At 65.3% G+C, this 57,671-nt stretch carries 48 protein-coding genes and 1 pseudogene (1 of these 49 running past the window's edge); 19 read left to right on the top strand and 30 right to left on the bottom strand.

Features of this window, described 5'->3' with window-relative positions:
- The 7 genes from CKO23_RS06725 to CKO23_RS06755 form a co-directional block, all read right to left on the bottom strand.
- The coding region (locus CKO23_RS06725; RefSeq protein ID WP_200329334.1) for a hypothetical protein at positions 1–183 on the bottom strand (183 nt) is incomplete at its 3' end.
- A gap of 13 nt (positions 184–196) precedes the next feature.
- Positions 197–1,018: a DUF2092 domain-containing protein gene (locus CKO23_RS06730; protein WP_242482260.1), complete on the bottom strand. Its 822-nt coding sequence runs from the start codon at positions 1,016–1,018 to the stop codon at positions 197–199.
- The gene (locus CKO23_RS06735; RefSeq protein WP_242482261.1) at positions 1,015–2,712 is read right to left on the bottom strand and encodes a SulP family inorganic anion transporter; all 1,698 of its coding nucleotides are present in this window, start codon (positions 2,710–2,712) and stop codon (positions 1,015–1,017) included. Before CKO23_RS06735 ends, CKO23_RS06730 begins: the two co-directional genes overlap by 4 nt.
- 7 nt (positions 2,713–2,719) lie before the next feature.
- Positions 2,720–3,112 carry a hypothetical protein gene (locus CKO23_RS06740; protein WP_200329336.1) on the bottom strand — a complete coding sequence of 131 codons (393 nt, stop codon included), beginning with the start codon at positions 3,110–3,112 and terminating at the stop codon, positions 2,720–2,722.
- Positions 3,109–3,483 (bottom strand): P-II family nitrogen regulator, encoded by a 375-nt coding sequence (locus CKO23_RS06745; protein WP_200329338.1) that lies wholly within the window; start codon positions 3,481–3,483, stop codon positions 3,109–3,111. The genes CKO23_RS06740 and CKO23_RS06745 overlap by 4 nt, the downstream gene beginning before the upstream one ends.
- Complete coding sequence (locus CKO23_RS06750; RefSeq protein WP_200329340.1) at positions 3,480–5,279, bottom strand: DUF1538 domain-containing protein; 1,800 nt, start codon at positions 5,277–5,279, stop codon at positions 3,480–3,482. Before CKO23_RS06750 ends, CKO23_RS06745 begins: the two co-directional genes overlap by 4 nt.
- Complete coding sequence (locus tag CKO23_RS06755) at positions 5,276–5,632, bottom strand: putative quinol monooxygenase (protein WP_200329342.1); 357 nt, start codon at positions 5,630–5,632, stop codon at positions 5,276–5,278. The genes CKO23_RS06750 and CKO23_RS06755 overlap by 4 nt, the downstream gene beginning before the upstream one ends.
- Before the next feature lie 325 nt (positions 5,633–5,957).
- Between CKO23_RS06755 and CKO23_RS06760 the strand changes: the two genes are divergently transcribed.
- Positions 5,958–6,470 carry a L,D-transpeptidase family protein gene (locus tag CKO23_RS06760; protein ID WP_242482262.1) on the top strand — a complete coding sequence of 171 codons (513 nt, stop codon included), beginning with the start codon at positions 5,958–5,960 and terminating at the stop codon, positions 6,468–6,470.
- Here the strand turns inward: CKO23_RS06760 and CKO23_RS06765 are convergent.
- Positions 6,467–7,741 carry a CNNM domain-containing protein gene (locus tag CKO23_RS06765; protein WP_200329346.1) on the bottom strand — a complete coding sequence of 425 codons (1,275 nt, stop codon included), beginning with the start codon at positions 7,739–7,741 and terminating at the stop codon, positions 6,467–6,469. The two genes, CKO23_RS06760 and CKO23_RS06765, sit on opposite strands and share 4 nt — an antisense overlap.
- Positions 7,742–7,893: 152 nt before the next feature.
- Between CKO23_RS06765 and CKO23_RS06770 the strand changes: the two genes are divergently transcribed.
- The gene (locus CKO23_RS06770) at positions 7,894–8,799 is read left to right on the top strand and encodes a recombination-associated protein RdgC (protein WP_200329348.1); all 906 of its coding nucleotides are present in this window, start codon (positions 7,894–7,896) and stop codon (positions 8,797–8,799) included.
- 111 nt (positions 8,800–8,910) lie between these two features.
- On the opposite strand, the gene CKO23_RS06775 is transcribed toward CKO23_RS06770, so the two are convergent.
- The 4 genes from CKO23_RS06775 to CKO23_RS06790 are packed head-to-tail and all read right to left on the bottom strand — an operon-like array spanning position 8,911 to position 13,552.
- Positions 8,911–9,918 carry an NAD-dependent epimerase gene (locus CKO23_RS06775; RefSeq protein WP_200329350.1) on the bottom strand — a complete coding sequence of 336 codons (1,008 nt, stop codon included), beginning with the start codon at positions 9,916–9,918 and terminating at the stop codon, positions 8,911–8,913.
- A gap of 52 nt (positions 9,919–9,970) precedes the next feature.
- Positions 9,971–11,263 (bottom strand): Vi polysaccharide biosynthesis UDP-N-acetylglucosamine C-6 dehydrogenase TviB, encoded by a 1,293-nt coding sequence (tviB, locus tag CKO23_RS06780; RefSeq protein ID WP_346014573.1) that lies wholly within the window; start codon positions 11,261–11,263, stop codon positions 9,971–9,973.
- Between the two features lie 37 nt (positions 11,264–11,300).
- Positions 11,301–12,617, bottom strand: coding sequence for an FGGY-family carbohydrate kinase (locus CKO23_RS06785; protein ID WP_200329354.1), 1,317 nt, complete (start codon positions 12,615–12,617; stop codon positions 11,301–11,303).
- An 11-nt stretch (positions 12,618–12,628) separates the two neighbouring features.
- The gene (locus CKO23_RS06790) at positions 12,629–13,552 is read right to left on the bottom strand and encodes a LysR family transcriptional regulator (protein WP_200329356.1); all 924 of its coding nucleotides are present in this window, start codon (positions 13,550–13,552) and stop codon (positions 12,629–12,631) included.
- Between the two features lie 126 nt (positions 13,553–13,678).
- On the opposite strand from CKO23_RS06790, the gene CKO23_RS06795 reads away from it, so the two are divergent.
- Together CKO23_RS06795 and CKO23_RS06800 are read left to right on the top strand one after the other, a co-directional pair.
- Positions 13,679–14,284: an FMN-dependent NADH-azoreductase gene (locus CKO23_RS06795; RefSeq protein ID WP_200329358.1), complete on the top strand. Its 606-nt coding sequence runs from the start codon at positions 13,679–13,681 to the stop codon at positions 14,282–14,284.
- A 24-nt stretch (positions 14,285–14,308) separates the two neighbouring features.
- Positions 14,309–15,187: a pirin family protein gene (locus CKO23_RS06800; protein WP_242482263.1), complete on the top strand. Its 879-nt coding sequence runs from the start codon at positions 14,309–14,311 to the stop codon at positions 15,185–15,187.
- Positions 15,188–15,247: 60 nt separating this feature from the next.
- Here the strand turns inward: CKO23_RS06800 and CKO23_RS06805 are convergent, their stop codons facing one another.
- The 12 genes from CKO23_RS06805 to CKO23_RS06860 all read right to left on the bottom strand — a co-directional run bounded on the left by CKO23_RS06805 (position 15,248) and on the right by CKO23_RS06860 (position 31,050).
- Positions 15,248–15,511: a SemiSWEET transporter gene (locus CKO23_RS06805; protein ID WP_200329360.1), complete on the bottom strand. Its 264-nt coding sequence runs from the start codon at positions 15,509–15,511 to the stop codon at positions 15,248–15,250.
- Between the two features lie 201 nt (positions 15,512–15,712).
- Positions 15,713–19,345, bottom strand: coding sequence for an EAL domain-containing protein (locus tag CKO23_RS06810; RefSeq protein ID WP_200329362.1), 3,633 nt, complete (start codon positions 19,343–19,345; stop codon positions 15,713–15,715).
- 300 nt (positions 19,346–19,645) lie between these two features.
- The gene (locus CKO23_RS06815) at positions 19,646–20,326 is read right to left on the bottom strand and encodes a YceH family protein (RefSeq protein WP_200329364.1); all 681 of its coding nucleotides are present in this window, start codon (positions 20,324–20,326) and stop codon (positions 19,646–19,648) included.
- 72 nt (positions 20,327–20,398) lie between these two features.
- Positions 20,399–22,654: a tRNA(Met) cytidine acetyltransferase TmcA gene (locus CKO23_RS06820; RefSeq protein WP_200329366.1), complete on the bottom strand. Its 2,256-nt coding sequence runs from the start codon at positions 22,652–22,654 to the stop codon at positions 20,399–20,401.
- Complete coding sequence (locus CKO23_RS06825) at positions 22,651–23,313, bottom strand: protein-L-isoaspartate(D-aspartate) O-methyltransferase (protein WP_200329535.1); 663 nt, start codon at positions 23,311–23,313, stop codon at positions 22,651–22,653. Before CKO23_RS06825 ends, CKO23_RS06820 begins: the two co-directional genes overlap by 4 nt.
- Before the next feature lie 128 nt (positions 23,314–23,441).
- Positions 23,442–23,741, bottom strand: coding sequence for a hypothetical protein (locus CKO23_RS06830; protein WP_200329368.1), 300 nt, complete (start codon positions 23,739–23,741; stop codon positions 23,442–23,444).
- Between the two features lie 403 nt (positions 23,742–24,144).
- A complete protein-coding gene (gene fccB / locus CKO23_RS06835; protein ID WP_200329370.1) occupies positions 24,145–25,437 on the bottom strand; it encodes a sulfide-cytochrome-c reductase in 1,293 nt (430 codons plus the stop codon).
- 24 nt (positions 25,438–25,461) lie between these two features.
- Positions 25,462–26,061: a c-type cytochrome gene (locus CKO23_RS06840; protein WP_200329372.1), complete on the bottom strand. Its 600-nt coding sequence runs from the start codon at positions 26,059–26,061 to the stop codon at positions 25,462–25,464.
- Positions 26,062–26,218: 157 nt separating this feature from the next.
- Positions 26,219–27,184: an ankyrin repeat domain-containing protein gene (locus CKO23_RS06845; RefSeq protein WP_200329374.1), complete on the bottom strand. Its 966-nt coding sequence runs from the start codon at positions 27,182–27,184 to the stop codon at positions 26,219–26,221.
- A gap of 32 nt (positions 27,185–27,216) precedes the next feature.
- Positions 27,217–27,789 (bottom strand): NapC/NirT family cytochrome c, encoded by a 573-nt coding sequence (locus tag CKO23_RS06850; RefSeq protein ID WP_200329376.1) that lies wholly within the window; start codon positions 27,787–27,789, stop codon positions 27,217–27,219.
- A 481-nt stretch (positions 27,790–28,270) separates the two neighbouring features.
- On the bottom strand, positions 28,271–29,350 hold the full coding sequence (nadA, locus tag CKO23_RS06855) for a quinolinate synthase NadA (protein WP_200329378.1): 1,080 nt from the start codon (positions 29,348–29,350) through the stop codon (positions 28,271–28,273).
- A gap of 176 nt (positions 29,351–29,526) precedes the next feature.
- The gene (locus CKO23_RS06860) at positions 29,527–31,050 is read right to left on the bottom strand and encodes a dynamin family protein (protein WP_200329380.1); all 1,524 of its coding nucleotides are present in this window, start codon (positions 31,048–31,050) and stop codon (positions 29,527–29,529) included.
- 580 nt (positions 31,051–31,630) lie between these two features.
- On the opposite strand from CKO23_RS06860, the gene CKO23_RS06865 reads away from it, so the two are divergent.
- The 9 genes from CKO23_RS06865 to CKO23_RS06905 all read left to right on the top strand — a co-directional run bounded on the left by CKO23_RS06865 (position 31,631) and on the right by CKO23_RS06905 (position 43,637).
- Positions 31,631–32,773, top strand: a complete 1,143-nt coding sequence (locus CKO23_RS06865; RefSeq protein WP_200329382.1) for an efflux RND transporter periplasmic adaptor subunit — start codon at positions 31,631–31,633, stop codon at positions 32,771–32,773.
- A gap of 75 nt (positions 32,774–32,848) precedes the next feature.
- A complete protein-coding gene (locus CKO23_RS06870; protein ID WP_200329384.1) occupies positions 32,849–36,817 on the top strand; it encodes an efflux RND transporter permease subunit in 3,969 nt (1,322 codons plus the stop codon).
- Between the two features lie 284 nt (positions 36,818–37,101).
- Positions 37,102–37,875: a hypothetical protein gene (locus tag CKO23_RS06875; RefSeq protein WP_200329386.1), complete on the top strand. Its 774-nt coding sequence runs from the start codon at positions 37,102–37,104 to the stop codon at positions 37,873–37,875.
- Between the two features lie 174 nt (positions 37,876–38,049).
- The gene (locus CKO23_RS06880) at positions 38,050–38,811 is read left to right on the top strand and encodes a hypothetical protein (RefSeq protein ID WP_200329388.1); all 762 of its coding nucleotides are present in this window, start codon (positions 38,050–38,052) and stop codon (positions 38,809–38,811) included.
- Positions 38,812–39,066: 255 nt separating this feature from the next.
- Positions 39,067–39,699: a YaeQ family protein gene (locus CKO23_RS06885; protein WP_200329390.1), complete on the top strand. Its 633-nt coding sequence runs from the start codon at positions 39,067–39,069 to the stop codon at positions 39,697–39,699.
- A gap of 208 nt (positions 39,700–39,907) precedes the next feature.
- Positions 39,908–40,402, top strand: coding sequence for a DUF948 domain-containing protein (locus CKO23_RS06890; protein ID WP_242482264.1), 495 nt, complete (start codon positions 39,908–39,910; stop codon positions 40,400–40,402).
- Between the two features lie 288 nt (positions 40,403–40,690).
- Positions 40,691–41,611, top strand: coding sequence for a 5'-nucleotidase (locus tag CKO23_RS06895; RefSeq protein WP_200329394.1), 921 nt, complete (start codon positions 40,691–40,693; stop codon positions 41,609–41,611).
- Positions 41,612–41,826: 215 nt separating this feature from the next.
- Entirely contained in the window at positions 41,827–42,372 is a 546-nt protein-coding gene (locus CKO23_RS06900; protein WP_242482265.1) for a polysaccharide biosynthesis/export family protein, read from the top strand.
- A gap of 173 nt (positions 42,373–42,545) precedes the next feature.
- Positions 42,546–43,637: a surface lipoprotein assembly modifier gene (locus tag CKO23_RS06905; protein WP_200329398.1), complete on the top strand. Its 1,092-nt coding sequence runs from the start codon at positions 42,546–42,548 to the stop codon at positions 43,635–43,637.
- A gap of 291 nt (positions 43,638–43,928) precedes the next feature.
- Here the strand turns inward: CKO23_RS06905 and CKO23_RS26530 are convergent, their stop codons facing one another.
- Together CKO23_RS26530 and CKO23_RS26685 are read right to left on the bottom strand one after the other, a co-directional pair.
- Positions 43,929–45,383 carry an OmpA family protein gene (locus CKO23_RS26530; RefSeq protein WP_346014575.1) on the bottom strand — a complete coding sequence of 485 codons (1,455 nt, stop codon included), beginning with the start codon at positions 45,381–45,383 and terminating at the stop codon, positions 43,929–43,931.
- 234 nt (positions 45,384–45,617) lie between these two features.
- Positions 45,618–46,067, bottom strand: a pseudogene (locus CKO23_RS26685) (ExeA family protein); the annotation flags it as partial.
- Positions 46,068–46,469: 402 nt separating this feature from the next.
- Here CKO23_RS26685 and CKO23_RS06915 point away from each other — a divergent pair.
- A complete protein-coding gene (locus CKO23_RS06915) occupies positions 46,470–47,468 on the top strand; it encodes a lytic transglycosylase domain-containing protein (RefSeq protein ID WP_200329401.1) in 999 nt (332 codons plus the stop codon).
- Positions 47,469–47,517: 49 nt separating this feature from the next.
- Here the strand turns inward: CKO23_RS06915 and CKO23_RS06920 are convergent, their stop codons facing one another.
- Together CKO23_RS06920 and epmB are read right to left on the bottom strand one after the other, a co-directional pair.
- Entirely contained in the window at positions 47,518–49,605 is a 2,088-nt protein-coding gene (locus tag CKO23_RS06920; RefSeq protein WP_200329403.1) for an EAL domain-containing protein, read from the bottom strand.
- Between the two features lie 116 nt (positions 49,606–49,721).
- Positions 49,722–50,729, bottom strand: a complete 1,008-nt coding sequence (gene epmB / locus CKO23_RS06925; protein WP_200329405.1) for an EF-P beta-lysylation protein EpmB — start codon at positions 50,727–50,729, stop codon at positions 49,722–49,724.
- Positions 50,730–50,763: 34 nt separating this feature from the next.
- On the opposite strand from epmB, the gene efp reads away from it, so the two are divergent.
- The gene (efp, locus tag CKO23_RS06930) at positions 50,764–51,336 is read left to right on the top strand and encodes an elongation factor P (RefSeq protein ID WP_200329407.1); all 573 of its coding nucleotides are present in this window, start codon (positions 50,764–50,766) and stop codon (positions 51,334–51,336) included.
- A 36-nt stretch (positions 51,337–51,372) separates the two neighbouring features.
- On the top strand, positions 51,373–52,353 hold the full coding sequence (epmA, locus tag CKO23_RS06935) for an EF-P lysine aminoacylase EpmA (protein WP_200329409.1): 981 nt from the start codon (positions 51,373–51,375) through the stop codon (positions 52,351–52,353).
- Positions 52,354–52,374: 21 nt separating this feature from the next.
- Here epmA and CKO23_RS06940 read toward each other — a convergent pair whose 3' ends face one another.
- Positions 52,375–53,739 carry a DUF4139 domain-containing protein gene (locus tag CKO23_RS06940; RefSeq protein WP_242482267.1) on the bottom strand — a complete coding sequence of 455 codons (1,365 nt, stop codon included), beginning with the start codon at positions 53,737–53,739 and terminating at the stop codon, positions 52,375–52,377.
- 439 nt (positions 53,740–54,178) lie between these two features.
- Positions 54,179–54,958: a DUF2189 domain-containing protein gene (locus tag CKO23_RS06945; RefSeq protein WP_200329412.1), complete on the bottom strand. Its 780-nt coding sequence runs from the start codon at positions 54,956–54,958 to the stop codon at positions 54,179–54,181.
- 316 nt (positions 54,959–55,274) lie between these two features.
- Between CKO23_RS06945 and CKO23_RS06950 the strand changes: the two genes are divergently transcribed.
- From CKO23_RS06950 to CKO23_RS06960, 3 genes are all read left to right on the top strand, one after another.
- The gene (locus tag CKO23_RS06950) at positions 55,275–55,925 is read left to right on the top strand and encodes a CDGSH iron-sulfur domain-containing protein (RefSeq protein ID WP_200329414.1); all 651 of its coding nucleotides are present in this window, start codon (positions 55,275–55,277) and stop codon (positions 55,923–55,925) included.
- 201 nt (positions 55,926–56,126) lie between these two features.
- Positions 56,127–57,110, top strand: a complete 984-nt coding sequence (locus tag CKO23_RS06955; RefSeq protein WP_200329416.1) for an SPFH domain-containing protein — start codon at positions 56,127–56,129, stop codon at positions 57,108–57,110.
- A 19-nt stretch (positions 57,111–57,129) separates the two neighbouring features.
- Positions 57,130–57,671, top strand: partial view of an SPFH domain-containing protein gene (locus CKO23_RS06960; protein WP_200329418.1) — the 5' portion only. Its footprint extends 355 nt past the window's final position; only the first 542 of its 897 coding nucleotides appear in the window; it begins with the start codon at positions 57,130–57,132; its stop codon lies off the right edge, out of view.

A 57,671-nucleotide genomic window follows, 5' to 3' on the forward strand; every position in this document is an offset into this window, starting at 1 on the left:
TCCCGCGGGCGGGCGGCCGGCCGCCGGTCGCGCCGGGGGACGTCCGCCGCCGCCATGCACGGAGACCCGCGCGGACGCATGCACGCCTCCGCGCGCGTCGGCCTCCTGGGTCATCAGGGCCAGACTGGTGAATGCGAGGGCCAGGGAGCCCATCAGGATGGATCGCTTGAGAACAGGCTTCATCGTGGGGGCTCCGTTAGGGTGTGGCGGGGGCGGCGTCGGCGGCGACGATGGTAATAGGGTGATCGTCCTTCGTGGGGGTGAAGGTGAAGACGGCATCCGCCGGACGGGCGTTGGTGTCCCAGGTCAGATTGGCCACGAACTGCGGCTCACCCGGAACCTCCTTGGTCGTGATCACATAGCGCAGCGGCAAGGGGGCGTCCCCTTGCGCGATCCAGATCTGCCAATCCACGTCCGCTTGGCGGAAGGCGTAGTGATCGGCCAACTGGCCCGAGATCCGGCTCGTGCCGACGGTCATGGCTTCTTGAATGCCCTCGGAGGCGTCTTCCGCGGCGCCCCAGTAGAAAAGGTCGACGAGCGGAAACTCGATGCCGAACTTGGCCTGGACCTTGTCGAGCACTTCGCGGATGGTGGGCGGGGCCGGGACCGAGGCGTAGTAGCGGGTCTCGGGCGCCACCAGGGTGAAGGTCTTGCCGTCGTAGTAGATCTCACGCGCCTTGCGGTCGGTCTCGACGTCGGCGCGCAGCCGGTCCGGGCGGCGCACCTGGAGTTCGACCGTCTTGGTGAGCTGGATCTTCTGACCGGAGTCCAGTACCTCGTCGGTCGCGTCATCGACCCGCACGCTGAAGGATTCGAGGGTGCGCAGATAGGCGCCCATGCGTCCCAGCGCCTGCATGGCCGCGGGGTCGATCACGGGCATTCCGGGGAGGTCGACGGGCTCCTGCGCCGGCGCTTCGGCCAGCACGGGGCTCGCGCCGGCGAGGCTCGCTAGGAGCAGCGCCGCCAGGGACGTGGCGAAGGGTTTCATGCGGTGGTCCTCTTCAGGGTTGCGGATCATGTGCGCGATTCCTTCGCCGTCGAATCCATGCCTTCAGACGTGGCGGCGCGAAAACGCTCCACCGCCAGGGGGAGATTGAAGATCAGCCGCTCGCGGCCCAGCGTCTCGCCGAGCGGGGAGCGCTGCACCATCGCGAGCACCTCGGGGTTGAGCGCCACCAGCCACAGCTGGGCGCCGCGCTCGCGCAGCCGCTCCTCGCCCTCGGTGAGCATCTTGAGCGCCGAGTACTCGATGTCGATCACGGCACTGAAGTCCATCACCAGCACTCGCGGCTCGGCGGCGTCGATCAGCGGCCAGACCTGCTCGCCGATGCGCTGGGCATTGGCGAAGAAGAGGCGCCCCTCGGGCCGCACCATCAGCAGTCCGGGGAAGGTCTCGTCGTCCGGGTGAGCGTCCGATCTTGGCCGGAAAACCTCGGTGCCCGGCTTGCGCCCGAGCACATAGAGGCGCGGATGCGCGGCCTGATAGGCCAGGGAGACCAAGGAGACGATGATGGCCACCAGGATCCCCTTGAGTGTCCCGAGTACGACCACGCCGGCGAAGGCGGCCAGCGCCCAGAGGAACTCCATGCGCCGGATTCGCAGGATGGCGAACAGCTCGGCCGGCTGGATCAGCCCGATCGAATAGACGATGACGACGGCCGCCAGCGTCGCCTGCGGCATCAGGCCCATGAGGGGCGCGAGCAAGAGCAGGGTGGCGACGGCGGCCGCGGCCGTCACCAGGCCGGCGATCTGGGTGCGCGCGCCGGCGCGCCGGTTCACCGCCGTCTGCGAGGTGCCGCCACCGCCCGGCATGGCGCCGAAGAGACCGCCGGCGACGTTGCCGAGCCCGGTCGCCACCAGCTCCTGGTTGGGCACCGGGCGCGGCTCGCCCCGCCCGGCGAAGGCCCGCGCGGCGGCGATGGTTTCGGTGAAGCTCATGAGCGCGATGCCGAGCGCGCCGGGCCACAGCTGCTCGACCAGCGCCAGGTTGGGCAGGCTCAGGGCGGGCAGACCCTGGGGGATGTGGCCGACGATCGCCACGCCCTGGTCCTGCAGCGCGAGCAGCCCCGAGACGGCGATGCCGAGCGCGACCGCGACCAGCGGCGCCGGGGCGCGCGGGGCCAGGCGCTCGATCCCGAGCAGGATGGCCAGCATGGCGACGCCGACCGCCAGGGTCGCGAGCGAGGTCTCGGGCAGGTGCGCGACGAGCGCGAGGAAGTCGCGCAGGAAGCCGGTCTTCTCGATATGGATGCCGAGCAGCTTGGGCACCTGATCCAGGATGATGACCAGCCCGATGCCCGCCTTGAACCCGGTCAGCACCGGCTCCGAGATGAAGCTGGCGACGACCCCGAGCCGCAGCACCGCGGCCAGGATCAGCATGACCCCGACCAGGACCGCGAGCGTCGCCGAGGCCGTCAGCAGCGCCGTCGGATCCCCGTTCGGCACCACCAGCGCGAGCTGGGTGCCGGTGAGGATCGCGAGCGTCGTGGTGGTGGTGACGCTGAGCGGCCGCGAGGTGCCGAGGATGGCGTAGATCACCAGGGGGACGAAGGCGGTGTAGAGCCCCACCTCCACCGGCAGCCCGGCGATGGTGGCATAGGCCATGGCCTTGGGGATGACCACGGCGGCGGTGGTCAGGCCGGCAACCAGGTCCAGACGCAACCACTCCGGTTGGTAGCCGCCGAGCCAGTCGCGCATTGGGATGGCACTCATCGCGGATTCACTCCGAAAGCTCGCCGGGCTCGTTGGGGACGCCCTCCGGAAGCAGGAAGGGCGTGGCGAAACTGAGCGGCGTCATCATGAGCGCCCCGCCGCCCGGCCGGCCGATCTCCGCCTGGACGTAGAGGCGATCGAAGAGCGCGTCCGCCTCGGCCGCCGCCACGACGATGCTGACCAGTCGCACCAGCGTCGGCTCCGGGAGCGTGCCGCGACGCGCGCTGGTCTCCCGCAGCACGGAATGACCACGGCAATAGACGGAATTCGCCCGTATCACGCCCTGCCGGTCGCGCAGCCATCCCAGCAGGCGCCGCTCGCTGCCGTCGTCGGGGAGGATGCAGGAGATCAGCTTGGCCGCGCCGCCGGGAACGGGGTTCAAGGGCTCGGGGGCGCTCATGAGGTCGTCTCCTGCCCCGGCACCCGCGCCAAGACCTCGCGCGGGATGTAGGTCGCGAGCCGCTCGACGGGTGTGATGTAGGCCAGACCGGCGCCGGGGCGGCCGAGGTCGGCGGCGTGGTACACCGCCTCGAAGACCACCTCCTGGTAGTCGCTCGCGACCAGGATGCTGACGACATCCTTCTCCGCCTCGATCGCGATGCCGAGCAGCCCCAGGCGCTCGCGCGGTCCGATGCCGCGGGCGTGGTAGACGAGCGCCCCGGCCGCGCCCATCGCCTGGGCGGCCTGGATGACGGCGTCGCCGCGCCCGGCCTCGACGATGCAGGTGATGAGCGCCACGTCGGTCAGATAGGTGATCTTGTCGTCGTTCATAGCGGTGACTGAGCCTCCAGCGCTGAATGAGTGGCCGGCTCGCGACGGGCCGCGCGCGCTTGCCGCCAGAGGTGCAGGCGCGCCCAGAGCCCGGTCAGCAGCACGCTGATGATGGGGCCGATGGAGGCCAGACAAAGGATGCCGAAGCCTTCGACGGCGTGCGTCGCGTTCCCCAACCCGAGCCCCATCGCGAGCACCAGGGGCACGGTGATCGGCCCCGTGGTGACACCGGCGCTGTCCCAGGCAACGTTCACGAACTCCTCCGAGGACACCAGGGTCAGGGCGGCGGCGAGCAGATAGGGCGGGACGATCAGCCATACCAGCGGCAGGTCGAAGACCAGCTTGGTCAGGCCCAGGGCGATCCCGCAGGCGACCCCGACCGACACCGCCAGGATGAGCGTGCGCTTCTTGAAGAAGCCGTTGGTCAGCTGCTCGGCGGTCACGCCCAGGGCGTTGAGCGCCGGCTCGGCGATGGTGGCGCCGAAGCCGAGCACCCAGGCGAAGACCACCGCGAGCGTGAGTCCGACCCCATAGCGATAGAGCGGCGAGCCGTCCGCGCCGGGGATCTCCATGAAGGCCGCCGGCACCAGGGAGCCCGCGCTCCCGCCGAGCGCCGAGAGCCCGTAGGTCAGCCCCAGGTTGAACAGGCACATGCCGATCACCGTCAGCGCGATGCCGAGCCCGATCTCGCGCGGGCGCGGCAACGCCTCTTTCAGCACCAGCTTCAGGATGACGAGCAGGAAGAGCACCAGCGGCAGGATGGCGCGGATGCCCATCAGCACCTCGGCGCCGGGGCTGCGGGCGTACCAGGCGAGATGCTCCGTGGACGCGCTTGCAACCGTGGTCGCGGCGGCGAGGATCTCCGCCGGCGTGACGGTTCCGGCGACATAGAAGGTCAGCAGCAGGACGCCGATGATGGGGAAGAGCGAGGCCAGGGTCACGATGCCGAAGCCGGACAGACCCGAGTCGCCCCGCCCGGCGGCGGCCGCGATGCCGATGCCGAGCGAGAGCACCAGCGGCACCGTGACCGGCCCGGTGGTCACGGCCCCGGCATCCCAGGCGAGCCCCAGCACCTTGGCCAGCTCCGGCTGGCTCGCGCCATAGAGCGTCAGCCCAAGCACCGGGACCAGCGAGGCGTAGATCAGGGGCTTGAGGCTCCAGCCGTACAGAAAACGCAGGGTGCCCAGTACCGCGGCGAGCCCGACGCTGGCCCCGATGACCAGCACCAGCACACCGGACCAGGGGTTGAGCAGCGCCCAGAGATAGGGCGCGCGCTCGGGCGAGACGTTCTGCCCCGCCGCCTGGAGCGCCCCGATCGCGGGCTCCGCGAAGGTCACGCCGATGCCGAGCAGTAGCGTGATGAGTAGCACCAGGGGCAGCGGCGACTTGCGCGGCAGGCGATGCCCGATCAGCTCGCCGAAGGGCATCAGACCCAGCTTCAGCCCCTCCATGAAAAACATCAGACCCAGGATCACCGCGAAGAGCCCGCCGGTGACCAGCCAGGAGTCCGCGATCAACTGGCGCAGGATGAGGATTTGAAAGAGCGCGAGATAGACCGCCAGTGGCACCACGGCCTTGAGCTGATCCAGGAAGCGCACCGAGACATAGGGCCGCAGCAGACGCGCGACCTCGTCCGGATGCAGCCGGATGGGGCCGGTCGCGGGCGCGGGCAGCGGGCGGCCGCGCGCATCGCGACCCGCGGACGGGATGATGGCGTTGAAGCTCAGCTCACGCCGCCCGGCACCGATGGCGCGGAGATAGTCGGCGTAGCGCGCCTGGTTTTTCGTCACGCTCATGACCTGTCCTCGCGGGCATCGGAAGGGAAGTCCTGGAGCAGTCCATAGGCGCGCCGCGCGGCCTCGATCACCTCGATCCCCGCGCGGGACGCGATCTCGTCGAATCGGATCAGCGGCGGCTGCAGCGACAGCTCCATCGCCGCGATCAGGGTCTTGCAGGCATCGGAGGCCAGATAGCGGTTCAGCTCCGATTGCGATGTCCATTCCTCAACCAACATGATGGCATCTGGCTCCTCGGCATCATGATAGAGCAGGCAGCCGAGGCAGCCAGGTGTCACACGTGTCGGTTCAAGGAGTGCTCGGACGGCCTTCAGGACGTCGTCGCGGCAGGATGGCGCGATCAGGACGCTCAATGAAAATCGGATCATTGGACCGGAGGACACTCGGATGGACCATGCGAGTGCTAGAGCAAGAACGCAGCCAACGCTGATGTGGTCCGTCGAGCGGTCGGCACCGTCCAGCAAATCAGCGACTTGAAGAGACCGTCTGCCCATTCCACCAACCGCAGGGTTGCCCGAGACTCCGATATGTCGGAGTTACCACGAAACGTTGGGCGACTCTCGTGCGCCGTGCATCCCCCAAGGGGGTAGTCTTCAACCTGACACGGATAGGAGGCATCGCGGTCTTGACGCGGTGCTCCGAGAATCATCTGGAAGCCGAATGCCGAGGGTGAATGTGATGTTGAACCTGACACTGGCACTGGTCGTCGCGGCCCTGCTGGTTTGGGCGTATGCGCATTGGCCGCCTGTTGCGCTGCCTCTGGATGCGAGCGCGGATCACCTGCTCGTGCTCAAGTCCGAGCGCAAGCTCAGGCTCTATCGTGGTCGGGAGCTGCTGCGCGAATATCGGGTTTCGCTGGGCTTCGCGCCCCGCGGCGCCAAGGAGCGCGAGGGTGACGGCAAGACGCCCGAGGGGCGCTATGTGATCGACTACCGCAACCCCAACAGCCGTTTCTATCGGTCACTCCACATCGCCTATCCGACGGCAACCGAGGTCGCACGCGCGCAGGCGAAGGGGGTCTCGCCGGGCGGCATGATCATGATTCACGGGCTGCGCAATGACCGCGGCTTCTGGGGGCGATTGCACCGTCTGCGCGACTGGACGGCGGGATGCATCGCCGTCACCAATGCTGAGATGGCGGAGATCTGGCGCCTGGTCCCGGACGGGACGCCGATCGAGATTCGGCCCTAGCGCTTTGTCTTGCGGGGCGGGCGAGGGACGATCTTGACCGTTTTCACGCCATTGTCGGAGGTCTGGATGATCTCGATGGGGTGATCATGCAGCTTGAGGCTGGTTCCTGGCTCCGGGATGGTCTCCAGATACTCCAGGATGAGGCCGTTCAGGGTCTTTGGACCTGTCGTTGGCAGCTCCCAGCGCAGCGCGCGATTGAGGTCGCGGACGCTGATGGCACCGTCGATCAGGAGGCTGCCATCTTCGGTGCGATGGACGTCGCCGATGCTGTCGGATGGATCGGTCGTGAACTCGCCGACGATCTCTTCGAGCAGATCCGTCAGCGTAATGAGGCCCATGAAGTCGCCGTACTCATCGACGACGATTCCGATCTGTTGCTTGCGGCGTTGGAAATTGAGGAGCTGTTGATAGAGCGCCGTGCCCTCGGGCACGAAATAGGGCTCCTGAGCGATCTCGCGCAGACGTGTCCGATCCAGGCCCTGTTCGAGCAAGGCGTGCAGGGCGTTCCTGGCATGCAGGATGCCGATGACGTTGTCGATGCTGCCGTCATAGAGGGGCAGGCGGGTGTAGCTGGTGTTGCGGATCGTGTGGAGGATCTCATCCTGGTCGTCCTGGATGTCGATACCTTCCACGTCGTTGCGCGGGATCATGATGTCTTCAACGGTGGCATGCTCCAGGTCCAGGATGGCCAGGAGCATGGAGCGGCTGCGTTCGGGGATCATGGCGCCAGCCTCGCTGACGACGGTACGCAACTCCTCTCGGCTGAGATCGGTACCCTGGCCGCCCTCGGGCACGATGCCAATCAGCTTCAGCAGCCCGTTGGTGAAGAAGTTCACGAGCCAGACGAAGGGGTAGAGCACCTTCAGCAGCGGGGCGTAGATATAGGCCGCGGGGAAGGCGAGCCGCTCCGGGTGCAGGGTCGCGTAGGTCTTGGGTGCGACCTCGGCGAAGATCAGGATCACCAGGGTCAGGATCCCCGCCCCCAGACTGATGGCCCCCTCGCCGCCGATGCGCAGCGCGATCACGGTGGCGATGGACGCGGCCATGATGTTGACGAAGTTGTTGCCGAGCAGGATGAGCCCGATCAGGCGGTCTGGCCGATCCAGCAGTCTGCGTGCGATCCGGGCGCCACGGTTGCCTTGATCGGCCATGTGCCGCAGCTTGTAGCGGTTGATGGTCAAGAGCGCGGTCTCCGAGCCCGAGAAGAAGGCCGAGAGATTGATCAGGACGAAGAGCGCGAGAAAGAGGCCGGGTAATGGCAGTTCGTTCACGGAAAGCCGATGGGTGGCTGAAGATTGGCCCATTCTAGCGAAACGGGGCGCCCGCCGCGAATGGGTGGCCGCTTCTGGAGCGCGGGGATCTGGTCACTTGCAGTTCCCTGTGAGTCGGGCATACTCCGGCCCTTTTTCGACAGGGGCTCACGATGTTCAAGAATGCTCGATTCTACCGTTTGGATACGCCGTTCGGTCTGGATGCCACTGAGCTGGAGGAGCGCCTGGGTGGACGGCGGTTCCGCCCCTGCGGGCCGGTGGAGACGGCGACCTTGGGCTGGGCCGCGCCCTTGGGCGAGGAGACCGCCGCGCTCGTCCATGCGGTGAGCGGCTGCTTCCTCATGTGCGCGCGCAAGCAGGAGCGTCTGCTGCCGTCCGCCGCCGTGGCGGAGGCGCTCGATGAGCGCGTCAGCGAACTGGAGGCGGGAGAGGCGCGCGACGTGGGCCGCTCCGAGCGCCGCCGGCTGCGTGAGCAGATCGTCACCGAGATGCTGCCGCGTGCCTTCACCCGCTCGCGCCGAACCCAGCTCTATGTGGATACCGAAGCCGGTTGGCTGGTCGTGGATGCCGGGAGCGAGAAGCAGGCCGAGGAGATCGTCTCGCTGCTGCGCGAGACCCTGGAGAGCCTCCCGGCGAAGCTGCCGGCCCCGGAGAAGACCCCGGCGACGATCATGACCTCCTGGCTCCTGGATGGCACCGCCCCGGACGATTTCGTCTCCGGAGATGCCTGTGAGCTGCGCGACGCCGAGGACAACGCCAGCGTCGTCCGCTGCAGCGGGCAGGATCTCTCCAGCGATGAGATCCTCAATCACATGCGCGCCGGAAAGCGCGCGACCAAGCTTGCCCTCGAGTGGGACGAGCGACTGAGTTTCACCCTGGCGGACGATCTCTCCCTCAAGCGTCTGCGGGTCGGCGAGGCCCTGCTCGAAGAGCTCGACGGTGACGACCTCGACCCCGCGATGCGGCTGGATGCGGAGTTCGCCATCCTGGCGCTGCAGATGCGGCAATTGATCGCCAGGCTCGACGAGGTGTTTGGCTTGGCGCCACGGGAGATCTGACGAGCTTCGGGCTTGAGTCCAGCGTAGCCCGAGGGCGCGCCGCGAGGCGCGTCCGTCTGACACCTGACACCTGACAACTCGCCCCGCGCAGCGATGCGCTTGCCCCGCGTCTCAGACGCCGTAGAAGGCGCGATACCACTGGACGAACCGCGCGATGCCCTCCGAAACAGGGGTGTCGGGGTGATAGTCGGTGTCGCGCGCGAGATCCTCCACGTCCGCGTAGGTATCCGGAACGTCCCCCGGCTGCAGCGGCAGTAGCTCCATCTCGGCCTTCTTGCCCAGACAGTCTTCAAGTACCTGGATGTATTCCATCAACTCAACAGGCTTGTTATTGCCGATGTTGTAGAGCCGGTAGGGGGCTAGGCTGGTAGCCGCGTCCGGCGCAGCGCCGGACCACTGCGGATTGCCTTCCGCGACCCGATCGAGCACGCGGATGACGCCCTCGACGATGTCGTCGATGTAGGTGAAGTCGCGCCTGTGCTTGCCGTAGTTGAACACCGGGATCTTCTCCCCGGCGAGGATGGCGCGCGTGAACTTGAAGAGCGCCATGTCGGGCCGGCCCCAGGGGCCGTAGACGGTGAAGAAGCGCAGGCCGGTGGTCGGGAGCTGGTAGAGGTGGCTGTAGGTATGCGCCATCAGCTCGTTGGCCTTCTTGCTCGCGGCATAGAGGCTCAAGGGATGGTCCACGTTGTCGTGCACCGAGAAGGGCATCTCGGTGTTGGCGCCATAGACCGAGCTGCTGGAGGCATAGACCAGATGCTCGACGCCGTGGTGACGGCAGGCCTCGAGCACATTGGCGAAGCCGACCAGGTTGGTCCGCACGTAGGCCATGGGGTTTTCGATCGAGTAGCGGACCCCCGCCTGCGCGGCGAGATTGACGACGCGATCCGGGCGCTGCTCGGCGAAGACGCGGTTGAGCGCCCCGGTGTCCTCGATGTCCACCCGCTGGTCCTTGAAGGCCGGGTGGGCTTGGGTGCGGGCAAGCCGCGCCTCTTTCAGCCGAACGTCGTAGTAATCGTTGAGATTGTCGACTCCGATCACCGTATCGCCGCGTTCGAGCAGGCGCAGTGACAAGGCGGAGCCGATGAAGCCGGCGCTGCCGGTGACTAAGACCTTCATGAATGACTTCTCTGGATGAGTGCGTGTCTGGATGCGTGCGTGCGGTGATGTGTCAGAGCCGGCCGTCGACCTCGGCGCGTGGAAGCAGCGCCTTGACGTCGTAGAGGATGGCGCCGGGTTTGCCGAGGGCGCGGATGCCGGACGCGCCCATCGCAAGGAGCTGGCGGTGCGCGACGGCGAGGATGACGGCGTCGTAAGCACCCTGTTGCGGCTGAGCGACGAGCTGGATGCCATACTCGTGTTCGGCCTCCGCGGGGTTCGCCCAAGGGTCATGGACATCGCACCGCAGGCCATAGTCTTGCAACTCCGCGATGATATCCACGACGCGCGTGTTGCGCAGGTCGGGGCAATTCTCCTTGAAGGTCAATCCCAGGATGAGAATCCGCGACTCCGGGGTGATGGAGCGCCGGCGCGTCATGAGCTTGATGACCTGCCCGGCGACGTAGGCGCCCATGCTGTCGTTGAGCCGCCGCCCGGCGAGGATGACCTCCGGGTGATAGCCGATCTCCTGCGCCTTGTGGGTCAGATAGTAGGGGTCCACGCCGATGCAGTGGCCACCGACCAGACCCGGTCGGAAGGGCAGGAAGTTCCACTTGGTGCCGGCGGCCTCCAGCACCTCCAGGGTGTCGATGTCCAGCCGGTTGAAGATGAGCGCCAGCTCATTGATGAGGGCGATGTTCAGGTCGCGTTGGGTGTTCTCGATCACCTTGGCCGCCTCGGCAACGCGGATGCTGCTCGCAAGATGGGTGCCCGCGGTCACCACCGAGGCGTAGAGCGCATCGACGAACCGCGCGACCTCCGGGGTCGAGCCCGAGGTGACTTTCTTGATGGTCGTCAGGCGGTGCTCCTTGTCGCCGGGGTTGATGCGCTCGGGGCTGTAGCCGGCGAAGAAATCCTGGTTATAGGTGAGGCCCGAGTGCTCCTCGATGATGGGGATGCAGACCTCCTCGGTCGCCCCTGGGTAGACCGTGGACTCGAAGACCACGACGCAGCCAGGTCGGATGACCTCGCCCAAGAGACGGCTGGCCGCTTGCAGCGGACTCAAGTCGGGCTGACGGTGCGCGTTGATGGGCGTTGGGACGGTGACGATGTAGAGGTCGCAGGCCGCCAGATCCTCCGGGGCGTCGGCATAGGCCAGGTGGCGCGCCTGACGCAGCTCCTCGGGCTCGACCTCGAGGGATGAGTCGCGCCCCTCGCGCAGCTCGGCGATCCGGGCCGGGTTGACGTCGTATCCCAGGGTCGGATAGCGCTTGCCGAGCTCGACGGCGAGCGGGAGCCCGACATAGCCAAGCCCGATGATGGCGATCTTGACCCGACTCAGGTCCAGTTGAAACGAAGCGGCCACGCGGTGTTCTCCTTGATCGACGGCTGTTGCCGGGATTCTATCGGCCATCACCGTTGCGAACCAGCGCCGCGGCGCGCGCGCCACTGAGTGCCAAGGTAGCCGCGCCGAAGGCGGCCTCCGGCCGCGCGGCTGGCTCGACGGGGCAGCCGAGCCGGCGCGCGCGAATCCGTGTCCAGACCGCGTTGGCGGCTCCGCCCCCGACCGTCCTGACCCTGGTCGGGATGGCGGCGCCGAGTTCGGCCAGACGCGCGTAGCCTTCGGCTTCGATGTCCGCGATGCCTTCCAGGAGCCCCTGCAGGAAGCGGACGGGATCGGCCGGGCGCGGCTGAAGGCGCGGCTCCAGGTCCGGCGCCTGCCGCGGAAAGCGCTCGCCTCTCCCCGCAAGCGGGTAGTAGTCGAGACCCGTGTCGGTCTCGGGATCGATGGCGCGGCTCAACGCCTCCAGCTCGCCGTCGCTGAAGAACTGCCGCAGCACCGCGCCCCCGCTGTTCGAGGCGCCGCCCACGAGCCAATGGTCGCCGAAACGGTGACTGTAGACGCCATAGCGGCTGGCGTTGACCGGGTGCTCGGAGACGACCTTGACGACCAGCGTGCTTCCGAGCGAGGTGACGGCGTCGCCTGGGCGACTGACGCCAGCGGCGATGGCGGCCGCGGTGCTGTCGGTCGTCCCGGCGAGGACGGCGGTTTCGGGCGGGAAGCCGATGGCCGCCGCGACGGTGCCATCCAGTCTGCCGATGAGAGATCCGGGCGCGACGATTCGTGGCAAGGCGATCGTCTGCGGGACCAGGGTCAGCACCCAGCCGGGCCAACCCAGCCCTTCGACGTCGAAGCCCAGCTTCAGGGCATTGTTCCAGTCGCTGACGTCGAAGCATCCCGAGAGACGGCCGCCGATCCAGTCGGCCTGATGCAAGGCACGCGTGCCTGGCGCCGCCCCGAGCCTGTCGCCCAGGGCGATGAGCTTGGCGAGACTCGCGCTTGCGCCCAGCGCCGGAGACTGCGCCGGCGCGACAGGCGCGATCCGCGCGGCGGCCTCTGCCGCGCTCTGATCGTTGTACATGAGGGCTGGCCCCAGTGGCCGGCCGCGCGCGTCCGCCAGCAGCAGGGTCGCCGAGGTCGCGTCGACGCATAGGGCCGCCGGGGAATGGGAGCCGAGTCTGGCGGCCAAGGCGCCGAGGACCTGGCAGCTCGCTCGCCACCAGTGCTCGGGGTCTTGCTCGATGCGACCGGAGGCGGCTCTGGCGGGCGCGCGGATGGCGACTTCGGCGTGGGAGACCTCCCCACCCAGGGAATCGATCGCGATCGCCCGGCAGCCGGAGGTGCCGATGTCGAGTCCGACGAAGCAAGGCTGTCCCATGGCAGGCGTCCTCATCCTTTGTCAGTCCTCTGCGGGGTGGCGGCGCTGGCCGATTGCTCGATCAGCCAGCGCCCGAGTGCGCGGGTCGCGGGACCGGCGCCGGCCGGGTCGGCATAGACCAGATAGAGCGTCTCGGGGCGTGTGGCGCCTTGCTCCAGCGGTAGCGGCCGCAGCTCCGCGCGCGCCAGCTCGGTGGCGATGTGCGCCCGCGGAATCCAGGCGAACCCCAGGCCGCGCTTGAGGATGGCGATGGCGGTCAGCAGGTGCGAGACCGTCCAGCGCTCCTCGGCCTCCAGCCAACCGCTGTCGACCTGACGGAAGCGTCCGGTATCGCGGATCACGATCTGTCGGTGGGCGCGCAGATCCTCCAGGGTCAGGGGACGTTCGAGGCGATGCAGCGCATGGTCCGCGCGGGCGACGGCGAGGAAGTCCACCCGCACCAGCGGCTCGCCGAGAAAGCCCGGCGGGACCTGCCCGGTGATCGCCAGATCCACCTGGTGTTGGAGCAATGCCTCGCTGGTCCCGGAGAGCACCGTCTCGATCAGCTGCACCCGCGTCTGGGGTACCTCGGCGCCGAAGCGGGCGAGGGCGCCGAGCAGCGGATCCGGCGGCATCACGATCTCGACCGCCAGTCGGACCTGCGTCTCCCAGCCCTGGGCGAGCGTCGCCGCCAACTGCTCCAGACGCCGGGCCTCCTCGAGCAGGAGGCGTGCCCGCTGCAACAGCACCTGTCCCTGATCGGTGAGCAGGCTGCGCCGGCCCTGCGGGGCCAGCACCGTCACCGGTAGCTGCTCCTGCAGGCGCTTCAGGCTGTAGCTCACCGAGGACTGACTGCGCCGCAGTGCCTCGGCGGCGGCCTCGAAGCCGCCGTGATCGACCACCGCCCGCAGGGTGGCCCATTGCTCCAGGGTCGTGCGGGGAGGCTCGCTGGACATGGTTGATCAAGATATTCGATGGAATAGGCCAAGAATGAGCATAAATCGATTGCCTCATTGGATCTATCTTCATGCGCAAGCTCAGCACTCTCAAGCCCACCATCATCCCAATGCGAGGAATCGATCATGTCCCAGCTCCTGCACATCGACGCCAGTCTCTTCTCCAGCGACGGGGTCTCCTCGACCCTGGCCCGTGAGTTCGTGGAGCGCCTGCGCGCGCGGGATCCCAAGATGCGCGTCACCCATCGCGATCTCGGCCGCGCGCCGATCCCGCACCTGGACGCCGAGCGGCTCTCCGCCATCAATACCGCCGCCGCGCAGCGCACCCCCGCGCAGCAGCGCATCGCCGAGGAGGCGGACCGGTTGATCGCCGAGTTGCAGACGGCCGATCGTCTGGTGCTTGGCGTGCCCATGTACAACTTCGGGGTCCCGAGCGTGCTCAAGGCCTGGTTCGACCACGTGGCGCGCGCCGGGGTGACCTTCCGCTATACGGCGACCGGGCCGCAAGGGCTCCTCACTGGCAAGCGGGCGGTCGTCGTCACCAGTCGCGGCGGCCGCCATCGCGATCAGCCCACGGATACCCAGAGTGGTTACCTCACCACCATGCTGGGGTTCCTCGGGATCACCGACCTTGAATTCGTCTACGCCGAAGGACTGAATCTCGGTGAGACCGAGCGCCAGCACAGCCTGGCCGCGGCGACCCAGACCATTCAACAACTCGCCGCCACCTGAGCCTTCAACGGAGGAGTCGAGACCATGTCGACCATGACCACGCAGACCATGACCACGCAGACCATGACCATCGAACGCATTCTCACCGCCATGCCCGCCTCCGACGGTGACGGGGTCAAGCTCCACCGCATCGTCGGACCCGAGGGGATGCGCGGACTCGACCCCTTTCTGTTGCTCGACGACTTCAGCGCGGAGACGGCGGACGAGGCCATCGCCGGATTCCCAGCCCATCCGCACCGCGGCTTCGAGACGGTGACCTATATGCTGGAGGGCGGGATGCTCCATGAGGATCATCTCGGTCACCGGGGACTGATCCTCGCCGGCGGGGTGCAATGGATGACGGCCGGACGCGGGGTCATTCACTCCGAGATGCCGCGGCAGGACGGCGGGCGCATGCATGGGCTCCAGCTCTGGATCAATCTGCCCGCCAAGGACAAGTTGATCGCCCCGGCCTATCGGCATCTCCCGGCGGAAGTCATCCCTGCCGCGAATCTGGCGAACGGCGTCCAGGTGAAGGTGATCGCCGGGGTCTTCGCGGACGGTGAGACCCCGATCACCGGCGCGGCGCGGGGCATCGCCACGGATCCGCTCTATCTGGATGTCCGGCTGCCGGTCGGCGCGGCGCTTGAAGTCCCTATCCCGGAGGGATACCGCGCCCTGGTGTATCTGATCGGGGGGCAGCTCGAGGTGTCTGGCCAGCGGCTCGCTGCCCGCCAGATGGCGGTGCTGGGGACGGGAGAGGGCATCGGACTGGAGGCGGCTGAGGCGGGTGCCCGGGCGTTGGTCCTGGCCGCCCGACCGCTGGGCGAGCCGGTCGCCCACTACGGCCCCTTCGTGATGAACACCCAGGAAGAGATCGGGCGGGCGATTCAGGACTACGAGCGGGGCTGCCTGGCGGCCTGAGCCGCGCGGCCCGACCGATGCGCAAGGCCGTGCCCGGCGCCACGCCGCGCCGGGGCGCCATCACAACCGCTGGGATTCCGTCAGTTTGTATCCCAGCACGACCAGGGCGAGCAGCAGGGTGATCCCATTGGCGAGGATGATCGGCCAGGCCGCCAGCAGGATCCCGTAGATCCACCACAAGGCCACTCCGGCACTGAAGAGCAGATACATCCCGAGCGAGATGGCTCGGGTGTCGCGGGTGCGCGGCGTCTGCACCACCTGCGGCACGAAGGCCGAGGTGGTGAGCAGGGCGGCGGCATAGCCGAGCAGATCAGACAACGACATCAGGATGGATCTGGAGGTAGGTGGTCATGCTCGCCGATCAGCTGTGCATCGACCTCGCGGACCTGTGGCCAGGTCGCGAGCCCGAGTGCTGCCGGGCGATGCGGCGAGGCCGCTTGGGCAAGGGTCCATGGGGCCGGATGGTCAGGGCAAGGCACGCCTCGTCGTTGGGGGCAGGGTGCGTGGAACGCCATGCGAGCCCGGCTAACGGGCGAATGCGGTGATCACGCTGTAACAGACCTGTGGGTCTTCGCACATGTCGACGAAGCTCAGCGTGCGGGCCTGCCAGGCCTGGAAGTCGCTGCCCTGGTCGATATGGTTCATGTTGCGGAAGCCCATGCTCCAGTCGACGAAGGTCCGCTTGCGGATCGACCCCTCGAAGATGGTGCGCACCGAGTGGTGACGGGGATCCTGGCCGATGTGCTGCGCGAGCTGTTCGACACGCGAACGGCTGCCCTCCAGCACCTGCATGAAGGAGCCGTTGAGGTAGAGCAGGAAACCCGTGATCCCCCTGGCGCGATTGGCGGAGCGCGAGTGTTCGAGCAGCGCGCGCAGCTCGTCATCGCTCATCGGCTCGGTGGCCACGCTCACGTAGAGGATCGTGTAGAGCGCTTCCGTGACCTCAGGATCGCCGCTCGGGATTCTGTCGTGGAGCAGCGCCAGGAGGTCATCCGGTTTCATGGGGCGATAGAAGTGGAACCCTTGCACATAGTCGCACCCGATGTCGCGCAGGTAATCGAGCTGGTTTTCGTTTTCGACACCCTCCGCGATGACCTTCAAGTGCATGGCACGCGCCATGCTGCTCACGGCGGAGACGATGGCCTTGCTGTCGTGGCGCTTCTCGATGCCGTCGATGAACTCGCGGTCGATCTTGAGGGTGCTCACCGGCATGCGCAGCAGCTGAGAGAGCGAGGAATAGCCGGTGCCGAAATCGTCGACGGCAACGTGCAGCCCCAATTCGGCGAGCTGGCGCAGCACGCGCAGGTTGGTCGTGACGTCGCTCATGAGGGACGTCTCGGTCAGCTCGAGCAGCACGCGGTTCGGATCGGCCCCGGTTGCCTCCAGGCTGGACTGGAAGGCGTTCACCAGGGTCTCGTCATTGAGCTGGCGGGCGGAGATGTTGACGCTCACATAGGGCGCTTGCTCGCCATGGAGCGCGCGCCACTGCGCCTCGGCGAGGCATGCCTGGTGAAAGACCCACTTGCCGATGGGGACGATCGAGCCTGTCATCTCGGCGATCGGGATGAATTGGCCTGGCGAGACCTCGCCCTCCGGCGGCATCCAGCGCAGCAACAGCTCGGCGCCTCGGATCAGCTGCCGCTCCACGCAGAGGATGGGTTGGAAGCGCACCTGCAGCTCGTTGCGCTCGATCGCGAGCCGCAGCCCGTTGGTGATGTCCAGGCGCTTGCGCACCTGATCGTGGATCTCCTCGCTGAAGAAGCGCCAGCTGTCGCGGCCCTGCTCCTTGGCGTTGTACATGGCCGCGTCCGCGTTGCGCAGCAGGTCGTCCGCGCTGTGGGTGGTGCCGTGGCCCATGGCCAGCCCGATGCTCGCGGTGGCGAAGAGCCGGTGTCCCTGAATCTCAAGCGGCTTGCGCAGCATGTCGTTGATGCGTTCGGCCAGACCGCTGACGGCCACCGGCGAGCCGATCTGGTCGCAGAGGATGACGAACTCGTCGCCGCCGAGCCGGCCCACGGTGTCGCCCGGGCGCACCTGATCGAGCAGGCGCCATCCGATGGTCTTGAGCAGCTCGTCGCCGGTGGCATGGCCGTGGCTGTCGTTGATTAGCTTGAAGCCGTCCAGATCGATGAAGAGCAGGGCGACGCCCTGTCCCTGATGCTTGGAGCGCTCGAGCGCGCGGGTCAGGCGCTCGTGGATGAGGGTGCGGTTCGGCAGCCCGGTGAGCGAATCATGGGAGGCGCGCCAGACGAGCTCGTTCTCCGCGAGCTTGCGGTCGGTGATGTCGCGCAGCGAGGCGACCAGGATCCACTGATCGTCGGCCCTGATCTTGGAGATGGAGACCTCGGCCGGAAAGATGGTGCCATCCTGGCGCAGCGCGCTCACGTCGCGGCGCTGCCCCATGCGCCGCTCCGCCTGCGTGCTGCGCAGAAAGCCTTCCACCTGGTGCGGGTGCTGCTGCCTGAATTGTGGTGGGACCAGGGCGTGGATGGAGAGACCGATGAGCGCTTCCGGGCGGTAGCCGAAGAGTTCGCCGGCCCGCCGATTGGCTTCGATGATGGTGCCGTCGGACGTGCTGGCCACCACGGCGACGTCCGCCATGGCGAGGATGCGGTAGGAGGCGTGCTGCTGCTGTGCGGTGAGTGCGCGGGTGTCGACGCAGGCCAGGGTATAGCCTTTGATGACGCCCTCCTCATAGAGCATGGGCTCGGCAACGACCGCGAGACGCCTGAGCGTTCCGTCGGCACGGCGCGCGGTGAGGGTGCCGCTCCATTCGGGCATCCGCTCCAGCGAGGGAAGGATGGTCGAAATGGCCTCCGCATCGTCCCAGAGATCGGTGATCGGCAGCCCAGTGAGCTGGGTGTCCTCCGCGAAGCCCCAGAGTCGCAGGAGGGTCCGGTTGAAGAGTTCGATCTTGCCCTCGCGGTCGATCCCGGCCACGGCGATGGCCATGCCGCCTTCACTGAGCGCGGGTTCCTGGCTCGACGCGGCGTCCCCGTCCGGCGTTGCTGGCAGGCAATAGCGATAGCGCTCGGGGATGATCGGGGGGCGGGCGCCGAAATGCTTGAGCACGCGGAAGCTGCCGTCGAAGCTGCAGCGCGCGAGGTAGTGGTTCAGCTCGGCATGATGGGTGAGGGCATCCATGCGCACATGCCCTTGTGGACCTTCGATCTGGACCTGCTCCAGGGCCTTCACCAAGGCCGCCGGCGCGAGGGATCCGGCCGCGTTGGCGGCCTTGGCGAAGGCATGCAGCGCCACATAGGCCCCTTCGCCGAAGTTGGTGAGGATCCCTTTGCCGGTCGGCCAGAGTCCCTCGACGTCCTCGAGCGCGGCGAGCGCGGCGAGGACGCGCCGGTTGGCCGGCGTCTCGACCGTCATGAAGTAGGTGTTGCTCGAATAGAGCCCCTCGCGCACCTCCGGTGGCAGCAGGGCGGCCAGCGCCTCGTCGAAGTTGCACATGACGACGGCCATGTGACGCTTGAGACCGCGTTGGTTGAGTCGGGTCAGGAAATCGAGCTGCTCCTCGCCCTCGAAGAAGGGGATCAGCACGTCCGCGCCTGAGCATTGGGCGTGGTCGAGCATCTGCTCGAACCCGTTGCTGCCGGTCGCTGGAAAGTCCGCGCCCAGGATCTCGCCGCCTTGCTCGCTCAGTGCGCGTCTCGCCGTCTCGACCGCGGCGCGTTGCCACTCCTGATTGCTCCCGGCGAAGAACATCTTGGGGCCGGCCACCTTCACCATGTGGGCGATCATGCGGTCGATCTGCTGATTGGGCAGGGCGCCAAAGGAGAAGAAGAAGGGGTTGTAGAGGCTGCCTTCGTAGAAGGCGCAGTTGAGGTAGGGCGTCTCGCGCTGCTCGGCGACCTGGGTGGCGACCGCCGTGCGGGTGCTGGCGGGCAGATTGCCGATCAGGGCCACGCAACCGAGATCCAGGAGCCGCTCGGCGGTGTGGATGGCGGTCTCGGGCAGACCGCCGTCGTCGGCGATGATGAGTTCCAGGGCGCGCCCCAGGACACCCCCCGCCGCGTTGACCTCGGAACGGGCGATCTGGCCGGCCCAGGACATCTCGGGTCCATAGAGCGCGCCCAATCCGGAGAGCGGCGGCATGACTCCGATGCGCAGAGGTTCGGTCGAGGTCGCGTCAGTCGAAAGCTGTGACATGGCAGGTCCACCCAAGGCAGCGGAAGAGGGAGGCGCTGACCGATTCAGGGCCTCCCGGCGGCACGCGCTGGCGCCGCCAGGCTCGACGACCGCCAGTCGCCGAGGTTCTGGAGTGGGGGAATGGACTCCTCCGACTCCGTGGTGATCCGGACTCCAGACCGATCTGCTCAAGAGCGCCCGCAAATCGGCGCTCCTGCACGGCGTTGCAGTCTCTGGTAACTAGCATGCCGGGCCGGCGCCCGGCAAGGTTCGCCGTCGGGCGCCCGGCCCCTCGGGGGGCTGACGTCCCGCCGCTCCCGCTCAATCCTCGCGCCGATCGGCGAGGCCCGTCAGCTCCCAGAGCAGGTCGAGTTCCGCGCGCAGTGCGGCCACCTCCGCCTCCAGCGTCTCGAGACGGGCGCCCTGGGGTCCGGGCGCGGCGTGGCCCGACGTCTGCGACGGCGGCTCGAGATCCTCCTCGGACGGCTTGCCGCACAGCAGGTGGGCGAACCTCTGCTCGCGCTTGCCGGGCAGCCGCGGCAGTTCCACCGCGAGCGCGTGCTCGCGCTCGATCATGGCGTGGAGCGTCTTGGTGACGGCGTCGAGATCGCGGAAATCCGCCAGGCGGGCGCAATTGGTGCGCAGCTCCCCTGGGGTTTGCGGGCCGCGCAGCATGAGCACGCAGAGGATGGCCTGCTCCTCGCGGCTGAGGAAGAAGGTGCCGACCATCTTGTGGTCATAGCGCTCCGTGCGGCCGCTGAAGCTGGCATGCACCAGCCCCTTGTCCCTCAGTTGGTTGACGGTGTGCCCGACCTCCCCCGGTGACAGGTTCATGACCGGGTGGCGCGCGCTCTTCTGGTTGCAGGCGCTGATCAGGCCGTTGAGCGTCAGGGGGTACTGGTCGGGCGTGGTGCGTTGCTTCTCCATCAGACAGCCGATGACGCGGGCCTCGGCGGGTGTCAGGAAGGGGGCCGCAGCAGCTGAGTCGAGGTCGTTGGACATCTTGGGTAGGGTGCTCGTGGTTCTTGGGACGGCTAGGGTGCGCGCGGCTCGGCCGCATCGATCAGCCCTGTTTTACACAGCCGAGGCCACTTCGTCCAGATGGTCGGCACGCGACTCCCGCACGGACTGCAGCCCGCGGGCGGCCTGCCGCAGCCAGCTCAGGACGTCGTCGCGGCCCCTGCGCTCAAACGCCCGCGCGAGCTCGCCGATGGGCCGTAGCTGGCGCGCCGCGGCCATGAGCACCTGAGCGTCTTCGACTGCGATGAGGCCGCGCGCGAGTGCCTCCGCCAGGTGGCGGCGGCTGAGGTCCGCCAGGAGCGGCAGGCTGGGCTCCAGGGCGCGATGGCCCGCGACGAAGCAGCGCAGCTCCCGGTCTGCCTCGGGAGCGTTCGGTTCCGGCGCCTCGTGGACCGGGAGCAGGGCGCTGATGGCGAGCGCGATGCCAGGCTCCAAGGCGCGCAGGGGGCCGGGGAGGAGCACGGTCAGCGCGGCTTCCAGTCGGCGCTGCGCCCCGGCGATGAGCCTCTGTCCCGCCTGGGTCGTACCCTGGAGCACGACGACGGCATGCTCGCCGCTCGCGGCGTTGCGGCTGGAGCCGATGTGCACCGGGACATGGCCGCAGCGCTGCCAGAAGTCGATCAACCCGGGCGTCGCGCCGAAGCTGGCGCCTGTGCAGTCCAGGCCTTCGGCGAGCGCCTTTTGGCGCAGTGCATCCAGGAGCCTTCGGCCCAGGCCGCGGCCCTGGGCCGCCGGGTGGACGGCGATCCGGATGACGCGCAGATAGCGCAGGGTCGGCGCCCCGTGGATGCCGGCGTGTGCCGAGAGCGTCTGCGGCAGGAGATGACCGCGCGGCCGGCGCTGCCCACGGTAGATGGCGTTACGCAGGTCCGCGTCGTCGAACCCGCCCTCGGCCGCGGCGAGCAGGGTGGCGACGACGCTGCCGGCGTGGCGCAGCACCAGGATGCGCACATTGGGTCCGTCGAGGAGCATGCGCAGGTCCATGGGGCGGGTTTGGTAGTGCGCCAGGGTCAGGAGACCGAAGAGCTGGCGCAGCGTCTCATCGTCACGCGCCAGGCGTGCTGGGTCGATCCGCTCGCAGGCGCAGTTGAGCGGCGTGGCCGCGGCGACCTGATCGTCCGGGGCGGGCGCGGCATCCAGGAGCAGGGCGCGGAAGCAGAGTGCCTCCAGGGGATCGCCATCGGCCCAGCGGATCGGCTGCTCCAGTTCGAGCGCGCGCCAGTCCGGGGTCAGGCGATCCAGGCGGTCGCGGAAACGGATGTCGAAGCCGCGACCCGTGCCCTCGTAGCCATGGACGGTGGTGGCGAAGACGATACGGCCATAGTGCGCGAGCATGGACTCCAGCAGCGGCGCGGGGATGCCGGCCGCCTCGTCGACCAGGAGGAGGTCGGCGGGCGGGCGCTCGCTGACGAGCTGGCCCGGCGGCAGGAAGCTCAGGTGATGCGCGCGCTCTGGGGCCAGGGGTGCGCCCTCTCCCGACGCCAGCACGGCCCGCGCGTGTCGGAACAGGCTCTCGACGGCGGCCTGGCTGGGTGCCGTGACCAGGATGCGTCGCGCTCCAGTCGACAGCAACTGGCCGGCCGCAAGCCCCAGCGCCGCACTCTTGCCGCGCCCCCGGTGCGCCTTGAGCACGAGCGGGCGGCGGGCGCGGCCGCGCGCGGTCTTTAGCACGGCCGCGAGGGCGCGTTGCTGATCCGGCGTGCAGGCGTGTGCGAGCGCGCGCGACGGCCGTCCGGCCGCCGTCGCCGTTGTCGCTGCGGCTGGCAGTGGGGGCAGCCCGCGCTGTCCTTGATCGATCTGGATGAGGTGCGGGTCCTCTTGGAGGACACGCGTCAACCGCTCCAGGAAATGCCCGCTCACATCCCTGGACCTGTGCGGCCAGACCGCAATGCGCTCGGCCTGCGGGTCGGGTAGCGCGGGCCAGGTGGCGAGCGGTGGTGTCAGGAGCACCAGTAGGCCGCCTCCGACGATGGCGCCGGTCGCCGCGCCGAAGCCGTCCGGGTCGAAACCGCTGTGGGCGTCATAGAGGAGCAGGTCCAGGTCGCGCCCGAGCAGCTTGTGGGCCGATCTGAGTGGGAGGGCGTCAGCAGCGAGCGCCCGATCCGTGAGCCAGACCGGCTGCCGCAGCGGGAAGAGGCGGCAGATGGAGGTGGCCGCGGCATGCGTCCAGTCCGGCGTGCCACTCAGCCGGATGGCGACTCTGTGGTTGGCCGCCAGGGCTCGCCGATGCAGCGCGGTCAGTCGCTCCGTCAGTGCGGCGTCGGCGACTGGGCTCCAGGGTGACGGGTCGTCTGCGCTCGCCTGGGTCATGGCGTCATCGCGCCCGTGACGGGCACGAAGCGCACGGGTAGGAGGTTCTCCTGGGACAGGCTTCCATCGCCGTTCTTGGTGAAGCGTGCGAGCTGCTGGACACTGTCCGGCGCGCCCACGGGAATCACCAGATGCCCACCCGTTGTGAGCTGATCGATCAGGTGCGGAGGGATGTGCGGGGCGGCGGCCGTTACGATGATGCCAGCGAAGGGGGCGGCCTCGGGCCAGCCGAGCCAGCCGTCGCCGGCACGGACATGGACCTGAGGGTAGCCGAGATCCGCGAGGGTTCGGGCCGCGCGCTCCGCCAGTTCGGGGACGATCTCGACCGTGTAGACCTCGACGCCCAGGGCGGCGAGAACGGCGGCTTGATAGCCGGAGCCCGTTCCCAGCTCGAACACGCGGTCTCCCGGCCCGACCTCGAGCAGCTGGCTCATGATGGCGACGATGTAGGGCTGCGAGATGGTTTGCCCGCCGCCGATGGGGAGAGGGGCGTTGAGGTAGGCCAGGTCGCGCTGGCGATCGGGCACGAAGCGGTGGCGGGGCACCTCCAGCATCGCCCGCTCGACGGCCGGACTCAGTGCCGAGAAGCCCAGCTCGCGCGCCGTCGCGCCAACCTCGGCCTGGATCTGAGCGAGCAGATGGCGGCGTTCTTCAGTCATGGCATTGTCCTCGGCGCAGGCCGGCAGGCCCAACGCCGACAGCGAGACGGCGATCAACCAGGCGCGTGCCCAGCGGAGGGCGGTCACTGGAAACGGCATGGGTGGGATACTCACGGGACGGGGCGCGCCTACTTGAAGAGCGCCTCGGCGGCTTGCCGCAGCGCATCGGTTTCTGGGGCGACGGAGCTTGCGCCCGCGCCGGGCGTCGTCGGCTCGAAGAGCTCGCAGAAGTTGGCGGCGGTCTTGTCGAGGATGCGCTCCACCATGGGCTCGACGCATTCGTTCGCCCGGCCAGGCGCGTAGTGGCGGCAGTTGCGGCAGCAGCGCGTCGGTTTGCCGCAGCCGATACAACTGGTTTCACGCCCGTAATCCAGCGTGCTCAGCGCGCGAGCGCAGCGCCAGCAGTGACCCAGGATCTCTTCTGTCATCAGGACGCTCTCCACTGGTGTCGCCAATCGCCGGCGCCGATCGCGCCTTTGGTTAGGCGCGTGCCGCGATCGTCATGGAGATTGTTCAGGGTTCCGCCAATTTTTCAAGGGCGGGGCGGTGAGAGCGGGCGCGAAGAATCATTCGATGAGTTGGGCCTGCCCGGAGTCCGGCGCTCAGGATCGAGGGAACAGGCCGTTTCGGGTCGCCAGCTCCAGCGGTCGGTCCGCAAGCATCCGCCCGTCCAAGGAGCCGGCCGGCATCTTCGCGTCCTCAGCCCTCGCCGCCGAATCGAAAAAGATCGGTCATGCAGGGTGTTGCGGCAAGAGGCGATGGCGATCAGTAAAAAGGGGGCCAAATGGCCCCCCGGAAATCGACCCTAGCCTGGGGTCGAGCATCTCGCGCTTATCCGAAAATATCGTGCACGATGTTGTTGTACCAGCTATACGCGTACTGGACTTCGCGGGCAAGCGCCCAGTCGGGCGCGTCCATGGGCGTGAGACCACCGGAGTCTGGCACGGATGCGATCTCTGACCCATCCTCGCTCAGACGATAGACGGCGGCGATCGAGATGCCGTAGTCCGGGGCGATGATGGAATAGCAGGTGTTGATGTAGGAGGGCGTTCCAGGCTCCTGGCCCTTGAGCAGGGCGACGATGGCGGCCGCGGCGACCTTGCCCTGGCTGTTGGCCGAGTACCCGGACTTGGGCATGCCGGTCGCGATGCAGGCGTCGCCGATGACATGGATGCCTTTGTGAATCGAGGACTCGAAGGTCTTCTTGTCGACCGGGCACCAGCCGCCATCGTTGGTCAGGCCGGCGCTCTGGGCGATCTTGCCGGCGCGCTGGGGCGGGATGAGGTTGAAGACATCGGCCTTGATCTCGTCGCCGAAGCTGGTCTCGGCAACCATCTTGCCTCCGTCCACCTTGACGACGGCGGCATCGGGACCCGGACGCCATTCGATCAAAGCATTGTCCGTGCCGAAGCCGTAGCGGCGCTCCCAGCCCTGGGTGAAGAGGCCCTGCTTGGAGAACTTCTGCTTGCTGTCGAGGATGATGACCTTCGACTTGGGCTTATGGCTCTTGAGGTAGTGCGCGATCTGGCTGGCGCGCTCGTAGGGTCCCGGCGGACACCGGAAGGGGTCCGGCGGCGCGGCGATGACCACTGTGCCGCCGTCGGCCATGGACTCGAGCTGCTTGCGCAGCAGGGCGGTCTGCTCGCCGGCCTTCCATGCATGCGGGATGCGGTTGGCGGCCTCCTCGCTATAGCCCTCGATCTTGTCGTACATGAGCTCGATGCCGGGCGCGACGACGCAGCGGTCGTAGCCGAATTCCTTGTCGCCAGCGGTCTTCACGACCTTCTTATCCGGGTCGATGCCGGCCGCGCTGTCATGGACGACATTGATCCCGAGCGCCTTGAGGCCGTCGTAGCCCTGCTTGATCGAAGCGAGCGTGCGCTCTCCGCCGAGCACCTCGTTGCTCATGTAGCAGGTGTAGTAGTCCTTGTTCGGCTCGATGAGGGTGACGTCGATGCTCGCGTCTGCCTTCTTGATGTATTTGGCCGCGGTGGCGCCGCCGGTGCCGCCGCCCACGACCACGACCTTGTGGCCAGCTCCAAGCACGAGGTGCGGGAAACCCAAGGCGGCGGCCGCCGCGGCGGCTCCCGAGACCTTGATGAAATCGCGTCTGCTGAATGTCATGTCTGTGCTCCTCCTCCGGTTTCCTTATTGCTGGCTGGCGTAATAGGCGAAAAGGGCGTCGAGACCGGCATCGCCCTCGGCCGCGAGCATCTCCTCGAGCTTCTTACGCATCTTCTTTTCCATCTCCCTGCGGTCTTCACGGAAGTCAGACATGGTGAACCGCAGATAGGGCGACCACTGTCCGGCGAGGATGTTGTAGTCCTCTTCGTCGACCAGGGGCTTGCCGCCCTCGGCGTGACATTTCTCGCAGTACTTGTCATGGAGCTTGGCGCCCTTGTCGGCGAGCGCCTGATCGTAGGTCTGCTTGGCCGGTTGGTACTCCTGCGCGTGGAAGTACTCGGCCATCTTCTGGAATTCCTCGGTGGAATAGCCTTTGGCGATCCGGCCCATGATGGTCGAGTAGGTATCGCCGCTCTTGAAGGTCTCCATGGTATCGACCAAGACCATCGGATCCATGGCGGCGATGGAAGGGGCGGCTGGGCCCGCACTGTTCCCGCCCGGTCCATGGCATCCGGCGCACGCCTCCGCCAGCATCTCGGGAGTGGCATCGGCGCTGGCCAAGGACGAGAGTCCCAGTGCAACCGCGCCGATCGCGCAGGCAAACTTCGCTCTTCCTCTGTTCATGGTTTTCTTCGCTCCTCTTCTTCTTGTGGTGGTGGCCGACTTGGTCGTTCCAGCTGGCGTTGCCGGCCCGTCGTGTCGCCCATCGCGGGATGGAATACTTTTCAGATCCTTCGCCAGGTCCTTCGCTTGATGCGTCCGTTGCCGAAGCCGCCGGGGATCACTGGTGCGGCTTCGCCGCCAACAAGGCGGCAGCCTCCGGGTTGCCTCTCTGACGCGCGAGGTCCGCCGCTGTGCGTCCCTGGGCATCGCGCGCATCGATCCGGGCACCGGCGCCGATCAGGGTTTCGATCACGGCGTTGTGCCCCATGCCGACGGCCTCCATCAGTGCCGTCGCGCCTTCCGCGTCCCGGGCGTTCGGGTCGGCCCCCAACGCGAGCAGCCGGCGGACCAGCTCTGCGTGCCCCTGGCCGGCGGCCAGCATGATGGCGGTGGCGCCCGTCTCGTCCCGCGACTCGCGATCCGCGCCGAGGTCGACGAGCGTCTGGGCAGCGTCGAGCTGCCCGCGGTCGGCGGCGATGAGCAGCGCCGTGGCGCCCTCCTTGTCGCGGGATTCGACCTCGGCACCGGCCTTGACCAGGAGCGGCATGACGCTGGTCTGGCCCTTCTCCGCCGCCTGCATCAGAGCGGTTCTGCCGTCGCGGTCCGCGGCCTTGGGATCGGCGCCGCGGTAGAGCAACTGCTCGACCATGTCGGCGATGCCGTAGCGCGACGCGATCATGAGCGCGTCCCAGCCGGAGCGCGTGCGGTCGTTCACATGGGCGCCGCGCTCGAGCAAGAGGGCGCTGATCCCGATGTGGCCGGTTTCGGCCGCGAAGGTCAGGGGAGTGCAGCCGGCGACGGTGCGGGCATTGACGTCCGCGCCGCGGGTGAGGAGGAGTGCGACCGTCGGCATCTCGTCCGCCTCGACCGCCATCATCAGGGCTGTCTTGCCGAACTGGTTGGCCGCATCGACGGGGGCACCTCGATCGAGCAGTGCGGAGACGGTTTCCGCGTCGCCGATTATGGCGGCGAGCCGAAGGTCCGTGGCGGGATCCTCGTCCTGCGATCGGGCGGGCTGCGTGTTCAGGAGTAGACCGCCGAGCATCAGCACGGCGCCGATGAGAGCCTTGGTGGAATGGTGCATGGTGTGCGCTGGTCCTCGCTTCCGGAGCCGGATCAGGAGGCGTCCGCATTTACCGCTGCGGTGTCGCCGGGGTCATCCGGCTCGTGATGGACGACGCCGCGATGGCAGTCGATGCAGGTCTGACCCTTGTCCCGAGCCGCAGCGTGCCGGCTTCGCGCGGAGCGGCCCTGCTCCGAGAGATCCATGTCGTCGAAATCGTGGCAGCTGCGGCATTCGCGCGAGTCATTCGCCCGCATCCGGTCCCACACCATGTTGGCAAGGTGCCAGCGGCGCGCCTCGAATTTCTCCGGTGTGTCGATCGTCCCGACGATCTCGTGATAAACGTCCTTGGCCGCAATCAACTTGGTCAGGAGCTTCGGCCCGAGCGGCTTCGGCACATGGCAATCCGCACAGGTCGCCTTGACGCCTGAGGGGTTCTTGAAGTGAAGGGACGCCTGATACTCCTCGAAATTGGTCTGCATCGTGTGGCAGGACGTGCAGAACTCGAGGGTGTTCGTCGATCTGATGGCGAAGTCAATCCCCCAGACGAAGAGGATTCCCGCAGCGAACAACAACCCTGCAAAGGTCAATGAAATACGGCCCCGGCCAGTATCTGGCTTGGACATTCTGGTCATCCTCCTCCGGCGGCTCTCTGCTGAGGCCGCTCATGCTGGCTGTTCGGCGGCGACGGGCGTCGACCTGCCGACATGCTTCGTATTGGTATCGTCGATGGAGTCTACGTGAACGTCTCCCCGGATGCCAAGAACCAAACCGTCGCGGATGGATGGGCGTCATCCTCTGCGGTACGGTCGAGCGCGCCGCTCCAGGTGTCGGGCGAGGGACGGCACGCGGCGTCGACCGTCAGCCGCGAGGCGGCACTTCGTCGAGGCCGTCTCTATGCGGAATCTTTCGTCGGCTGGAAGCGCTTTCGCGCGTGTCGATGGGCATCAAGGCGCTGATGCAGGACGGCTGGAGGCTGGGAGCCGACAGCCTGCTTCGAGACAGAGGGGCGCCGGGCGGATTCCGTCACGGCGTCTGGGCGGGCAGAGTTTCAGCTCGCGTGATCGGTGCGGTCGGCTTTGGTGTGGTTCTGCCAAAGAGCCCCAATCAGCCCGGTTTTCTCCCGATTCCGCGCTCGCGGGCGAAATCCAGCATGCGCTGGATCGGGATCACGGCGCGCGCGCGGATCTCGGGGTCGATGTGGATTTCCTGGTCGCCGGTCTCGAGCACGCGCTCCAGATTCTGCAGGGCGTTCATCGCCATCCAGGGACAGTGGGCGCAGCTCTCGCAGGTGGCGCCTTCGCCGGCGGTGGGGGCGGGGATGAGGGTCTTGTTGGGTGCGAGCTGATGCATCTTCCAGAAGATGCCGGCATCCGTTGCGACGATGAACTCCTGGTTCGGCAATTCGCTGACCGCCTTGATCAGTTGGGTGGTCGAGCCCACGACGTCCGCCTGATCCACGATCTCGTCCGGTGACTCCGGGTGCACCAGTACGGCGGCCTCGGGGTGGAGCTTGCGCACGCGCTCCAGGGCGAAGGATTTGAACTCCTCGTGGACTACGCAGGCGCCGTTCCAGAGCAGCATGTCCGCGCCCGTCATGCGCTGGACATAGTGACCGAGGTGCTTGTCCGGTGCCCAGAGGATCTTCTCCCCGCGCGCCGCCAGGTGCTCGACGACGGGGAGGGCAATGCTGGAGGTGACGACCCAGTCCGAGCGCGCCTTCACCTTGGCGCTGGTGTTGGCGTAGACCACAACGCTGTGGTCCGGATGGGCGTCGCAGAAGGCCGTGAAGGCATCCGCCGGGCAGCCTTCGTCCAGCGAGCAGGTGGCGCGCAGGTCCGGCATCAGCACGCGTTTCTCTGGGTTGAGGATCTTGGCCGTCTCGCCCATGAAGCGCACGCCGCAGACGACCAGGGTTTGCGCGCGGCTCTCGGTCCCGAAGCGCGCCATCTCGAGGGAGTCGGCGACATAGCCGCCGGTCTCTTCGGCAAGCGCCTGGAGATCCTCATCCGTGTAGTAGTGCGCGACCAGCACGGCGTTCTGGGAGACGAGCAGACCACGAATCCGTTCCTTGAGCGCGGCCTTGGCGTGCGCGTCCAGCATCGGCCACTGCGGGTGTGGCGGCACCTTGATCTCAGGCGCCGGGGGAATGGGATCGGGGAGACCCGGCTGGGTCGTGCTCGGCATGTTCATCCTCCGCATCGGGATCCAGGAGCGCGCCCACCCTAGGCATCCAGCCGAGACGCAGACGTTCGGAATTCACTGGGATGTGCGCTCACGTCGAAGATACAGACGCGCTTCGTCGGAGCACGAAGCGCGTCTCAGACATTCATGACCCTATGGCCGCTTTTCTCGCCGAGGGTTCAGCCGGTCTCCGCGGCCAGGTCTTGCGGCTGGGCGTCGCTGGACGCCTGCGTCGCGGCAGGCATCGGGTGCCAGGTGCCGTTGTTGATCCCCTTGGGGTTGGTGAAGCGCTCGTTGAGGGTCTGGATGTAGGTCTCGCAGCCCTGCAGCACCTCGTCGATCTCGGCGCGGGACTGGCCATTCCAGGCGAAGGGGCGCCCAAGGAGCACGGTTCGCCAGGGGCTGGTGTTGCGCTCAAAGCCCGCGAGGATGTTGCCGGGTGCCTCGCTCTTCGCCACTTGTTTGCGCAGCCAGGGCATGACGCTGAGCGCGGAAAGGCGCCTGATCCCGAAGTGGATGCCGAGGACCAGAAGGGCGAGCACCCCCTCGAAGCCCTCTAGCCCCCAGGGGACGGATTTGAGCAGGTCAAGCCAGGCGGCGTGGTAGTTCAGCCCCTCCCACTGGCCGAGCTTGAGGCTCCAGAACAGGAAGGCGCCGATGGCAGTGCCAAAGACGAGGGTGTCGGCCAACAGGGTGCGCCGGCGCCAGCGGCGCAGCGCGGTCTGCAGCAGGGGAACGGCCGTGCGGCTGAAATCGGTCGCGGTCTTCCGCAGCGCGGCCACGATGCGGTAGGCGCGCTCGATCTCCACCTGCTCCATGCGTCGATAGATCTCTCCGAGGTCTTCGTCGCGCTTCTTCTCGAAGCGTGTGCGGCGGTACTCGTCTGGAATCTGGGTGGCGACATCCGGGCTGTAGATGGTGTAGAAGCGGCCGGCGGTCAGGCCTGCCTCGCCGATGGCGCGCAGCCAGGCGGCGACGACATCCTCCGGGTTGTCCTCACCCGCGGTCGAGTCGAGCTGGTTGAGGATGTAGAGGAATTTGCCCGAGTCGGCCCGCTTGATGGTGTCGACCACCAGGTGCTTGAGGGTGTCGCGCATGGCGCCCGGCTCGGGGTGGCGGGCGTCGAAGAAGACCAGCACCAGGTCGGAGAGGTCGATCATGTGGTCAGTGATGCGCAGCACGGCCGTGCGCTGGGCGTCCGCGTCGAATCCGGGGGAGTCGATGATGATCTTGCCGCGCAGCCGCTCGCTGCGGCAGGTCTTGAGCTGCAGATAGGCGTCGATGCGCTTGCCTTCGCCTCCGGCGACCTCTTCGATGTCTTGTGACATCCGGAAGAAGGGAAAGCGCGGATCCGAGTCGAGGGAGACGCCGGGCAGGGTGTGGCTGATCTCTTCCGGGCTGTAGACGACGACGGTGAAACGGTCGTCGACGGCCTGATTGCCGGTGCGCTGGAGCTTTTGGCCGAGATAATAGTTGATGAAGGTCGATTTGCCGGCGGAGAAGGTGCCGAGAATGGAAATCAACGGCCACCAGGGGATCTGCGTGGCGAAGGACTCGTTGCGCTCGAGCAGCTCCATGCGGTAGGCGACGCGGTCGAGCGCGCGAAAGCTCTGCACCGTGCTCAGGAGAACCGGATTCTCTTGCTCCAGGTGGGATTCCAGTTCTTGCAGGCGATGCTGGAGTGCGTCGGCCGTAGAGGTCATGGGTCAGGCTCCTCGAATATTCTCGGCGGTCCGCGCAGAGCGCGATAGGTCGATGCCAGCGGATGATGTGGTGACAAAGGTCGCGAGCCTGTCTGAGGGCGGGGCGAGCCTCGTCGGCGGCGGTCCGCGATGTTACACCGATCCCCGTGACGAACGGTAGCCACTTGTCTTTCTGGCCAAATTTCTTGCGTTGGAAGCGCCGCTCGGCGAAGGCTCGACGCGCGACGCAGCTTGAATGTCCAGCGTGGCTGAATGCATACTGCGCAACTGCGCCGCGTGCCTTGGCTTGGCGAAAGGTCGCGCATTGGTTCGAATCCGCGCGGTGCCTTCGCCTCGGTCATCTCAGATAAGGCCGGGTCGCCCTCCTTCACCCGATAAATACATGATAAGGACTGGCACGATCTCTAAGCTGTTGTGATGCCAAAAGTCCGGAGTCGCTGGCCCGATCATGAAGTTGGCCTGGTCGCGACCCAGCCCGTCGGGCATCGAGCGCGTTGTGAACCGTTTGACCAGCAGTCGGTTTGACGTGCAGTCCGTTTGACGTGAAATCCGTGTGGTATCCAATCCGATGGGAATAAAGATGAAAAACGCTTCTGCTGCGTGCATGCTCGTCCTGGGTGCTGCAGTGATCCCCGGTCTCGCGTTCGCGGATGCGGGCGAATCGTTCGTCGTCCAGCAGGCCCAGGGGGCTCCCACGGTGTCGCTTGGCGGTACGGTGGTGCCCTACAAGGAGGTCACTCTGTCCGCTCAACTGCCAGGCCGGGTCACCTACCTCGCGGGTCGGGAAGGCGATGGCTTCGATGAGAGCAAGCTGTTGGTTGCGATCGGCGATGAAGAACTGGTCGCCAAACGCCGTGCCATCCTGGCGCAGATGGCGTCCGCGGATGCGCAATTGCGCAACGCTGGCGTTCAGTACACCCGTGAGATCTATTCCCCGCAGTCGCGCAACGCGCCCGGAGGCATGGGTCTGCCGAATCTGTTCGACCAGATGTTCACCCGGCCGGTGGAGAGTTTCATCGGCGATCGCGATCACGGCACGGAGCGCTCCGCCGACATCTATGCCTCCGGCATCCAGATCCAGGAGGCGCAGAGCGCGATGATGCGTCTGCAGGCCGAGCTGCAGGCACTGGACTCCAAGATCCGGGATGCGCGCAGCATCTCCCCCTTCAAGGGCGTCATCGTCAAGAAGTTCATCGAGGTCGGGGACACGGTGCAACCCGGTCAGCCGCTGCTGAATTTCGCCGACGTCGAGTATCTGCAGGTCGAGGTGGACGTGCCGGCGCGCCTGCGCCCGGGGCTTCGAGAGGGCGAGATGCTGCAGGCGGAGATCGATCCGTCCAACCGTCGCGTTCCCGTGCGGGTGGCTCAGATCTTCCCCATGGCGGATCCGCAGCGCCATACCGTCAAGATCAAGTTCGACCTGCCGCAGGGCGTCTCTGAGCCAGGCATGTACGCCAAGGTTCTGGTCCCGGATTTCAATGCACCGGCGCGCTCGAGCCCGGTGATTCCCGCTACTGCCGTGCGCTACAACGGCAGTCTGCCGGGCGTCTACGTCTTGACCGATAGCGGCGAGCCCCAACTGCGGTTGATCCGCGTCGGTGAGGAGCTCAGCGGCGGATTCATCACCGTGCTGAGCGGCCTCAGGGCTGGGGAGCGGGTGCTTGCGAACCCGGGCTCCAGAGTCACTGCCGGTTGGGCGAAAGGTGTCACCCCGGACCACTAGCCCCAGCCTTTTTGGCGACAACCCTGACGGCCGATTGCGGCAAGCCGGAGAAGGCCCGGAGAACCTGGATTCTATATGAGCCAAGACCTCGCCTCTAACGCTGAGAACGACAAGACCACTGTACTGAACGAAGACAATCTGGGCATCGCGGGTCGCACTGCCAGATTCTTCATTCGCTCTCCGCTATCCCCGCTGTTCTACTTCGCGATGCTCATGATGGGGCTGCTCGGCCTCTTTTTGACGCCGCGGCAGGAGGATCCGCAGATCTCGGTGCCCATGATCGACATCATGGTGCAGTATCCGGGTGCCTCCGCTCAGCAGGTCGCCAATCTCGCGATTCAGCCGCTCGAGCGGATCATGAGCGAGATCCCGGGCATCAAGCACGTCTATTCCGCCTCCCAGCGGGGGCAGGGCATCGTCACCATCGAGTTCGACGTCGGCGAGCACATGGGACCCTCGCTGGTCAAGGTCAACGACAAGCTCGCCTCGAACATGGACAAGATCCCGCCCGGGGTCATGCCGCCCCTGGTGAAGAGCAAGGGGATCGACGACGTCCCCATCGTGACACTCACCCTCTGGTCGAAGGACATCGACGGCGATGGCGGAGCCGATGTCGACGACGCGCAGTTGCGCCTGCTCGCGCAGGATGTGCTGCAAGCCCTGAAGCAGGTCAAGAATACGGGCAACGCCTTCATCGTCGGTGGACGCCGCGAGCAGGTGACCATCGACGTTTCACCGGAACGCCTCTCCGGCTATCGCATCAGTCTGGATCAGGTCGCGCAGACCCTGAAGAGCGCCAATGCCGAGCAGACGGCGGGCGGGGTCGAGGTCAGCGGGTCGCGCTTCTCGGTCACGACCGGGGCCTTCCTCACGGGCGTGGAGGACATCAGTCGCCTGGTCGTCGGCACCTACAACGAGGTGCCGGTCTACATGCACGATGTCGCCGACATCCGGCTCGGGCCGGAGGCGGACGCCTCGCAGCTGGTGAGCTATTACACGGGTGCGGCGGCCGAGATCGACGAACGCGCCGATGGCCGCCCCGCGGTGACCATCGCGGTCGCCAAGAAGGAGCTGACCAATGGCGTGACCGTGGCGAACGCCATCATCGCGCAGGTCGAGGAGCTGCGCGGGTCGCGTATCCCGGAGAATGTCGAGGTCAGCATTACCCGCAACTATGGCGAGACCGCGGACGAGAAGGTCAACGAGCTCATCTTCAAGCTGATCGTCGCAACCTCCTTCGTCTTCCTGCTGGTGCTGGTCGCCTTCCGGGCGCTGCGGCCCGCCATCGTGGTCATGCTGGTGATTCCCGTCGTGCTCTTCATGACGGTCTTCACCGCCTGGGTCTGGGGGATGACGATCGATCGCGTCAGCCTCTTCGCCCTCATTTTCTCGATCGGTATCCTGGTGGACGACGCCATCGTGGTGGTGGAGAACATCTACCGCCGTTGGCTCGAGGAAGGCCGCACGGACGATGAAACGGCCGTGGATGCGGTGCGCGAGGTCGGCAATCCGACCATCCTGGCGACCTTTACCGTCATCGCGGCGCTGCTGCCCATGGGCTTCGTCAGCGGCATGATGGGGCCCTACATGGCGCCGATCCCGAAGCTCGGCTCGGTCGCCATGTTCATCTCGCTGTTCGCGGCCTTCGTCTTCACGCCGTATCTGGCGATCTCCAAGGTGCTGCGGCCTTCCATGGGCTATCTGACGGCGGCGGAGAAACGCGAGCATCGCGGCGCCGAGCGGCTGGAGCGCTTTTTCAGACGGGTGCTGACGCCGCTGATGGAGGACGCGCGCAAGCGCCGCATCTTCCGGCTCACGCTCTGGGGAACCTTCCTCTTCACCTGCTCCTTCTTCTATTTCAACTGGGTGGCGGTGAAGATGCTGCCGCTCGACAACAAGCCCGAGTTCTCCGTCGTGATCGACATGCCGGAGGGCACGGCGCTTCCGGTGACCGCCAACCTGGCGCATCGGATGGCCGAGCGGCTCAAGTCGATCGACGAAGTGACGGCCATCGAGCTTTATGCCGGGACGGCGCGTCCCTTCGATTTCAACGGCATGGTCCGGCACTACTATCTGCGCTCAGATCCCTGGCAGGCGGAGATGCAGGTGCAGCTCAAGGACAAGACCGAGCGCAAGCGCAGCAGTCACGAGATCGCCGTTCAGGCGCGTCAGCTGCTGGCCGAGCTGAATGAGGGGTCGGGTGCGCGGATCGCGGTGGTCGAGATGCCGCCTGGTCCGCCCGTGCTGCAGTCGGTCGTTGCCGAGATCTATGGTCCGAACGCGGATCTTCGACGCCAATTCGCCCGGGATGTGACTGCGATCTTCGAGCAAGCCGAGAGCGCGCGCGACGTCGATAACTACTTGCGTGATCCCTACGACTATTGGCGCTTCAACGTCGATACCGAAAAGGCCGTGCGGCGCGGCATCTCTGTCGACACCATTAACCGAAACCTGTCGATGGCCCTGGGCGGAACGCCCTTGGGCGATATCAAGCAGCAAAGCGGGCGTCAAAGCGGACACGAGCCCATCCAGATCGTGCTGCAGGTTCCGCTGGCGGAGCGCTCCCAAATCCAGCGTTTGGGCGATCTCCCGGTGCAGTCGACCTTCGGCTATACGGTTCCGCTGAGCGAGCTGGGCGACTTCCAGCGCGCGCCGGAGGAGGACACCATTTTCCACAAGGATCTCAGGTCCGTGGAATACGTGGTGTCCGATGTTGGCGGCCGTTTGGCGGCCCCCGTCTATGCCATGTTCCAGGTGCAGGACCTGATGGCCGAGCAGGGCTACACGGCGCCGGACGGCTCCAAGCCGGCCGCGGGTGGTAGCTTCGATGACGCCTTCAACTGGCTCGGCCCGCCAGCGGACGACAACCGCCTTGCCTGGGAGTGGGGCGGTGAATGGACGGTGACCTACGAGACCTTCCGGGACATGGGCGCGGCCTTCATGGTGGCGCTCCTGCTGATCTACATCCTGGTGGTCTGGGAGTTCGGCAACTTCCGTATCCCCCTGGTGATCATGGCGCCGATTCCGCTGACCTTGCTGGGCATCATCCCGGCCCATGCGGTCATCTTCGCCTTCGGTGCGGGTGGAGAGTTTACCGCGACCTCCATGATCGGCTGGATCGCGCTCGCCGGCATCATCGTGCGCAACTCCATCCTGCTGGTGGACTTCGCCATTCACGAGATCCAGAAGGGTGTCCCGGTCGCCGAGGCGATGATCCGCGCCTGTAAGATCAGAACGCGTCCGATCCTGATCACGGCCTTGGCCCTGGTCGCTGGCTCCAGCGTCATCATCACGGACCCGATCTTCCAGGGCATGGCCATTTCGCTGCTGTCTGGCGTTCTGGTCTCGACCCTGCTGACACTGATCGTCATCCCGCTGGGTTGCGTGGCCGCCAAGGAGGATATGTGCAAGGTCGCGGCGGCCGGCATGCCGGCTGGGGTCGATCTTCCCTGCCGGATGGAAACGGCGCCTGCTCCAAAGGAAACCCCGAAGACTTCCAGCAGTGGTCTGGGCTTGCGTGTATGGGGCATGGTCGTGGAGACCCTGGTGTTGGCGTTTTACGCCGTGCGCGGGATCTTCCTGCTGCTGTTCGAGGTCTTCAAGGGACTGCGCAAACCCAAGCACGCAAAGAAGCCTGCACGCCCTTCCGCTGCCGTGCCGGCCGCGGCGAGCCTGCGTCCCGAGACCGCCAAGCGGACCGATGAACCCGCGCCGCCCGCCGGCTCGGCAACGTCGCAGTCCGAGCAGACAACGCCCAGAGTCCAGGCGGCCGAGGCCGGATCTCGGGCGGTCGAGCCGGAAAAGGCGGCCAAACAGCCGGCCGCCACCAAGCGGCGAACGAGCAAGAAGACGACGACCAAGAAGGTCGCCAGCAAGAAAGCGGTCGCCAAGCCGTCCGCCCCTGAGCCGTCCGCCCCTGAGCCGTCCGCGGTGGATTCAGTGCGCCAGGAGGATGGTGCGCAGTCGGTGTCGAAACGCGCGGCCAGGCGGGGTATTCGTCTGAAGATCGACAATGGGCCGGATTCCGGGGCCGACGACTCCTGAGCTTGCGACGAATCGGCGGTATCGGCTTGCGCCTTGGGTTTGGGGCAGGCCAGCCTGAAATGTCCACGGCGCTTGGTCTAATTCAGGTATAAACGACAGGGTTTCCGCAGGATGGAGAGATGGTCCCAATGCGGGCGATGCTGTCGTCATGCTGCTGAGAGCGATCGATCGCGAGCGACTGGTCTGTTTCTGGCATTCGGCCAGTCACCCCTCCAAGCCCGACCGGGCCGCCGCGTCGGTCTTCGGCCTTTCAGTGCTGGGATAAGGGAATCCGAGATTCGAGAATGGTGACTGGACCCGAGCCGCGCGAGACCCGTTTTCGAGGATTGTCACCGCTCGGCATCCTTGCCTTGATCCTTGCGGCTGCGGTCTCCGTGACGGGCGAAACCGCTGCGCAATCGGGCGTTGGGAATCCCTGGGATTCCTACCGGGACGGGGCTTGGGAGCCTGACCAAGGACGCGGCGACAAGGGGTTTGGAACCGACTACATGCGCCCCCGGGGTCGTGACGCTGAGGATCGCCGCAATCCCGATTGGGACGGGCGTGGTTTCCAGGGCGATTGGAGACAAGGCGCCGGCTTCTCCGATCCAGGCGCTGTCGATCCCACCTTCATTCGACCTGGATCGCCCTATGAAGCGGGATTCGAGGGGAGGCAGCCTGCTGGCAGTGGCTATGGTTATGGCTATGGCCGCCCGACTGAGCCGGGTTATCCTTCTCAGCCGAGTGCCCCCTCGGGCTCGCTCCGACCCTCGTTCGAACTCGACCCCAATCGGCTTGACCGACGCCCCGCGGGCCAGGCGGCGGACCTCATGGGTTACCGCTTCCGCGGCGATCCGGATATGCCCTCGGTTGGCGCTGCGGCGAGTCCATTCGGTGATGCCGAGCAGTTCCGCTTCCGCCCCTTGGAGGCTGGGGAGCAGGCTGACGCGAGAGCGACCCCGCAATGGCGGCCTTGGCGGCGAGAGACGGACGCGGATCGGCCGGCCGACCTGTTCGATTCAATGTCGCGTGAGAACCAGGGGCGAGGCGACCCGGCGTATGGCGAATGGCCGCGCTAGTGGGGCAGGGGATGCGCCACGCGCCAACCGGCTGACTCACTGCGCGGCTGGGCCTGTTGGTTTCTCGGCGATGACCCATGTGCCGCTTGAACACCGAGTTTGATCGCAACCGAGTTTGATCGAAGAAGTAGAACGAGCAACGCCATCATCGACCACAATAGGGGAATTGTTACCATGCGAATCCAGAAGCGACTGCAGTTTGCAACCCTCTTGGGTGCTGTGCTCTCGATGTCTGCCCACGCCGAGATCGCTGGCGTGGAGTTCTCGGCGGATATGGTCAGCCACGGGCCGGACGGCCAGACCACGACCGGGAAGATGTACGTGGGCGATACCCGAATGCGGGTCGAGATGTCGCAGCAGGGCAAGGAGATGGTGCGCATCACCGATCAGGGACGTGGCATGGAGTGGATCGTCTTCCCGGCGGAGAAGGGGTACTTCGAGCGTTCCGTTCCTCAGAGTGCGGGTGCGCCGTCCGCGCCGTCCGCCGATACCAGTCCCTGTGAAGGCGTGTCTGGCTTGACGTGCCAAAAAGCGGGGCAGGAAGAGGTGGCCGGGCGCCCAGCCGTGAAATGGGAGATGACCGTGACGCGGGACGGCCAGACGACGACTGGCGCCCAGTGGATCGATGTCGAGCGTGGTTTGCCGCTCAAGTACCAGATGCCCAATGGTCAGGCGATGGAGCTCAAGATGCTGGGCTCCGAGACGATCGCCGGCCGCCCGGTCGAGAAGTGGCAGATGACGACCACCGCACCGAACCAGCAGCCGGTCGAGACCTTCCAGTGGTATGACCCCGAGCTGAAGTTGTCGGTCAGGGAGGAGTTCCCAGGCGGCTACGTGCGCGAGCTGGACAATATCCAGATCGGAAAGCAGGCGGATGGTCTCTTCGCGGTGCCTTCCGACTACACGAAGATGGAGGCTCCGCCCGCCAAGAACTGAGGGAATTGGCCGGAGGGGCGCGTGAACAGAGGCCGTGATGCCGCTTGGCGCCCCGCCATCCTGGGCTGAGTTGAGGGACGATGCGCGGCAATGGCGGCGCGTTGACCCTTGCCAAAGCGGGGATTCGCAGACACCTCTCAGCTTGCCCACAGCCAAGCGGTTTCGCGAAAGCTGTCGTTATCTCGTCGCGGGGCTTGGGAGCCTCGGTGCATCGACGAAGGTTTTTCGCCCTCAAGGACTCCTAGAGATCCCAGCATGATCACCATTGTCGGCAGTCTGAAAGGCGGCTCTGGGAAGAGTACGCTGACATTCAATCTCGCGGTCTGGCTCGCGCTGGCGGAGGTCAAGATCCTGCTGGTCGATGCCGACCCTCAGGCGACCTTGGCGGATGTGATCGATGTGCGCAGGGAGGAGGGGTTCAAGCCGCGGCTCACGGCGAACGATAAGTCGGCCCTGACGCAGGCGCGGTTGAAGGAGGCCGACGAGACCCTGATCGATGTCGGCACCTCTGACATGGAGAGTCTCAAGCGGGCCGTTGCGCTCTGCGATCGGGTCCTGGTCCCGGTTCCTCCGTCTCAGGCGGACATCTGGTCGACCCAACGCTTCATTCAGATGATCTCGGCCATCGAGCGTGAGTCTCCGCCCGAGATCATCGGCTTGATCAACCGAGGTGACACCCATCATGCCGTCCAGGAGACCAACGAGGCCGCCGCGGCCCTGGTCTCTCTCCCTGGGCTGAAGTTCATCAAGCCGAGGTTGTCTCAGCGGACCGTGTTTCGGCGCTCCTTCAGCGAGGGGCTCGCCGTGTTCGAACTCGAGCCCCGAGGCAAGGCGGCGCGCGAGTTCTTGGGCTTGGCGGCCGCGCTTTATCCGCATCTGATCAAGTGATCGCATGCGCCGATGCCCGGTCGGTCGTCAGACGCCGGGATCCAATTCGATCCACGCGAGTCCAACGTCCTTGCTCGGCTTGACCATTCTGTTAAGCTCCCATTCAACATCAGTGACTTGGTCGTTTCGGCCTGTGGCTGATAGACGATTCCAACGATAAGACGCAGTCAATCTTATGCCGGACAACGAGAACTCGACCGCTGGGAACATGCCGCAAGGCCTCCCGGATTCCGACTCATCGAATGCTGGGTCCAGTCCGCAGGTCAACGCCTATGCCATCGATCGACTCTCGCAGGCATTCGAGACCAGCGCCAAGCGCTGGGAGCTGATCGTCTACCCGAGCCTGTTCGCCTTCATCATCCTGGCGGCCTACGGCTTCTATCTCGTCTTCAGCCTGGCGAAGGATGTCCACTATCTGGCGATCAGTGTCGATACCAACATGACCGTCATGGCCAGCAACATGCAATCCATCTCCGACAATATCTCTCAGATGAGCGCCAATGTTCGGACCATGGCGGTCGGCGTCGACTCCATGGCGCGTGATGTCAACACCCTCGAGCCGATGCTCGTCAGCATGCAGGATATCGATCGTGCCATTCAGAGCATGACGCTCTCGACCTCATCCATGCGCAATGACATGGCGGTGATGAATCAGAACATCAGCCGGCCGATGCATTTCATGAACTCGTTCATGCCCTGGTAGAGGGTCGAGCCCCCGGGCTGGCCATGGGAAGGAGACCCTGGTCTGGAGACCCACACTTGGGAACTGTCCATCGATTTTTTCCCGCTTTTCTGGTCGCGAAGATCCAGCTTCGTGACCTCAGCGATGAAGCTCTACTTCACGACTTCGGCGGCTTCCGGCCCTTGATTGGGTCGATCCAGGTGCTGATCCTCAAGTTCGCGAAGCGGAGCTTCGTCTCGCGGGTGACGAAGCTCGAGCTTCGTTACCAGGCTCAAATCAGGATCTATAAGATGGACTGTTCCTAGGATCATGGCTGATGACGCACCCAAGACGTCAGACACCGTCCGACTGATCGTCGCCATCTCCTCGCGCGCCCTGTTCGATCTCACCGAGTCCCATCGGATCTTCGAGACCCAGGGTGTGCGGGCCTATCATGAGTATCAGGTCGCGCACGAATCCGAGATCCTCGAACCCGGCGTCGCCTTTCCGCTCGTCCGCAAGCTGATGAACCTGAATGCGGCCTTGGCCGATCGCGGCCGGGTCGAGGTCATCCTGCTCTCGCGCAACAGTTCGGACACGGGGCTGCGTGTCCTGACCTCCGCACACCATCATGGCCTGGACATTTCGCGGGCGGCCTTCACCGGTGGTGCCAGTCCCTATCGCTATGTCGCTGCCTTCGGGGCTCACCTCTTTCTCTCGGCCGACCCGGAAGACGTGCGGCTTGCGCTCGCGGCCGGCTGCGCGGCGGCAACCGTGCTGCCGTCCTCGACCACCGCGTCGCATGATGGCGATGATCAGGTCAGAATTGCCTTCGATGGCGATGCCGTGCTCTTTTCGGACGACGCCGAGCGTCTCTATCGGGAGCAGGGGCTCGCGGTCTTCAATCAGAGCGAGTCGGCGGCGGCGCACGAGCCGCTGCGGGAGGGGCCCTTCAAAGGGCTGCTGTTCGCGATCCATCAGCTCCAGGCGCTTTTCCCGGCGGATGCCGCGCCTCTGAGAACGGCGTTGGTGACGGCGCGTGGCGCGCCCTCGCATGAGCGGGTGATCCGGACCCTGCGCGCCTGGGGGATCCGGATCGACGAGGCGCTCTTCCTCGGCGGCTTGAGCAAGGCGCGCTTTCTGGCGGCCTTCAGCGCCGACATCTTCTTCGACGATCAGACCCACCATTGCGAGGCCGCCCGCTTGCACGTCGCCACCGGCCATGTCCCGCATGGCGTGGCAAATATGTAACGTTGCTGCAAATACTCATTTTTTGTTTGTACGCTAGACTTTGTGCGAGCCCGGTCAAGTGTTCTGAGATCTGCACTGGAAAAACAGGAGTGCCGATGTTGTAATTCGGCAAAGATTTCGTTCTTTCGTACTCATCGTATCGAGGTGTGAGGATCATGTTCTTGGAAACGAGGCTTAGATGTTGGGGGCGGCCCTTCCTCGGTGTCCGACTGGGAATGATGCTGGTATTTCTGCTGACCGCCCTGGGCTTGCATGCCGAAGAGATTTCCGTGCCCGAAAGCTACCGCTTGAAGTCGGGCGATATCGTGGCGGTTTCCGTCTGGCAGGAGCCAGGGTTGGAGCAACTCGTCCTGGTGCGTCCGGACGGGGGGATCTCTTTCCCGCTTGCAGGGGATTTGACCGCTGCCGGTCTGACCGTCGGAGAGCTGTCGGCCGAACTCAAGCAGAAGTTGAAGAAGTACATCTCGGATCCTGTCGTGACGGTCACGCTGCAGGAGATCCCCGGCAATCGCATTTACATCATCGGCCGTGTGAACAAGCCAGGGGACTTTCCGCTGGTCACCCGCGACATTTCGGTGATGCAGGCGCTTGCGATGGCCGGTGGTCTTACGCCCTTTGCGGATGAACGTAAAATCAAGGTTCTACGTAAGATCAACGGAAAAGAACAGTCCATTTCCTTCGATTACAAACAGGTTCGCAAAGGCCAGAATTTGGATCAGAACATCACGCTTCAGGCGGGTGATGTCATCGTCGTTCCCTAGGTGGCGGTCGGGGAGCGGCTTCGGATCACACAGAGCTGGGCTAGAAGATGATGGGAAGAACAACGAACTCGAGGCTGCGAACAGGGATCCTGAAATGCGGGGCGTGCAGTTGCCTGGTTCTGCTCACGGCGTCCGCGCGGGCGAGCCAATGGTATGTCGAGCCGCGGGTGTCGTTGGACACCTTTTATGACGACAATGTCCGGCTCAGTACCATCGATCCTCGGAGCACGGCGGGAGGTAACCTGACCGCCGCCGTGGAATCGGGTCGGCGGACGGAAGAATCGGAGATCGGTCTCAGTGCAAAGGTCCTCTCGCTTTACTATACCGATGCCTCCGACTTGAACGAGACGGACGGATATCTTGGATTTACGAGCATCTATCAGCTTGGGCGTAGCCGCCTTGGGCTGGATGCGACGTTCGATTATGACTCGACGCTGACGAGCGAGGTCGAGACATCGGGATTGGTGCAGGTGGAGAAGCGCCACCAGCGCGTCCGCGTCAAGCCCTCTTGGGCCTACACCCTCACCGACCGCGCGCGCGTGGAGGCCAACCTGAGCTATCAGGACGATACCTATCAGGATGTGGAGGTCATTCCGCTCTTCGATTACAGCTTCACCACCGCGGGGATGAGTCTCATCTATGGGTTGACCGAGCGTGCCCAGGTCTTTGGCGGTCTGTCCTATGACAAATACGACGCTGATCAGGTCGACACCCAGTCGAGCAATTATGGCGTGCAGGCAGGTGCCAGTTATCTGCTGACGGAGACCATGTCGCTCAGCAGCTATGCTGGCGTCCGTAATACGCATGCCGAGACACCGACCTTCTTCGGAACGGAAAAGACCGACAACACCGGACCGATTTTCCAGGTTGAGCTGAAGAAGTCCTATGATCAGGGGCAGTTGCGTATGAGCGCCGAACGTTCGCTGCTTCCGAGCAGCAGCGGGACGCTTCTGGATACGACGGCTCTGCGTCTCTCATGGGATTACCAGTTCGAGCCCAGGTGGAAGTTTCTGTTCAGTGCGTCAGGGTATCGAAACAGGACCCCCGATGGAGAGGTCTCGCGTGACGACCGTGACTACCTCGCGTTCTCGCCGAGTCTTCAGCACCAGCTGACGGAATCACTGCGGTTGGATCTGAGCTATCGCTACCGTTGGCAGGAGTACGATCTGCAAACGAGCGACGCCTCTTCCAATGCGGTCTATCTGAGCCTGCAGTACACCATGGCCAAGGAATCGCTGAGCAAGTGGTCGGTGCTTGGGAAGTAGGCCGCGCCCGATGTTGGCGGGTATGGACAGGTCTCGACGCCCGATGATGTGCTCACTCTCCATGCAGCGGTTCTCACCTCAAGGCGCGGTATGCGCCAAGATTCTCTTTCATGCGCTTGACGGCTCCGCTCGCGACCAGTGATCCGCAGCTGAGCGCGACCTTGGATCGCGCGCTGACCGCGATTTCGAGTGGATTGGTTTCGCATTGATCAGGATGCGCGTGGATCAGGATGCGCGTGAAATAGTCGAAGACGGTAAGTCATCGCTCGGCTCCGGCTCGGTCAATGCGCTTCATTGAGGTTCGACGATCTCGATTTCGACGCGGCGATTGACCCAAGGGCCGAGTGTCTTTTCCTGTTCTGGATCGGCTTTCAACTCATCTTCACCCTTGCCTTCATGGTCGATTCGAGCGCGGTCGATGCCAAGGTCTTGAATGAAGTCAGCGACGTTTTTCGCGCGTCGCTCTGAGAGGATCCTGTTCGACTCTCTGCCGCCCTTGCTGTCGGTGTGGGCAATGACCTTGAGCCGAACAGAACCCAAATCCTTCACCAAGCTGGAAAAGTCCTCAAGGATTCGCTTGGCCCCCGCATCCAATGTCGTGCTGCCGTCTGGGAATCGAATCAGCTGAGAGAAGTCGGCCTTCATGGCGTGGGGTCCCATCGACTCGACGGGGAGTGATAGCGATTGGAGGGCGCTTGCGAGGGTGTCGAGCGCGGGGCGGGAGGTGTCCGGGGACGTCGTGTCCTCTGTCCCAGTGCCGACGGGGGCGAGGGATCCTTCAACCATCGCCGTTGAATCCGTGCTATCCGAGGCGCCGGTTTCCGTCTCCTGATCCGATACGCTTGGGCGTGATGCGGGAGACGAATCGGGCATGACCGGAGGATCGATTTTGCCAATGGTTCCCCCCAGTGCTACGGATTGTGCTGCCGCATCCTGGGCTCCCGTCGAGGCGCCAACCTCTGAGTTGAGTCGAGCGGCGTGCGCGAAGTCGGTGCCCGCGGCAGGACGGGCATCGGATCCGATGCCGGGCTCAGCGCGTTCGCCTTGATGCGATGGTTCGCTCGTTCTCGGGGTGTCGATCGTGCCGGCGGTCGACGCCTTGCGTCCGTCTCCGCTCTGATCGAAGAGGTACCAGCCGACGAGTCCTAGGCCGAGGATCACCCCGGCCGCGATGGCGATCACCTCCCTCGTCCAGCGCCGTCCCGATCGGGTGGACTTGATGAGCTCTGCCAGTGATAGCTCCTCTGTTTCGTCCTCTCTCTGATCGGTGTCGTCGGGCCTGATGTCGGCGTCGATGTCCGTGCTCTTGTCCTGCGCGGCGCTGGGTGCCTTTTCTTCCGTTTCAGGGGCAGCTGCGGGCGCAGCGTCAGAGGTCGCGTGCTTATCGGCTTGGCGAAAGGGGCTAGCGGCCGTGATGTCCTCGTCGGCGAGGGTTCTTGGCGCGGGCGTTTCGGTGCGAGCCGCGTTGGGAGCCGGCATGTGATGCGCGCGCGCTGGCGGTGCGTCGTCGTCCTGTTCGTCGAGAAGCGATGTGAGCGACTCGTCTTGGATCAGGTTGGAGTCGTCATCGAACACCTCGCCGTAATCTGGCGAGGCCTGACGCTTTTCCTGATTGATGGCGAGCAAGAGATGAGATGCGTCGTTCTTGATGAACTCGTCGATGGCCTCGCCCGTGATCTTTTTCTCCCCGGCGCCATAGGAGAACACCAAGGCGGTCTCGCAGATGAGATTGATGACGCGAGGCACGCCCTTGCTGTAGTGAAAGACGGCGTGGCAGGCGTCGGGCGTGAAGATGGCTTTCTGACCACCCGCAACCTTGATGCGGTGCCTGATGTAGTAAAATGTTTCCTCGGCTGAGAGTCGGCCTAGGTGATAGGAGGCCGAGATCCGTTGGACGAACTGCTCAAGGTCGGGGTTGCGCAGCTGATCACGCAGCTGGGGTTGGCCGAGCAGGAGCAGTTGGAGCACGAGATCCTTGTCGGCATTGATGTTCGACAGGAGGCGAATTTCCTCGAGTTTGTCGAGGCCGAGGTTCTGGGCCTCGTCGATAATGAGGAGCGCCTTCTTGCCGCGTCCGTACTGGTCGATCAGAAAGTTGACGAGCGCCTGGTGCTGCTGGATCTTGTCTCCCGCGGGCACCTTGAGATCGAAGGCGACGCACACCCAGTCCATGATCTGACCGATGGACTGATGCGTGTGCGAGATGAGTCCGACGCTCAGGTCGTCGTCCAGCTTCTCCAGCAGATAGCGCATCAGCGTCGTCTTGCCAGAGCCGATCTCTCCCGTCAGGACCGTGAAGCCCGCCTGGTTGTACAAGCCATACTCGACGAGCGTCAGGGCTTCCCGGTGGATTTTGCTGAGGTAGAAGAAGCTGGGATCGGGCAGCAGCGAGAAGGGCTTTTCATTCAGACCAAAGAAGGATTCGTACATCTTCAGGTTCCCAGTTGAAGGAGCGCGCGTCCATCGCGACTATCGGAGATGATTAGTGCGGCTTCACGAAGCGAGCAGTCTAGCAAACTGGGCTATTTTCGTTGAGCGTCTTTTTCTGGTTTGATCGCCGCTGATGTGGCTGCCGGCTCGGCTCGGACCCTTCAGTGCCGGGATCGCGACTCAATTCGCGATAGGTCCGCAGGAATGGCCTAGCCTCGATCGTCATTGGTCGATGATTCCGTCCAAAGTAGGAGTTGCCTGCATCGTGAGGACTTGGGCTTTGGTCGTTATCCTCCGATAGTCGAAAAGGCGAGGTTGGCAGCGTGATGCGGGATGGGCGGCATGTATGAGCTGAATGAGTGTCGCATGTGTTTCATTTGAAGCCGAGGGCGGAGTGATCTGATGCGAGCGATTCGAATGCTTGTCTCCTTGATGCTGATTCATTGTGCGCCCATCATCCATTGTGCGCCCATCATCATGGCCGACGATTCTTCAGCGGAATTGGTTTCAGCGAAATTGGTTCCAGAAAAACCGGTTTCAGCGCAATCAGCTATGCTGATGGAGGCTGTTTCGGCCCCCAATCTCGCTGTTCAGGAGGATGCGCGCCGCGCTTCCAGGAAGTCGTCGCTGACTGTGCCGGATCGATCAAGGCCCAAGGTCTCTGTCATCAAGTCTGCCATCGACGATTTGGCCGCTCATTATGGTGTGGATGCCTTGTTGATTCGTGCAGTCGTTCATGCTGAGTCGCATTACGACCCTTTCGCTGTGTCTCCCGCCGGCGCGATTGGACTCATGCAGGTCATGCCTGCCACTGCGAGTGAATACGGGGTCGTCTCTGCCGATCTCCTATTCGATGCCGAGATCAATCTGCGTGTCGGAATACGGCATCTGAAGCGGCTCATCAAGAAGTACGGGAAGCCTGGCCCTGCGGTCATGGCCTACAACGCCGGGGAGGGTGCCCTGGAGCGCGGCGATGGTTTCGTCGCCTACCCGGAAACCCAACGCTATACCCATCAGGTATTGAGCGAGTATCTGGTCCAGAAGGGGATCTTGCCCTATTCGTCGATTGCGGAAGTGCACCTCGGGCTGAAGCTGACGCCGGACATGGCGACCGTCGGCGCGGCCGATAAGCCCAGTGCGGCCATGGTTCAGCCAGTGGCCGATCTCGACGCCCAGCTTCGTCGTTCCATGTCGGTACGTTCGCCGGGAGCACCGGCGCTGCGCGCCTCACCCGGCACCGCGGAGCGCAAGGACGTCAGCAGGCTCTCGTCACGCTTGGAGACGCCATCGAACACCATGTTGCGGAGCAGAATCTATCGGCCCTCGCCACGCATGCCTGCATCACGCATCGAATCTGACGCCGTGCGGGGGTTCTCCGGTACGGGCTATCCGCGGCAATGAGTCGAGCGCGGGCTAGGGGCAAAGCCCGCGCAGCTGGTTGTGAGGGTGGCTAGGCCTGGACCTCAAGTGTCGGGGAGGGGCGCTGCAGGAAGTTACCCTGCACATAGTCGACGCCCGCCGTCCAGAGCACGGTCAGTGCGCGTGCGTCCTCAACACCCGTGACGATGCTCTTGACGTTGAACTCGCGCGCCAGGGTGGCGAGCTGAAGCAGGCGCTGCTGCTTGTTGGTGTCGTCTGCGAGCCCTTGGGAGAAGCTTGGTTTCAGCAGCACGAAATCCAATGACAGACCTTGCAGCAACATCTCTGGCCGATCGCTCACACCGAAGCGGTTGACCGCCACTCTGCACTTGATCTTCTTGAGGGTTTCGACCAGCTTGCCAATGCTGGCCAGGTTGCCCACCACCAGCTCTTCCTGGAATTGAAAGGTCAGCCAGTTGCCGCGGACATCGAACTCGCGCAGACAATCGCAGATCCATAGCACGATGCTTGGGTTCCTGAAGGTATCCTCGGAGAGATTGATGAAGAGACTCAGGTTGTGTCCCGCGCGCCGCTGTTCGCCGATCACCTGAATGGCGGCGCGGATCGTCCATTTGTCCACTTCTTCGATCAAGCCGCTACGGATGGCAGGTCCGATGAAGTCCTTGGCCTCGAGCAGGTTCTCCTCCTCGTCCAAGAGACGCAAGAGAACGCTGTAGTTCTCCTGGTTATCGCCCATCAGGCTGATGATGGGCTGATAGACGAGCTTGAGCTGGTTGTTGCGCAAGGCGTATTCGATCTTGCGCGCAATGGCGACGTCGTCGTCCTCGACCTCTTGCTTGGAGCGCGCTGCCAATGAGGTCGGGGCCTGTTGGCCGGCCTTGTGGTCGTGGTCCGTGAGTTCGTGGCCGATACAGAGGCGGTGGGCCGCGTTGAGGATGTCTTCGGCTGCCGACGCACGGTCCTGGACGATGAAGTAGCCGATGTCGCAATCGGGCGTGGTGCTGTCATGACCGGTTGCGCGCACGTCCAGCCGCGCCTCTTCCTTGATCTGCTCGGCAAGCGCCTTGGCGTCGAACTCGCCAAGTCCCTCGACGACGATCACGAAGGCGTCGTCGCTGACGCGACGTACCGAGCCGCGCTCACCGACGATGGTGAGGATGCGTTGCCCGAGTTCCTCGAACAGCCCGCGCGCCACGGTGAAACCCATGTCTCGCGAGAGATCCAGGCTCTTCGCGATGCGCAGGAAGAAGATGGCGAAGGGACGCAGCACGACGCGGTCCTCGCCGACGCGATCCTCGATCTCCTCCAGGAGCTGACTCAGGCCGACCTCGTGGGTGGTACTCGCGCCGGCTCCCGCCGCGGCACCGCTCGCGCTCGGCGCGGTTTGGACGGGCTGCAGGATGATGCGCAGGCAGGGCTCGTCCTCGATCTCGGCCGCGGCGGCCAGGATGCGCGCGGCGAACTCGCTCGAATCGGCGCGGGTGCAGGTCACATCCAGGGTGGTCGACTCCGTGAGCGCGGCCTTCTCGGCGCTCTTGAGGAGATCGCGAATCTGCTTGTGCTCGGTCGGGGCGATGAGGTCCAGAAAGGGGATGGCGAGGAGGTCATCCGTCGTCTGATAGCCGAAGAGGTCGACATAGGCCGCGTTGGCTTCGATATGCAGACCATCTTGCACGAAGGCGACGCCTGCGCGGGTGACTTCGATCAGGCTCAGGGTGCTCTGCTCACAGTTCTGCAAGCGGGAGATCAGGCCGCTGGCCTCCCGGCGCTTCAGCAGATCGGCGAACTCACGCGCGACGAGCATCTTGAGGTGCTCGCTGTCGTTTCTCCGGGTCAGGCCGCGTATCCCGGCGTGTCGCGCCTTCTGCGTGTCCGAGGCCCAGTGCTCGGGGTCGCTGATCAGGATCAACGGCATGTCGAGCGTGACGCGCCGATAGGCCGCCAGCACCTCGTCCAGATCGACGTCTTTGTCGTAGCCACAGCAGATGACGAGATCGCAGCCACGATCCGTGAAGACTGTCTCGAGGCGCTCGCCGTTCGGGATGGACACGCTTCGCTCCGCCAAGCCGTCATCACGCAGCGTGCTCACGATGCGCTCGGCCTCGCTCGTCTCCGAGTTGATGATGAGTAGCGTGGGTTTTCGACTTGGCGTGGGCATGCTTGGAGCTCTAGGCTTGGAGCGATTGCTGGACCGCGATTATCTGTCTTCGCCGTCGAGAAGGGAAAGAAAAACGCCGGTTTCGCGGACTGCTTCTCACCTGGACCATGATTCCCTCAGCCCAGCCATGTTTTCGACCCTTCTCCCTGTATTTCCCTGACCAGCCGTGGGACGAGATAGCCAGAGATCCGTGCGCGAAGGTTATCCAACAGCATTCTCGCGCGATCATCGCTCACCTGGAAACGGCCGGCGCCCACGACCGGATCCAATTGGTGGATATAGTAGGGGATGACGCCGCAATCGAAGAGACGCTCACTGAGCTCGGCCAGGACCGCTGGGTCGTCGTTGACCCCGCGCAACAGCACACTTTGATTGAGGAGCTGGATTCCCGCATTCCGAAGCCTGGCGAGCGCCGTGCTGGCCGAGGCGTCCAATTCCCGTGGATGATTGGCGTGGACGACTACGATAGTGCCAAGGTGCCCTCGGGTCAAAGCCTCGCAGAGTCCATCCGAGACACGCGAAGGCAGCACGACCGGCAGACGTGTATGGATGCGCAGCCGGCGCAGATGCCCGATCCCGTTCAGACGCTCGACCAGATCCGCAATCTGTCCGTCTGCCATCATCAAGGGGTCACCGCCGCTCAAGACGATCTCACGCAGTGAGTCATCCGCGGCGATGTGCGCGAGTGCCGCGTTCCAGCGCTCAGTCGTCGGCCCGACGTCGGCGTAGGGGAAGTGCCGGCGAAAGCAGTAGCGGCAATGGACCGCGCAGGCGCCGGTCACGATCATCAGCGCCCGGCCGTGATACTTCTGCAGCAGGCCAGGGACGCGGGTCGCGTCGATATCGCCGACCGGATCGCTGAGGAAGCCGGGGCTGAGGATGCGCTCGGCGCTGAGGGGCAGCACCTGGCGCAACAGCGGGTCGGTCGGGTCGCCGGGCGTCATGCAGGCCGCGAAGCTGCGCGTGACAAGGATGCCAAACGGGCTGGGCTCGGGGTCGAGGTCGGGAATCTGCGTCCGGCTCAGCCGCAGCGCGTCCAGCAGCGCGTCGATGTCTCGATAGGCACCCGCAAGATCTCGTTGCCATTGGTCGGTCTGACAAGTGACCGTGCTTCGCGCTACCATTGTGCGGTTTAGCTTGACATGAACTGAGGATGACATGGCTTTCTACAGCACCAACGAATTCAAGGGCGGGCTCAAGATCATGTTGGACGGAGATCCGTACAACATTGTCGAGAACGAGTTCGTCAAACCCGGCAAGGGGCAGGCCTTCAACCGCGTACGCGTGCGCAATCTCAAGACCGGGCGCGTCGTCGAGAAGACCTTCAAGTCCGGCGATACCGTCGAGGCCGCCGACGTGCATGATACCGATATGCAGTACCTCTACAACGACGGTGAGGAATGGCACTTCATGGATCCGGAGAGCTTCGAGCAGATGACGGCCGGCGAGGCCGCCGTCGCCGAGGCCGCCAAATGGATCAAGGAGCAGGACATCTGCAAGGTGACACTTTGGAACGGCGTCCCGCTCTCGATCGAGCCGCCGAACTTCGTCGTCCTGGCGATCACCGAGACCGACCCGGGTCTGAAAGGCGATACCTCCGGCGGTGGTGGTAAGCCGGCCACGCTCGAGACCGGCGCCGTCGTGCGCGTCCCGCTCTTCGTCCAGACCGGTGAGCTGATCAAGGTCGATACGCGGACCGGCGACTATGTCTCGCGCGCCAAGGATGCCTGATCCCTGCCGTCCCGCGCTGGCGTTGGTGCGGGGCTGATGCGAACGCCGGTCTGGTCTCCAAGCGCCCAGCCCGAGCATCTCAGGGCACGGGCCGCGCTGCTCGGGCGGGTGCGTGCCTTCTTTGCGGCGGCCGGCGTGCTCGAGGTGGAAACGCCTCTGCTCTCCCAGGCTGCGGTTACAGACCCGGCGCTGGCAAGCCTCATGACCCGGGTCTCCCTGCCCGGATTCGGGGCGGATCGACCGCTCTACCTCCACACCTCCCCGGAGCTCGCCATGAAGCGGCTCCTGGCGGCAGGTGCTGGTCCCATTTACCAGATCTGCAAGGTCTTTCGGGATGAAGAGCGGGGGCGCCTGCACCATCCCGAGTTCAGTTTGCTCGAGTGGTACCGTCCGGGCTGGGATGACCACCGCCTCATGGATGAAGTCGCGGCCGTCGTGCGCGCGGCGCTCGATCGGCCGGAGATGCGGGTGGAGCGCATCACCTATCGTCAGCTCTTCATCGAGGGTCTGGAACTAGACCCATGGCACACCGATGAGCGCGAACTCGCGGTGGCGGCCCGCAAGGCGGGCATCGCGGACGCCGACCGGCTGGTGCTGGACAAGGATGGCTGGCTCGACCTCCTCTTGACGCACTGTTTGCAGGCGGGGCTCGGGCGGGACGGCATGACCTTCCTTCACGACTATCCGCCGAGCCAGGCGGCGCTCGCCCGCATCCGCTCGGGCGACGTTCCGGCTGCCGCGCGGTTCGAGCTCTACATCCAGGGCATCGAGCTTGCCAACGGGTTCCACGAACTCAGCGATGCCGACGAGCAGCGGAAGCGATTCCTCTCGGATCTGGATGAGCGCCAACGGCTCGGTCGCTCGCGCCCGCCCATGGACGAGCGCTTTCTGGCGGCGCTAGAGGCCGGGCTGCCGGACTGCGCGGGTGTCGCACTCGGGCTGGATCGCTTGCTGATGCTCGCGACCGGCGTCGACCACATCGACGCCGTGCTCGCCTTCCCGATCGAGCGTGCCTGATCCCGGGCAGGCTTGCCCGCCTCAATGTCTGACGCGTGCCGTCCACGTCAGTTGGGTCTTGCCCTCCGCGGGCACCGCGACCGTCCAGGCCGCCAGGTTCGACGCCTCCTTCGTGTGCGGCTGGCTCTCATTCGAGATCTCCCAGTCGCCCGGGATGCTCTCCCTGACGATGATGCTCACGGGCTCCGCCTTGGCGTTCTTGAGCTCCATCGCGAAGCTCGCCTCGTAGGCATAGTCGTAAGCGGAGGAGCCCGCCAGCTTCTTGAACGTTGTCTGCTTGCGCCGCGCCGTGACATCGAAGCTCTCGCCGAGCTTGAGCTTCAGGGTCTCGTTCTTGGGCGTGTGGTCGATGGCATCCTCGCCGATGAACTGGGCATTGCCGCGGCTGTCCTTCGAGTAGACGCGGACGACGCCCTGCGGTAGCGGGACGCCCAGGCTGCCGCCCTGGTTGACGAACCTGAGCATGGACGCGACCGGCAGCGGCGTCCAGCCGTCACCCGAGCTGGCCCGGTAGCTGTAAGGCTGCCCCTGGACCACCAACTCCTTGGTGATGCCGACCTGAGGGGCCGACAGCAGGGCGACCTGCTTGGTCTGCTGATTCAGCACGTCCGTCGGGCGCGGCAAGCTGTAGAGGTGATATTCCGACAGGCTCTCCTCCTGCGGCATCGGCGCTGCCGCGGCCATCGCCACCATGCGCTCCATGGCGGGCGGCGGCATGGCGGGCCGCACCCGATTGAGCGTACCGGCGACCAGCTGAACTTGCGCCCCCTTGTAGCCGATCCCGCTCGCATTGGTCAGGGTGATCCAGCCGTTGAGGTCCATGGTGCGACCGTCCGGTGCCAGGTCCGCGACATAGTCGGCCTTCCAGGAGAGTCCGCCCGTGAGATAGGACAGCTCAAGCTTGCCCTCGCCGCCTTGGCGGGCGTCGATGTGCAGGACCAGCGTGGGCTGATCGCGCAGATCCTCGGGCACGTCGGGAAACGACAGGTGACCGACCAGCTGGGTCTCGATGCGGTCGTCGTAGCGCAGCACGACGCCGTCGTTGACCGCGAGCACGGTCGCCGACTCGGTCGTTCGCTCGCCGGCATCGTTGGCGCGGATGACGTCGACGCGGCGCCCGAGGTACTTCTTGAGCAGACTGGTGGGCGTCAATAGGTCGAAATCGAAGTTCTGCTCCAGCAGGGTGAGATCCATTCCGCCAGTCTGCGCATTGAGCAGCGCTGTCTCAGGGCGGATCTCGACCGAGACATTGCGCCAGGCGAGGCGGTTCTCGCCAGGCCCGAGCTTCACCAGGCGCTGGTCTTTGATGAGTGCGAGATCGTCGTTGTAAATGGTTACGGCCAGAGCGGCTTGGGCAGAATCCTCGATGCGTTGCTCGTCGGCCATGGTCGCCGCTCCCGCGGATAGCGTCCAGAAAAGAGGCAATAAGGTTGCCGGGAGTCGCCAGGTGCGTGGCGTCTTGGCAGGGGGTGTTGGTTTGGTCTGGCGCGTCTTTCGCATATCGATCTCCGTGAGGATGTCCGATCCGAGGTGGAGCCAAGCGGGGAGGGGCCGATCCTGGCTTGGCTCTCGCTGGCGCGCCGACCTGAGAGGCGCGCTCCGCCACCAGCTTTCAACGCTGTGTTCACCGCCCATTCTGTTCTGGCGAGGCGGCGAATGGAAGCATCCTCGGCGGCATTCGGAACGCGTGGATAGGACCTTCGTGATGACGCCAATGCGGGCATCTTGATGCCCGGCATGGATCTGCCGTTCACCCGAGATGGGCATCGCTCTCGCTCTGCCCATCGGGTCGAGCCCAGGCAGGGTGGAGTCTTTTCACAGCCCCTCAGGCGAGCATGCGTCTGTAGCTGTGCCAGGTCGCGTAGCCGAGAACGGGGAAGACGACGATCATGCCGACGAAGAAGGTGAGGATCCCGATGCCGCTGAGCGCCACGATGAGGGCGGCCCAGAGCAGCATGGCTGGCCAGTTCTCCTTGAATGCGCGCGCGCTCGCTTGGATGGCCGTGATGGGACCGGCGTCCCGGTCGAGAATCATGGGGATGGCGACAGCGCTCGTGATGAACACCGTTGCCGCCAGGATCAACCCGATGCCGAGGAAGAAGGCGGCGGTTAGTGGGTCGAATCCCTGAAGGGTCAGCAGGGATTGGTCGCGATCGAGGCTCGGTGAGAGGGTGTTGAATTGGATGGCGAAGAGCAGGGCCGAGAGCCGAACCCAGGCGGCGGCAATGAGCCCGAGGAAGAGCACGAAGAGGCTCAGATTGGTCCGCCGGTCCCAAATCAGCTCCAGGCTCTGGCGGATGCTCACGCTCGCGCCCACCTCCTGCTGACGGGCCGCCACATAGAGTCCGGCCGCGAGGAAGGGACCCAGCAGCATGAGCCCCGTCAAGAAGGCGATGCTGAACCAGGGCAGCGACCAGGTGAGCCAGAGCGTGACCCAGCAGGCCGCTGCGAAGAGTGCGCCATAGGCGAGCCCATGCAGCGGGCTCTTCGCGAGTGTTCGGATCCCTTTTCCAAGCCACTCCAGGGGCTCGGTGATGTCGACGTGCCGGACCTGCGTCACGTCCGGCCCTTGCGTGTGTGAATGACGGATGGCATGCGTTCCCATGGCGGTTCCTCCAGACAGAAGGCGGATAGTCGATGAGTATCTGTGCCGCCGGGGTCCCAGAGCTCACCCGCGCGTCCCAACCCGTCGTTCAGGCATTCAGCCATCGTTCGAACGACAGGGCTCGCGGCCTCTCGGATTGCCCGGCGGCGGCGCTGAAGTGCCCGAGACGGCTGGCACTCTCAATAGCCTAGTTCATCGGTCGGACATCGCGCGAAATCAAGCCTTGTCTGTATCTGCCGAAACCCCATGCTGCTTAGCTGTGAGCGCGCCGTCCATGTCGCGCTGTCGAAGCCACTATCGTTACGAGGACGCACCGATGAGCGACACACCCATCACCAAATTCGAGGGTCAGGAGATCGACGTCAGCTGGGACGAGCGCCTGTGCATCCACATCGGCGAATGCGGAAAGGCCGCGGGAAACCTCTTCGTGGGGAGCCGCGAGCCCTGGTGCATGCCCGACGAGGTCGATAAGGCGCAGGTGCGCGAGATCGTCGAACGCTGTCCGAGCGGCGCGCTCAGCTACCATGACAAGGCCGGGACGCCCGAGGCGCCGCTGCCGCGGAACGAGGTCATGGTCGTCTACAACGGCCCCTATTATCTCAGTGGCGACCTTGAGATCGAGGGCGTTGCCGATGACATGCCCGGCCTGCGCCATCGCGCCGCCCTCTGCAGGTGCGGCGCCTCCAAGAACAAGCCTTTCTGCGACAACAGCCATGCGCAGGCGCGGTTCGAAGACCCCGGCGCCGTGGGCGAGCAGGGTCCGGGCCTCACGGCTGAGGATGGTGCGCTCAGCGTCCGGGCGATGCCCGACGGCCCCCTCAAGCTGCAGGGCAATCTGACCATCAAGTCCGGCTCGGGCCGCACCGCGTGGCAGGGCACCGCCACGGCGCTCTGTCGTTGCGGCGCATCCGCCAACAAGCCCTTTTGCGACGGCAGTCACCGTGCCGCTGGGTTCAAGAGCGACTGAGCCTGTCGGGTCGCCGGCGGCGGGGAGCGGGTTCAAGGCCCCGATCGATCCGCAAGTGCCGCTCGGCGCGCCTCAGGTTTCCTGGATGCCGTTGAGGACTTGCAGACGGTGCTGTGTGCGTTCGATGTGAACCCTTTCGACCCATCGCTACGCTGCATGGCCTATGCTCTAGCGTTCTGAACGCTATCCACGGAGACAGCCATGCACCTGACCGCCTTCATGCTCGGTCTGATCCTCTTCATCGTCTACAGCGTCTTCGTCCGTGCCTTCTACACCGTGAAGCCGGACGAGCGCGCCATCATCACCTCCTTCGGGCGCGCCCAGCGGCTCGGCAAGCTCATGGTCGAGGACGCCTCGCTCAATGACGAAGAGCGTCAGCGCTACCGTTTCCCGCGCCTGCGCGTCATCGGCCCGGGCGGCCCCTACTTCAAATGGCCCTGGCAGGAGGTGCACAAGGTTCGCGTGGTCACCCAGTCCGTCGATCTGACCTGGGATCCAACCAAGACGCAGAGCACGGTCGAGGCCGTGACCAAGGACAACCTCACCACCGGCGTGGGCGGGCAGATCCGTTTCCGCGTCTCGGAGAACAACCTCTATGCCTACTTCTTCGGCGTCGACAGCCCGCTGGAGCACGTCATGGGCTACTTCATCTCGGTGCTGCGCGAACGGATCGCCAACTTCGTGGATCCCAGGGGGGAAAGCCTGATCGGGGATACCGAGCTGCCGGAGACAGGGGCGCCCTCGGAGCTGTCGGAAGGGGTCTCGATCAACGATCTTCGCAAGAACCTGCCGCTGCTGAACGACTACATGGAGCAGCAGTGCAAATCCACGGGTGCGCGCTACGGCATCGAGCTGGATGCGGCGCTCATCACCCAGATCGACCCGCCGCCCGAGGTCGATCGGGCGCTCTCCGCCATCAATACCACGCGCAACCAGGTCGCCGCGGACATCAGCACCGCCAGGGCGGATGCCGAGCAGCAGATCACCATGAGCAAGCGCGCCGTCGACATCGCCCGCAACAATGCCCAGGCGGAGGTCGCTCCCCTCAAGGAGCTGGCCGACACCCTGGCCAGGATCAAGGCATCCGGCGGTCCGGGCGCACTGCGTGCCTATATCCGCAATCTACGCGTGCCGCTGCTCGGGCAGGCCAAGCGCATCGTCCAGACCCTGGCGTCGAGCCAGTGAAGCGGGGGAGGATCCACTCATGAATTTCGGACTCGATCTGGCCGCCGGCCCCATCATCGCCTTCGGCGTGGGGCTGCTCTACATCCCCGTGCTGCTCGCCGTCGCGCGTGTGTTGGGGCTCTATGCCATCGTGCGCGAGCGCGAGGCCCAGGTGTTCACCCTCTTTGGCAAGGTCATCGGCACCCTGGACGAGCCGGGCATCCGTTTCCCGATCGGCTACTTCGGGCTCAAGGCGCTGCTGGTGCCCTTCTTCGGCAAGCTCTACCGGGTTCCCACCACGCTCAGGCAGCATTATTTGCGCGACCAGATGGTCAATTCGGAGGAAGGGACGCCCATGGGCGTCGGCATCTGGTCGGAGATGCAGGTCAGCGATCCGGTCGCCTACCTCTTCAGCAACGCCAATCCGGAGGGTTCACTGCAGGCCAATGTCGCTAGCTCGACCATTTCGACCCTGAGCAACCTGGAGATGGACAAGATGCTGGAGGACCGACACCAGCTCAGCCGGCGCGTGCGCGCGGCCGTCTCGCCGCTGTCCGAGCAATGGGGTTACAAGCTGGGCTC

Source organism: Thiocystis violacea (assembly GCF_016583565.1).
Classification (GTDB): Bacteria; Pseudomonadota; Gammaproteobacteria; order Chromatiales; family Chromatiaceae; genus Thiorhodococcus; species Thiorhodococcus violaceus_A.

Bases quoted from the DNA above. Each gene is read 5' to 3' on its own strand.
- CKO23_RS06730 (WP_242482260.1), bottom strand. From the start codon at position 1,018: ATGATCCGCAACCCTGAAGAGGACCACCGCATGAAACCCTTCGCCACG.
- CKO23_RS06735 (WP_242482261.1), bottom strand. From the start codon at position 2,712: ATGAGTGCCATCCCAATGCGCGACTGGCTCGGCGGCTACCAACCGGAG.
- CKO23_RS06740 (WP_200329336.1), bottom strand. From the start codon at position 3,112: ATGAGCGCCCCCGAGCCCTTGAACCCCGTTCCCGGCGGCGCGGCCAAG.
- CKO23_RS06745 (WP_200329338.1), bottom strand. From the start codon at position 3,483: ATGAACGACGACAAGATCACCTATCTGACCGACGTGGCGCTCATCACC.
- CKO23_RS06750 (WP_200329340.1), bottom strand. From the start codon at position 5,279: ATGAGCGTGACGAAAAACCAGGCGCGCTACGCCGACTATCTCCGCGCC.
- CKO23_RS06760 (WP_242482262.1), top strand. From the start codon at position 5,958: ATGTTGAACCTGACACTGGCACTGGTCGTCGCGGCCCTGCTGGTTTGG.
- CKO23_RS06770 (WP_200329348.1), top strand. From the start codon at position 7,894: ATGTTCAAGAATGCTCGATTCTACCGTTTGGATACGCCGTTCGGTCTG.
- CKO23_RS06775 (WP_200329350.1), bottom strand. From the start codon at position 9,918: ATGAAGGTCTTAGTCACCGGCAGCGCCGGCTTCATCGGCTCCGCCTTG.
- CKO23_RS06785 (WP_200329354.1), bottom strand. From the start codon at position 12,617: ATGGGACAGCCTTGCTTCGTCGGACTCGACATCGGCACCTCCGGCTGC.
- CKO23_RS06790 (WP_200329356.1), bottom strand. From the start codon at position 13,552: ATGTCCAGCGAGCCTCCCCGCACGACCCTGGAGCAATGGGCCACCCTG.
- CKO23_RS06795 (WP_200329358.1), top strand. From the start codon at position 13,679: ATGTCCCAGCTCCTGCACATCGACGCCAGTCTCTTCTCCAGCGACGGG.
- CKO23_RS06800 (WP_242482263.1), top strand. From the start codon at position 14,309: ATGTCGACCATGACCACGCAGACCATGACCACGCAGACCATGACCATC.
- CKO23_RS06805 (WP_200329360.1), bottom strand. From the start codon at position 15,511: ATGTCGTTGTCTGATCTGCTCGGCTATGCCGCCGCCCTGCTCACCACC.
- CKO23_RS06810 (WP_200329362.1), bottom strand. From the start codon at position 19,345: ATGTCACAGCTTTCGACTGACGCGACCTCGACCGAACCTCTGCGCATC.
- CKO23_RS06815 (WP_200329364.1), bottom strand. From the start codon at position 20,326: ATGTCCAACGACCTCGACTCAGCTGCTGCGGCCCCCTTCCTGACACCC.
- CKO23_RS06820 (WP_200329366.1), bottom strand. From the start codon at position 22,654: ATGACCCAGGCGAGCGCAGACGACCCGTCACCCTGGAGCCCAGTCGCC.
- CKO23_RS06825 (WP_200329535.1), bottom strand. From the start codon at position 23,313: ATGACTGAAGAACGCCGCCATCTGCTCGCTCAGATCCAGGCCGAGGTT.
- CKO23_RS06830 (WP_200329368.1), bottom strand. From the start codon at position 23,741: ATGACAGAAGAGATCCTGGGTCACTGCTGGCGCTGCGCTCGCGCGCTG.
- fccB (WP_200329370.1), bottom strand. From the start codon at position 25,437: ATGACATTCAGCAGACGCGATTTCATCAAGGTCTCGGGAGCCGCCGCG.
- CKO23_RS06840 (WP_200329372.1), bottom strand. From the start codon at position 26,061: ATGAACAGAGGAAGAGCGAAGTTTGCCTGCGCGATCGGCGCGGTTGCA.
- CKO23_RS06845 (WP_200329374.1), bottom strand. From the start codon at position 27,184: ATGCACCATTCCACCAAGGCTCTCATCGGCGCCGTGCTGATGCTCGGC.
- CKO23_RS06850 (WP_200329376.1), bottom strand. From the start codon at position 27,789: ATGTCCAAGCCAGATACTGGCCGGGGCCGTATTTCATTGACCTTTGCA.
- nadA (WP_200329378.1), bottom strand. From the start codon at position 29,350: ATGCCGAGCACGACCCAGCCGGGTCTCCCCGATCCCATTCCCCCGGCG.
- CKO23_RS06860 (WP_200329380.1), bottom strand. From the start codon at position 31,050: ATGACCTCTACGGCCGACGCACTCCAGCATCGCCTGCAAGAACTGGAA.
- CKO23_RS06865 (WP_200329382.1), top strand. From the start codon at position 31,631: ATGAAAAACGCTTCTGCTGCGTGCATGCTCGTCCTGGGTGCTGCAGTG.
- CKO23_RS06870 (WP_200329384.1), top strand. From the start codon at position 32,849: ATGAGCCAAGACCTCGCCTCTAACGCTGAGAACGACAAGACCACTGTA.
- CKO23_RS06875 (WP_200329386.1), top strand. From the start codon at position 37,102: ATGGTGACTGGACCCGAGCCGCGCGAGACCCGTTTTCGAGGATTGTCA.
- CKO23_RS06880 (WP_200329388.1), top strand. From the start codon at position 38,050: ATGCGAATCCAGAAGCGACTGCAGTTTGCAACCCTCTTGGGTGCTGTG.
- CKO23_RS06885 (WP_200329390.1), top strand. From the start codon at position 39,067: ATGATCACCATTGTCGGCAGTCTGAAAGGCGGCTCTGGGAAGAGTACG.
- CKO23_RS06890 (WP_242482264.1), top strand. From the start codon at position 39,908: ATGCCGCAAGGCCTCCCGGATTCCGACTCATCGAATGCTGGGTCCAGT.
- CKO23_RS06895 (WP_200329394.1), top strand. From the start codon at position 40,691: ATGGCTGATGACGCACCCAAGACGTCAGACACCGTCCGACTGATCGTC.
- CKO23_RS06900 (WP_242482265.1), top strand. From the start codon at position 41,827: ATGATGCTGGTATTTCTGCTGACCGCCCTGGGCTTGCATGCCGAAGAG.
- CKO23_RS06915 (WP_200329401.1), top strand. From the start codon at position 46,470: ATGCGAGCGATTCGAATGCTTGTCTCCTTGATGCTGATTCATTGTGCG.
- CKO23_RS06920 (WP_200329403.1), bottom strand. From the start codon at position 49,605: ATGCCCACGCCAAGTCGAAAACCCACGCTACTCATCATCAACTCGGAG.
- epmB (WP_200329405.1), bottom strand. From the start codon at position 50,729: ATGGTAGCGCGAAGCACGGTCACTTGTCAGACCGACCAATGGCAACGA.
- efp (WP_200329407.1), top strand. From the start codon at position 50,764: ATGGCTTTCTACAGCACCAACGAATTCAAGGGCGGGCTCAAGATCATG.
- epmA (WP_200329409.1), top strand. From the start codon at position 51,373: ATGCGAACGCCGGTCTGGTCTCCAAGCGCCCAGCCCGAGCATCTCAGG.
- CKO23_RS06940 (WP_242482267.1), bottom strand. From the start codon at position 53,739: ATGGCCGACGAGCAACGCATCGAGGATTCTGCCCAAGCCGCTCTGGCC.
- CKO23_RS06945 (WP_200329412.1), bottom strand. From the start codon at position 54,958: ATGGGAACGCATGCCATCCGTCATTCACACACGCAAGGGCCGGACGTG.
- CKO23_RS06950 (WP_200329414.1), top strand. From the start codon at position 55,275: ATGAGCGACACACCCATCACCAAATTCGAGGGTCAGGAGATCGACGTC.
- CKO23_RS06955 (WP_200329416.1), top strand. From the start codon at position 56,127: ATGCACCTGACCGCCTTCATGCTCGGTCTGATCCTCTTCATCGTCTAC.